Source organism: Streptomyces sp. NPDC079141, assembly GCF_040686775.1.
Taxonomy (GTDB): Bacteria; Actinomycetota; Actinomycetes; order Streptomycetales; family Streptomycetaceae; genus Streptomyces.
Map to the genome: position 1 here is coordinate 227,479 of NZ_JBFBLP010000010.1, position 56,416 is coordinate 283,894.

Here is a 56,416-nt window from a genome sequence, read left to right on the forward strand (position 1 = left end):
CCCGAGGTGTACATCATCGCGCTGCCGTTCTTCGGCATCGTCAGCGAGATCATCCCGGTCTTCTCCCGCAAGCCGATGTTCGGCTATCTGACGCTGGTCGCGGCGACGATGACGATCACCGGTCTCTCGGTCGTGGTGTGGGCGCACCATATGTTCGCCACCGGCGCGGTGTTGCTGCCGTTCTTCTCGTTCATGAGCTTCCTGATCGCGGTGCCGACGGGCGTGAAGTTCTTCAACTGGACCGGCACCATGCTCAAGGGGTCACTGTCCTTCGAGACGCCGATGCTGTGGTCGACGGGCTTCCTGGTGACGTTCCTGTTCGGCGGTCTGACCGGGGTGATCCTGGCCTCGCCGCCGATGGACTTCCACGTCACGGACACCTACTTCGTCGTCGCGCACTTCCATTACGTCGTCTTCGGCACCGTCGTCTTCGCGATCTTCGCCGGGTTCTACTTCTGGTGGCCGAAGTTCACCGGGAAGATGCTCGACGAGCGGCTCGGCAAGATCCAGTTCTGGACGCTGTTCGTCGGCTTCCACACCACGTTCCTGGTGCAGCACTGGCTGGGCGCCGAGGGCATGCCGCGCCGGTACGCCGACTATCTCGCCGCCGACGGCTTCACCGCGCTGAACACGGTCTCGACGATCGGCGCGTTCCTGCTCGGCATCTCGACGCTGCCGTTCCTCTACAACGTCTGGAAGACCGCCAAGTACGGCGAGAAGGTCGAGGTCGACGACCCCTGGGGCTACGGCCGTTCCCTGGAGTGGGCGACGTCCTGCCCGCCGCCCCGGCACAACTTCACCACGCTGCCCCGGATCCGGTCCGAGTCCCCGGCGTTCGACCTGCACCATCCGGAGTACGCGGAGCTCGTTCCAGAGCGCGAGAAAGCCGGTCCCGAGCCGTCCTGATCGTCTCGTTGAGCTCGACGGGTTCCAGCACCTCGAACTCGACACCGAGCATCATCACGTGAATGACCATGACGTCGAGGTTCCCGGCGCCGGTGCGCAGGAGGCACCGGTCCGGCCCGTCGGGCTCCAGCGTCCCGGCGGAGGGCGAGATGTGCGCGGCGGCCTCCTCCAGGGGCACCAGCAGCCGTATTACGGCATGCGTGGCGTACGCGCGCGTGGAGACGCCCTCGGAGACGTACGCGGCGAGGTCGTCGGCGGGCGGGCGGCGCGGGGTGAAGCGCGGGCCGTGCGGCGGCTTCGGGGTGATGCGGTCGACGCGGAAGGTACGCCAGTCGTCCCGCTCCAGGTCCCAGGCGACCAGGTACCAGCGGCGTTCGGTGCACACCAGGCGGTGCGGTTCGACCGTGCGGCGGGTGGTGGCGCCGTCGTGGCTGCGGTACTCGAAGCGCAGCCGTTCGGCGTCCCGGCACAGATGGGCCAGCTCGGTGAGGACGCCCGGGTCGACGGCGGAGGGCTGGGGGCCGCGCAGCATCGGCACGGTGAAGGCGTTGAGGGCGCCCACCCGGCGCCGCAGCCGGTTCGGCAGGACCTGCTCCAGCTTGGCGAGGGCGCGTACGGAGGTCTCCCCGATGCCCTCGATGCCCTGTCCGGCGGCCGTGCGCAGCCCGACGGCGACGGCCACCGCCTCGTCGTCGTCCAGGAGCAGCGGCGGCAGCTCGGCCCCCGCGCCGAGCTGGTAGCCGCCACCGGTGCCGGGGCTGGCGTTGACGGGGTAGCCCAGCTCGCGCAGCCGGTCCACGTCCCGGCGGACCGTGCGCGGGGTGACGCCGAGCCGGTCGGCCAGTTGGGCGCCGGACCATTCGCGGTGGGCCTGGAGGAGCGAGAGCAGGCGCAGCAGTCGTGCCGAGGTCTCCAACATGGGGCCGAGTCTGCCAGCTGACGCGGACAGAAACGGTCCGCGATCGTCAGCCAGTGGTTATCGCGGTGACAGAAACGGACAGGTCGTTGTCACGTGTGTAACACGGCACCGCGTCCACAGGTCCGAACGGCGTCCGCACGCGTGCGCGTGGGCAGGTGAAGACGGCCCGCTTGTCGGCGACGTCGTCGAGCAGCCGCGCGATCCGCACGTGCGGCCCGTCCTCCCCGCCCGGTCGCAGCCACAGGTCCCACAGGCCGGGCTCCAGGGTGCGGTACGCGACGGTGAGGCGGAACTCCGCGTCCTCGTGGGTGAGGCCGATACGGCGGACGGGCACCGGGGCGTGCCGGCCGCGCAGTTCGGCGCGGCTGCCGGGGCCGAGGACACAGCCGTACACGCGCCCGTGCACGGTCAGTTCGGCGTCCCGCAGGCGCAGCTCGCCGACCTCGGCGTGCGGGGCGCGCAGCCAGCTGCGGACGGAGAGGTTGCCGTGCCGGGTCGCGTACGGGATGCGCACGGCGACATGGCCGCGGCCGGCGGTGGGTGTGCGGGCGGCCAGGGAGGACAGGTCGGTGACGCCGGGGGCCAGTCGCCGCGGTTCGGCGTCGGTCACGCGCGCGTAGGCGTCCCAGCGGCCCTCGGGCAGGGCGACAGTGCTGGGCAGCGCGGCGCGCAGCCGGCCGTCCGCGGCCGGGGCGAGCGGCAGGCCGACCTCCTCGTGGCTGTCGCGGCGGCGCAGCACGAGGTGGGCCACGTCGACGGCTCCGCGCGCGGCGACGTCGAAGGTCAGGCCGCCCGCGGAGTCCGCGATGCAGTCGGCGCGCAGCGGTGCGGTCCGCGACACGGGCATCGTCATGCGGTGGTGGTCCTCCTCGGGTCTGTGCTGTCCGGTTAGACCGGTGAACAGGCCGTCCGGTTGCGTCTCAGGGCTCATAGGACAGCTGCGGCACCTCGAAGCAGGTGCTGTTCATGTCCCCCTGGGTGACCCATCCGCGGCCGTCGTCCCACCGGGCCACCGACAGACACGCCCTGCGTGTCGCGGGCGGCTTGGCCAGCTCCTCGAAGCGGACGGGGAGCAGCAGGCCGTCGGCGGTCCAGCCCTGGCTGCGGCTCATCCATGCGTCGACGCACGCGCGTGTGACGCCCTCCTGCGCGCAGGACCGCGCCGCCTCGGTGAACCACATCGCGGCCGCCCACCCCTCCAGCTGCCACTGCGAGTGCGTCTTCAGCCCCTCGGTGGCGTCCCGGAACTCCCGTACGGCCTCGTGGCCCGTGTCCTCGAAGTTGCGGCTGGACCCGGTCGCCCATAGGGCGTTGCGGCAGCGCGGGGCGTCCTTGTAGGCGTCGGGAACGGTCGACGTCCAGTTCTGTACGTTCGTCACCTTGGCGGTGAGCTCGACGCCGGCGTCGTCCATCGCCTCGCACAGCCGGGCGTTGCCGTGGCCGTCGATGGCGTCGAAGACCAGGTCGGCGCCCTGCTCCTTCAGATCGGCGGCGACGGCGCGGAAGTTGGGCAGCGCGAAGTCGACCTGCTCGGTGACCACCTCGTAGCCCTCGGCCTTCAGCCCGCGTTCGACGAGCCGGGCGTAGGCGGCGGACGCGGCCTGGTTGTAGGAGACGACGGCGGCCGTGCGGGCGCCGTGCTCGCGCTTGAAGTAGCGGTAGACCTCGGTGCCGCCGTACAGCTTGCCGTCCCAGCCGGGGGTGCCGTCGCGGGGCGCCAGGCTGCCGTAGATGCCGTACAGGTGCGGCCAGGTGTCGTAGGCGGCGCCGATGGGCTGGCCGCCGATGTCGGGCACGCGCGCGCGTGAGACGCGGGAGGCGCCCGCGTAGTCGAGGGCCGTGGTCGCGACCAGGGCGACGACCTTGTCCTCGTCGATCAGTTGGTGCACGCACTCGTTGTTGCCGACGCCGCTGCCGCCGTCGTCGCACAGCCGCACCTCGACCTGGCGGCCGTCGATGCCCCCGCGCGCGTTGAGGCGCTCGAACCAGGCCTTCGCGCCGTCGCGCGGGCCGGTGAAGGCGCTGCCGCCGACCGGGCTGGTGGCGCTGGTGATGATGCCGACCCGGATCGGACCGGCCTGCGGGGAGGGTGCCGTACGGTCCCCGCGCTCGAAGTCGCTCTCCGGCAGGCGGCTGCCGCAGGCCGCGCTCAGGACGAGCAGCAGCACCGCGGCGGCGGCCTCAGCAGCCCGGGACCGGCGACGCCGAGCCATTGCCGCTCAGTTGCACCAGAGCGCACAGCGTCTTGGCGGACACCTTCCAGGTGCCGTCCTGTTCGACCGCCGTCCCGGCGGCGTCGGGCAGGGCGGTGGCGCCGTTCAGCGTGAGCGTGTACGTCACGTCCGCCTCGGTGGCCGAGGTGAAGGCGATGTCGGTGACCTGGGCGCCCACCTGTCCACCGCGCTCGTCGCCGCTGAAGGCCTGGAGCACCGGCGCCATCTGCTCGCCGTTCTCCAGGACGGTCTGCTTGTCCTCCAGGGAGGTCTTGGGGTCGAAGAACTTCTGCCAGTTCTGCTTGATCTCCTGCTCGGCCGCGGCCGGGTCGGCGGGTTCATCGGCCGCCGGGCTGGTCGTCGTCCGTTCGACCGACGGAGAGACGGTGGGGGTGGTGCTGCCCCCTTCGTCGTCGCTGCATGCCGCAAGGGCCGGGGCGAGGAAGAGAAGCAACGCGGCCGCAAGCGCCGTGGCCCGTCCCGTGTTCCCCCGCCTGAGGTCGCTCCCGAGAACCATCTGGCTCACCACCGGGTGTCGGTCCGGGCCGTGTGCGCCCGGTGCTTTCAGGGTCAGCTTCCAGAAGGCATAGTGCAAGCCATTGGCTGACATGCACAGACACACGACGTGTGGGAGTCGACGATGCGGACAGCCCGACTGCGGACCGTGCACCCCGCCCTGTGGGCCGGCTGGGCCGCGCTCGCCGCGGGGGCGGTGCTGTGCGTCCTCGGCTGGTACGGCGTCTCCGGCGAGCGGTTCGCGGAGCGGCAGCTGCCCTACCTCGCCTCCTGCACGGTCCCCGGCGCCGCGCTGATCGTCGCCGGTGCGGTGCTGCTCACCCACGGCCGGGGCGCACTCGCCGCCGCGCGCGTGGAGGAGCTGTACGGCCTTCTGGTGGCCGCGGAGCCGGCCGACGCCGAGGAGTCCGGGCCGGCCGCGACCGCGCCGCTCGCGGCCAGCGGGGAGCTGCGGATGGTGCCGGGCGGGACGCTGCTGCACCGCGCGGACTGCCCGCTGGTGGCCGGCAAGGAGGAGGCGGTGCCGGTGGACGCCAAGCTGCTGGCGAGCGGCGAGCTGGAGCCCTGCCCGATCTGCGAGCCGGCCGAAGAAACCGACTGATGGCCTCCCTGACCTACGACCTGACGCTGGCCGGCCTGTCGGTCGGCAGCGCGGCCGCGCTCACCGGGATCGGCCTGATCGTGACGTACCGCGCCACCGGCGTGCTCAACTTCGCGCACGGGGCCGTCGCGATGGTGTGCGCGTATGTGCTGCGGCAGTGCGTGGTGGAGTGGGGCTGGCCGCTGTGGGCGGGGGCCGCGATGACCCTGCTGGTCCTGGCCCCCGCGATCGGCATGGCGCTGGAACGGTTCGTCTTCCGCCCGCTGTCCGTGCTCGGCAGCGATCCGGCGCAGACGCTGGTGGCGTCGATCGGCGTGTTCGTGCTGCTGGTGGGCGGGGCGGCGCTGCTGTGGGGGCAGGGGGCGCGGGACGACGCGCCGGAGCTGCTGGTGGCGGCGGACCCCTGGGGGCAGCTGGCAGTGGTCGTGGTCCTGGCCGCGACGGTCGGCGCCATCATCCGGTGGTCCCGGTTCGGGCGGGAGCTGCGGGCCGTGGTGGACGACCGGCAACTCGCCGTACTCGGCGGGATCGACGCGGACCGGGTGGCGGCGGCGGGCTGGGCGTTCGGCTCGTTCACGGCCGGGCTGACGGGCGTCCTGCTGGCTCCGTACGTGCGGCTCGATCCGTACGGTCTGCCGCTGCTGGTGATGGAGGTGGTGGCGGTCGCGGTGGCCGCGCGGATGCGGAGCCTGCCGGTGGCCGTGGTGACGGCGCTCGGCATCGGCGTCGCGCAGAGCCAGCTGACGCGGCTGCACCCGTCGGGCTGGCGCGAGCCGCTGCTCCAGGCGGTCGGCGCGAACCTGTTCGTGGTGGCCCTGCTCGTCGCGGCCCTGGCCCTCCCCCGCATCGGCACGCGCGACGCGCTGCCCCGCACGGCCACCGCGCGCGTGCCGACCCCGCCGGGCGCGTGGATCGTGGCGATGGTGCTGTTCCTGCTCCCCCTCGGCTTCGCCGGCTCGGACCTGCACACCTCCGTCCAGGTGCCGGCGCTGGGTGTGGTGCTGCTGTCCCTGGTGGTCGTCACGGGCCGCGGCGGCCAGATCTCGCTCGGGCAGGCGGCCTACGCGGGCCTGGGCGCCCTGTTCACGGCCCTGCTCGCGGCGGACCGCTTCCCCGGCCTGCCGCGCCTGCCGGAGCTGGCCGCGCTGGCGGTGGCGGTCGTCCTGGTGGCCCCCCTCGGCGTGCTGACCGGCTGGCCGGCGATCAGCCGCCGGGGCCTGGCACTCGCCCTCGCCACCTTCGCGGTGGGCGTCGGGGTGAGCCGCTTCGTGTTCGCGCAGCCGTACGCCACGTCCGGGCTGACGCTGGACCGCCCGGCGGGCTTCGACGGCGACCGGGCGTACTACGTGCTGGAACTGGCCCTCCTGACGGTCGCGCTGCTCACCGCGCGCGCGTTGCGCAGAGGCCGGACCGGCCGTGCCCTCGCCGCCATGCGCGACCACGAGGCGGGCGCCTCGGCGGCGGGCGTACGGGTCCCGTCCCTCAAACTCCTCGCCTTCGTGGCGGGCGCCGCCCTGGCCGCCCTCGGCGGCGGCATGCTCGCCATGGGCCTGCGCGCCTTCGACCCCGGCGCCTACGACCCCGTCCGCGGCCTCCTCTGGTTCGCCGCGGTCGTCGTTCTGGGCGCCGACAGCACCCTCGGCGCCCTGGCCGCGGCAGCCCTCCTGGTCGGCCTGGACGCGGGGGCGCGGGGCGGGGTCGCAGCGGCGGTGATCGGGGTGCTGGCGGTGCTGGTGGGGCGCTTTCCCGGGGGGCCTTACGAGGCACTGCGCACGGCGGCGACGGGGCTGCGGCTGCGACGGAAGGCGCGGCTTACGGGGGTGGGGGTGGAGGCACGCAGGCGGCTACGCCGGACCGAGCGGCCCGTTCCGACCGAGCCGACTCCCGCCCTCCACCCCGCCGCAGCCGCCAAGCCACCACAGGGGCCACCCGCACACGACATCGAAAGCAGCACGGGTGGTGCGGGTGGGAACCAAAACCCGGCCGAAGGCCGGGTGCCCACCCTCACCACCCGCACCCTCCAGGCTCATTACGGCGGCTTCAAAGCCCTCGACGGAGTCGACCTGGACGTACCCCCCGGCCAAATCACCGCCGTCATCGGCCCCAACGGCGCCGGAAAGAGCACCCTCTTCCACTGCCTCGCAGGCACCCTCCGCCCCACCCACGGCCAAGTACTCCTCGGCGACCGCGACATCACCCGCCTGAGCGCCCACACCCGCACCCGCCTCGGCATCGCCCGCACCTTCCAACAGCTCGCCGTCTTCCCGACCTTGACCGTCGCCGAGAACGTCCGAGTGGGCGCCGAACAAACGCACCGCACCGGCGACACCCGAACCGCCGTGGACCAGGCCCTGCGCCTCTTCGCCCTGGACGGCCCGGTACGGGACCTCCCCGCCGCCGACCTCCCCACCGGCACCCTCCGCCGAGTCGAACTGGCCAGAGCCCTCGCCTCCGCTCCCCGCGTCCTCCTCCTGGACGAGCCCGCCGCCGGACTGGACACCGCCGAGGTCACCGCACTGGCCCGCGTCCTCAAGGCCCTCGCCGCCGACGGCACCGCCCTGCTCGTCGTGGAGCACGACCTCGACCTGGTCGCCGACCTCGCCGACGTCGTGCACGTCATGGCGGCGGGCCGCATCGTCGCCTCCGGCCCGCCCGCCCACGTCCTCGACGCCTTCGGCGCCCAGGAGACCCCCGTATGACCATCTCCCTGCGCCACGCGCGCGTGCGCTACGGCCCCCTGGAGGCCCTGCACGGCGTCACCCTCGCGGCCCCGACCCCCGGCCTGACCGTCCTGCTGGGCCGCAACGGCTCCGGCCGCACGACCGCCCTGCGCGCCCTCGCCGGGACCGTGCCCCTCTCCGGCGGCGCGGTGGTGTGGGACGGCGCCGACGTGACCCGCGTCCCCGCGTACGAGCGCGCCCGCCGCGGACTGTGCCTGGTCCCCGAGCGGCAGGCGGTGTTCGGCTCCCTCACCGTCCGCGAGAACCTCGAACTGACGGCCCCGGCCTACGACCGCGCCCTGGAGGCCTACCCGCAGCTGGAGGACCTGCTGGCGCGCCGCGCCGGCACCCTGTCCGGCGGGGAGCAGCGCATGCTCGCCCTCTCCCGCGCCCTGCTGTCCCACGCGCGCGTGCTGCTCGTCGACGAACCCGCGCAGGGCATGTCCCCCGCGGTCGCGACCCGCACGTACGAGCTGCTGGCCGCGTCGGACGCGTGTGTGGTCGTCGCCGAGCAGCGGCTGCCGCCGGTCCTGCGCGACCGCCCGGCGCTGGTGTACGAACTGCGCCGGGGCGCGGTCGTGTTCAGTGGCGAGGCGCGGGAGCTGCGGGCGTCGCCAGAGGCGGGCCGAAGCGGGCGGTGGTCCGGGTCGAGCTCTTCGGGATGACGAGCAGCATGCCCGGCCGCAGCCGGTCCGGACGGCCGCCGATGGTCTCCTTGTTGGCCTTGTACAGGGTCTGCCAGCCGCCCTTGATGCCGTACTTGCGGGCGATCGACCAGAGGGTGTCGCCGGGCTTCACCGTGTGCATACGGCCCTTGAGTCCGTACCGCTCGGAGCACACCGGCCAGGCCTGCCACCCCTGTACGGCGAGCACTTCCTGGGCGACGGCGATCTGCTCGTCGCGGGTGGCGAGATCCGCGCGCGGGGCGTACTTGAGACCGCCGAACTCCTCCCAGGTGGGCTGCCAGAACTGGAGCCCCCCGTAGAAGCCGTTGCCGGTGTTGACGTCCCAGCGTCCGCTGCTCTCGCACTCGGCGATGCAGCCCCACGGCCACTGGTCCTGGGCGCATGCGTAGGGCACGCGCGTGGATTGCGGGCCGGGAGCCGGCGGTGGTGGTGCCGCGTGGGCCGCGCCGGGGGCGAGGGCGGTGAGCAGAGCGGCCGTGAGGACGGTGGTGGCGATCGGCGTGCGGTGATACATCGGCCCACGCTAAGCAGGGCGGCGCCGGTGGCCGCCTCGGCGCGTCGGTGCGCGGAGGGGCCCCACCCGGTCGGCGCACCGACGGGTGGGGCCCCGTGCCCGGCGAGGGGGAGCTGCACTCAGATTTCGAGGCGCTGACCGGGCACGATCAGGTCGGGATCACCGCCGATGGCGGCCTTGTTGGCGGCGTACAGGCGCTGCCAGGTGGTCCCGTGGCGTGCGGCGATGCCGCTGAGGGTGTCGCCCTGCCGGACGGTGTAGTCGCCGCGGGACGAGCCGCGGTCGGTGTGGCCCGAGGAGCGCTCCGGCGTCTTCGACGGAGTCGACGGGGCTGCCTTGGTTGTCGTCGAGCCGACTGCGGGAGCCGCGGCGGCGGGTGCGCTGCCGTAGGCCCCGGCACGCGCCGAGCAGGTGGGCCAGGCGCCCCAACCCTGGGCGCGCTGCACCTTGGTGGCCACAGCGATCTGCTGGGACTTGGAGGCCTGGTCGGCCGTGGGCGCGTAGGCGGTGCCGCCGTAGGCGCGCCAGGTGCTCGCGGAGAACTGGAGTCCTCCGTAGTAGCCGTTGCCGGTGTTGATGTGCCAGTTGCCGCCGCTCTCGCACTGGGCGATGCGGTCCCACACTCCGGAGTCCGCCGCCGCGGCGTTGCCGGTAGCGGCGAGCAGTCCGAGGGGGGCGAGCAGAGCCGCCCCGGCGAGAACCGCCGTGGTACGCGTCTTACGGGCGTTGTCGCGGGTGGTATCGGCACATTCGGACATGAAATTCCCTCCCGACTGACTCGGGATCCCCCAAGGCGGGCGCGCTCCGCGCACAGGGTCGCGGTGGTCGCGCTCGCCCCGTCCGCCGGAGGGGTGGTGCTGCGAGCTGGCTGTGGTGCGGCCGGCGGACGTACCCGAGCGGTGCTCGTTGCACACGGCCGAGGAATCTAGGGAGGGTCGGCGGCCGGTATCAACCAATTGCTTGTCATTCCAGGCCAGTTCGCCGTTACCTGGGGTATCGGCGATTTCCGGCCACCCACTTCATTCGCCGATTTCCTGATTTGTCGACCAGTGACTCCGGTGATCTGTGACCCACTTCACGGAACCAACTTCCTTGGACTGCCAAGGGCTTGACCATGAGTGCCCGATTCCGGGCCGGGTGTGACCGTCCGCTACGGATGGTTCGATTCCGTTCGCCGTGGTGCGTGACTCCCGCCACAGATCGCCCGTTGTCTTCTTCATGAGCCCGGGACCCGCCCGGTTCACGGGCCGGGAGCCACCCGGCCCCGCCACGCATCACATCCCCAGGGAGCCACCCGTGCCGCGCATGCTCGACGTCAGCGACGAGGTACGCGCCGAGATCGGCGACGAAGAAGCCGACCGGCTGCTCGCCGGAGAGAACGCCCCCGGCAGTTACGACTGCACGTCCTGCCGCACCCCGGGCGACTCCGAACAGGAGCGCACCAGCACCGTCCTGTTCATCGGCGACGAGACCGCCGTCCTCGCCTTCGCCCACGCCACCTGCCTTCCCTCGCAGGTCGTCCAGGTCACCGAGGAGCAGCTCCAGGGAGCGGTGAAGTCCATCACCGGCGACACGGTCGACCTGGAGCCCGACAAGGTCGTACCCGAGCAGGCGGTGCTCGGGGTGACCAGCGGACTCGTGCTGATCGCCGGGGAGTTGCACCCGGCGCTGGTCGTGGAGCCGACCGGACCCATCGTGCGGCCCGGCGCGACGGGGCTCGGCGACGACTTCCTGCCGCTGCTGATCGAGCAGGGGTTCATGCCGCTGACGGCGATCGAGTCGGTGCCGCCGGTGCTGCACGGGTGGTCGGTGCTGCTCGCCATGGGCCAGCTGCACGCGGTGCTCCAGCCCGGGACCAACGGCGGTCAGCCGGTGGCCTGGTGGCAGGCGCACCAGCCGCTCCAGGTCACGGAGGGGTGGCGGGCCGCCGCGAACAAGCACCAGCAGGTCCTGATGTTCGCGGCGCCGGTCGGGTCGATCGGGCGTCAGCCCCGGGAGGATCTGCTGCGGGACGCGCTGGACAAGGCGGCGGCCAACGGCAAGCTCGTCGCGTCCGCGCTGCCCCTCGCCGGGACCTGAGCGCCCCTGCGTGCCCCCGAACGCCCGCTGCCCAGCCGCATCCCTTCCCGTGAGCGGTCGTTTGGACATACGTGCACGCATACGATGTCTCTCCCTCGGCCACGCCGATCTACGACGCGCTCTACGCCGAGTACGTCAAGTCCTTCCGTACGCTGCCGGGCGACCGCAGCGGCGAGGAGGCGCTGGGGTTCACCGCCTTCGGGAACATCCCGCACAGTACTGGCTCGTACGGCGGGCATCGGCCGGGGTCCTTCAGCAGCTCGTACAGCGCCTACAGTGCCGGTGCCCACAGCGCCCGGCAGTCGCAGTGGCAGCGGGTCGGACACATCGGGCCGCAGGCGACGGGAACGCATCCGGCCCTTCAGCCGGTTCCCCGCAGAGGCATCTGAACGACGAAGAGGGCGGCCCCGGTTGGGGCCGCCCTCTTCATGCCGTACGCGTCTACTTCTTCTTGTTGCCGCGCTTCTCGCGCACCCGCACCGAGATGTGGATCGGCGTCCCGTCGAAGCCGAACTCCTCGCGCAGGCGGCGCTCGATGAAGCGCCGGTAGCCCGCCTCGATGAAGCCGGAGGCGAAGAGCACGAACCGCGGGGGCTTGGTGCCGGCCTGCGTGCCGAACAGGATGCGCGGCTGCTTGCCGCCCCGGATCGGGTGCGGGTGGGCGGCGACCAGCTCACCGAGGAAGGCGTTCAGGCGGCCCGTCGGGACGCGGGTCTCCCAGCCGGCCAGGGCGGTCTCGATCGCGGGGACCAGCTTCTCCATGTGGCGGCCGGTGCGCGCCGAGACGTTGACGCGCGGCGCCCACGCGATCTGACCGAGCTCGGTCTCGATCTCCCGCTCCAGGTAGTAGCGGCGCTCCTCGTCGAGGGTGTCCCACTTGTTGAACGCCAGGACCATCGCGCGCCCGGCCTCGACGGCCATCGTCACGATGCGCTGGTCCTGCACCGAGATGTTCTCGGAGGCGTCGATCAGGATGACGGCGACCTCGGCCTTCTCGACGGCCGCCGCCGTGCGCAGCGAGGCGTAGTAGTCGGCGCCCTGCTGCAGGTGGACGCGCTTGCGGATGCCCGCGGTGTCGACGAACTTCCAGGTGACGCCGCCGAGTTCGATCAGCTCGTCGACCGGGTCCCGGGTGGTGCCCGCGAGTTCGTTGACGACGACGCGCTCCTCGCCGGCCACCTTGTTCAGCAGCGAGGACTTGCCGACGTTCGGGCGCCCGATGAGGGCGATGCGCCGCGGTCCGCCGATCGCGGCGCCGAAGGTCTGCTCCGGGGCCTCCGGCAGCACCTCCAGGACGGCGTCCAGCATGTCGCCGGTGCCGCGGCCGTGCAGGGCGGAGACGGGGTGCGGCTCGCCGAGACCGAGGGACCAGAGGTACGCGGCGTCCGCTTCCCCACTCGGCCCGTCGACCTTGTTGGCGCACAGCACGACGGGCTTGCCGGCCTTGCGCAGCAGCCGTACGACGGCCTCGTCGGTGTCGGTCGCGCCCACCTTGGCGTCGACGACGAACACGACCGCGTCGGCGGCCTCGATCGCGTACTCGGCCTGCGCGGCCACGGAGGCGTCGATGCCGAGGACGTCCTGCTCCCAGCCGCCGGTGTCGACGACCTTGAAGCGGCGGCCCGCCCACTCGGCCTCGTAGGTCACCCGGTCACGGGTGACGCCGGGCTTGTCCTCGACGACGGCCTCGCGGCGTCCGATGATGCGGTTGACGAGCGTCGACTTGCCGACGTTCGGGCGGCCGACGACGGCGAGCACCGGGAGCGGACCGTGGCCCGCCGCCTCGATGGCACCCTCGACGTCCTCCAGGTCGAAGCCCTCTTCCGCGGCGAGCTCCATGAACTCCGCGTACTCGGCATCGCCAAGTGCTCCGTGGTCGTGCGCCTCGCCCGAGCCGTCGGAGTGGATCTGGTCGTTCATGAAGTCCGTACCTCGTTCAGTGTGGTGATCGGTGGACCGCCCGGTATCGCCGGTTTGATCCACTACTCAGTGTCGCTCAGCGCCCGGTCAGGCGCCTTGCGTTTTCCAGGTGTGCGGTGAGCTGCTTCTGGATGCGCTCGGTCGCCTCGTCCAGCGCCTTGCGCGTACGCCGCCCGCTGCCGTCGCCGGCCTCGAAGGGGTCGCCGAAGACGACGTCGACGCGGCTGCGCAGCGGAGGCAGCCCCTTTATCAACCGGCCGGGCTTCTCGGAGCTTCCCAGGACGGCGACCGGGACGACCGGCGCGCCGCTGCGCACCGCGAAGTAGGCGAGCCCGGCGCGCAGCGAGGCGAAGTCGCCCTCGCCGCGGGTGCCCTCCGGGAAGATGCCGAGCACGCCGCCGGCCGACAGGATGTCGAGCGCCCGCGTGATGGCCGTACGGTCGGCGACGGAGCGGTCCACCTTGACCTGACCGATGGCGGTCAGGAAGGGATCCAGCGGGCCGATGAACGCTTCCTTCTTGATCAGGAAGTGCGTCGGCCGGGGCGCGACGCCCATGACCATGGGGCCGTCGATGTTGTGCGAGTGGTTGACGGCGAGAATCACCGGACCGCTCGCGGGCACCCGCCAGGCGCCGAGCACGCGCGGCTTCCACAGCCCGTACATCAGGCCGACGCCGATGCGCCGCCCGACCTCGGCACCTCGCGCCGACGGCAGCTCGGTCACTTCCCCGCCCGCTTCTCCTCGACGAGGGTCACGACGCACTCGATGACCTGCGCCAGCGTGAGCTCGGTGGTGTCCACCTCGACGGCGTCGCCGGCCTTGGCCAGCGGCGAGGTCTTGCGGCTGGAGTCGGCCGCGTCCCGCTTGATGAGGGCCTCGCGGGTGGCGTGCACGTCGGCGCCCTTGAGCTCACCGCTGCGCCGGGCGGCGCGGGCCTCCGGGGAGGCGGTGAGGAAGATCTTCAGGTCGGCGTCGGGCAGCACGGTCGTACCGATGTCCCGGCCCTCGACGACGATGCCCCGCTCGGCGGCGGCCGCGATCGAGCGCTGGAGCTCGGTGATCCGGGTGCGCACCTCGGGCACCGCGCTGACCGCGCTCACCTTGGAGGTGACCTCCTGGGTGCGGATCGGGGCGGCCACATCGGTGCCGTCGACCGTGATCGTGGGCCCGGCCGGGTCGGTGCCGGAGATGATGTCCGGCTTGCCGGCCGCGGCGGCGATCGCGTGCGGGTCGTCGGTGTCGATGCCGTTGTTCACCATCCACCACGTGATCGCCCGGTACTGGGCGCCGGTGTCGAGGTAGCTCAGGCCGAGCTGCGCGGCCACGGCCTTCGACGTGCTCGACTTGCCCGTGCCGGAGGGGCCGTCGATGGCGACAATCACGGGCTGGGCGGCGCCGTTTTCCACGGGGGGACACCTTCCTGGTGCGGTGTGGTGGGTGTGCGGGACGCGAAAGCGCCCCGCACAAGGTTACTGGCTCGCCGGAGGCCTCCTTACTGGCGGATGGCCCAGCCCCGCTCCCGCAGCGCCGCCGACAGCACCGGAGCCGCCGACGGCTCCACCATCAGCTGCACCAGACCGGCCTGCTGCCCGGTGGCGTGCTCGATGCGTACGTCCTCGATGTTGACCCCGGCCCGGCCGGCGTCCGCGAAGATGCGGGCGAGCTGCCCCGGCTGGTCGTCGATGAGGACCGCAACGACCTCGTAGGCCCGCGGCGCGGACCCGTGCTTGCCGGGGACGCGGACCTGTCCGGCGTTGCCGCGCCGCAGGACGTCCTCGATGCCCACGGCGCCCTCGCGGCGCTTGTCCTCGTCGGAGGACTGCAGCGCGCGCAGGGCCTGCACGGTCTCGTCGAGGTCGGCGGAGACGTCCGCGAGGAGGTCGGCGACCGGCCCCGGGTTCGCGGAGAGGATGTCGATCCACATCCGGGGATCGGAGGCGGCGATCCGGGTCACATCACGGATGCCCTGCCCGCACAGCCGTACGGCGGCCTCCTCGGCGTGCTCCAGCCGGGCGGCGACCATGCTGGAGACCAGGTGCGGCATGTGGGAGACGAGCGCCACGGCGCGGTCGTGGGCGTCGGCGTCCATGACGACCGGGACGGCCCGGCAGTGCGAGACGAGCTCCAGGGCGAGGTTGAGGACCTCGGTGTCGGTGTCCCGGGTGGGGGTCAGCACCCAGGGGCGGCCCTCGAAGAGGTCGCCGCTCGCGGCCAGCGGGCCGGACTTCTCGCGGCCCGACATGGGGTGGGTGCCGATGTACGAGGTCAGGTCGAGGCCGAGCGCCTCCAGCTCGCGGCGCGGGCCGCCCTTGACGCTGGCCACGTCGATGTAGCCGCGGGCCACGCCGCGGCGCATGGCGTCGGCGAGGACCCCGGCCACATGGGCGGGCGGGGCGGCGATGATCGCAAGGTCGACGGGTCCGTCCGGGGCCTCGTCGGTGCCGGCGCCCAGGGCGGCCGCCGTACGGGCCTGCTCCGGGTCGTGGTCGGCGAGGTGGACGGTGACGCCGCGTCCCGCCAGGGCCAGGGCGGCGGAGGTGCCGATGAGACCGGTGCCGATGACGAGTGCGGTTCTCACTGGGCGATGTCCTTGCGCAGGGCGGCCGCGGCGCCGAGGTAGACGTGCGCGATGTCGGCACGCGGCCGGTCGGACTCGATGTGCGCGAGGACGCGGACCACGCGGGGCATGGCGCCGTCGATGTCCAGCTCCTGGGCGCAGATCAGGGGGACGTCGACGATGCCGAGCTTGCGGGCCGCGGCCGCCGGGAAGTCGCTGTGCAGATCGGGCGTGGCCGTGAACCAGACGCTGATCAGGTCGTCGGCGGTCAGGCCGTTCCGCTCCAGGATCGCGGTGAGCAGGGCCCCGACCTGCTCGTCCATGTGGCCGGCCTCGTCCCGCTCCAGTTGGACGGCCCCCCGGACCGCTCGTACCGCCACGGCGCTGCTCCTTGCTGATGTACGGATCGGCTCTACGACCGTCCAGCCTAGTCAGCCCGGGTGGGCGCAGGGCGCGGCGCCCGCCCGCTGAGACGGGCGCCGGGGTCAGGACCCTTGCCTGCCATGGTCACAATGTCGCCGGAATGTCCCCGTTCCGCTACTTGGGGGGAGAACACCCCCGTGCGCCTCTTTACGCCCGGCGCGGTGTCCGCTCTGATGGCAGGAAGCTCGCCTCGGGGGAGGCCGTTCATGAAGCGTCCTGGACCGCTGCTCACCCTTCTCGCCGGACTGGCGCTCGCCGTCCTCATGCTGTCGCTCAACGCGACGACGGGGACGAGGAGCACTTCCGCTCAGACCACGCAGGAGTCGCCGAAGCCGACGAGAACGCCCTCGACCCCGACGGTCACTCCGACCCCCACTCCGACTCCGTCGAAGACGCCCGTCCCGAACGCGAGTTACGCCGGCCGCACCGACGACGACTCCGCCGCCGTCGCCCTCACCCTGCGCGACGGCAGCGCGATCGCCTACTTCTGCGACGGGCGCACCCGGGAGTCCTGGCTGAAGGGCGATGTCGAGGACGACGGGACGATGCGGCTGACCGGCAAGGACGGCTCGGTGCTGAACGGCACGCTCAAGGAGGGCAGGCGGATCAGCGGCACGGTCGACGTCGACGGCGGGCACCACGCCTTCACCGCCGACAAGGCGAAGAAGCCGTCCGGGCTGTACCGGGCGACGGCCACCGTGCGCGGGGCGAAGGTCGACGGCGGCTGGATCGTGCTGCCGGGCGGCCGCCAGGTAGGCATCGTCACCCGCGACGGGACCCCCTCGTCCGCTCCCGCGATCGACCCGGAGACCGGCGCGGTGACGGTCGACGGACAGCAGCTCACGGCCCGTCCCGCAACCCCCTGATCCCCCTGCCCACGGGAGTCGATCATGACCGTCGACCCGAACGCCCTCACCCAGGACTTTCCCTCGCCCCGCCCCGCCCACGGCAGCCCGCACCCCGCCCGCTACCTGGTCCCGGCGCTCGTCGCGGGCGCGGTCGCAGTGGCCCTCGGCGTGTACGGCAAGGTCCACGACCCGGCGGGCACCGCCTTCAACCTCGCCGGCTTCAGCAGCACCCAGGCGGTCAAGTCCTGGCTGGCGACGGCCGCGATGGGCCTCGCCCTCGTCCAGCTCGTCTCGGCGCTGATGGTGTACGGGAAGCTGCCGGGCCCGAGCTGGTCGTCACCGCTGCACCGCTGGTCGGGCCGGGCCGCCTTCCTGGTGTCCGTGCCGGTCGCGGTGCACTGCCTGTACGCGCTGGGCTACCAGACGTACGACACGCGCGTTTTGTGGCACTCCCTCCTGGGTTGCTTCTTCTTCGGTGCATTCAGTGCCAAGATGCTGCTGCTCCGCTGGGAGCGGTTGCCCGGCTGGCTGCTGCCGATCGTCGGCGGGCTGGTCCTCACCGTTCTCACCGTCATCTGGCTGACCTCGGCCCTCTGGTTCTTCCGTACGTTCGGAGTGACGACATGACCAACCGTCCGACGCGACGCACCGTTCTCCTCGCGACCGGCGCGGTGGCGCTCGTAGCGGGTTGCAGCGAGTACGGCGACGACAACGGCGACTCGTCCTCGGACGCCTCCCCCGGCCAGGAGCTGGCCACCACGTCCGAGATCCCGGTCGGCGGGGGCACGATCTTCAAGGACGAGAAGGTCGTGGTGACGCAGCCGAAGGAGGGCGAGTTCAAGGCCTTCTCCGCCATCTGCACCCATCAGCAGTGCACGGTGGCCAACGTCGAGGGCGGCACCATCAACTGCACCTGCCACGGCAGCAAGTTCAACATCACGGACGGCTCGGTGGAGCACCCTCCGGCGCCGAAACCGCTGCCCGAGAAGAAGATCACCGTGGACGGAAATTCGATCCGCCTGGCGTGAGGCGCCACGTACGCTGCCGGGCATGCACCCCGAGGCCCTGGTACGCGACCACATGATCTACGCCTGCGTCATGGGTTCGCGTGCCTTCGGTCTGGCGACGGAGGGCAGCGACACCGACCGACGGGGCGTGTTCCTCGCGCCCACTCCCCTGTTCTGGCGCTTCGCGAAGCCGCCGACGCACGTCGATGGCCCGGCCGAGGAGCAGTTCAGCTGGGAGCTGGAGCGCTTCTGCGAGCTGGCGCTGCGCGCGAACCCCAACATCCTGGAGTGCCTGCACTCCCCCGTCGTGGAGCACATCGACGACACGGGCCGCGAACTGCTCGCCCTGCGCGGGGCGTTCCTGTCCCGGCAGGCCCACGACACGTTCGCGCGGTACGCGGTGGGCCAGCGCAAGAAGCTGGAGGCCGACGTCCGCAATCACGGCGCCCCGCGCTGGAAGCACGCGATGCACCTGCTGCGCCTGCTGATGAGCGCCCGCGATCTGCTGCGCACCGGCGAGCTCACGATCGACGTCGGCGACCAGCGGGAACCGCTCCTCGCGGTGAAGCGCGGCGAGGTCCCGTGGGCGGAGGTCGAGTCGTGGATGACCCGGCTGGCGGCGGAGGCGGAGAACGCCGCGCGGCGCAGCCCTCTCCCGGCCGAGCCGGACCGGCGGCGCGTCGAGGACTTCCTCGTCCGCGTCCGCCGTACCTCAGCGCTCCAGCCGGATCCGTACGACGAGGTCGTGCAGGGCGTCGTACCCGGCCGGGGCCTCGGGCAGGGCTGACGCGGCCTGCGCCTCGTCCAGCAGGCCGTGCAGCCGCTCCACGTCGGCCTCCACGCGCGCGTGGTCGACAGATGCCGGCCCGTGCTCCTGCTCGGCCTTGGCCGCGATCAGCTCCGGCAGGTAGGCGGGGGCGTCGGCCACCTCGCCGAGCAGCGTGGGCAGGTGGGCCTGCACCTCGCCGCTGCGCATCAGATGGATGCCGGTGAGCAGGACCCGGAAGGTGTAGAGCAGCGGCTTGAGTTCGCCCGTCTTCGCGAACAGCCGCCACTGGGTGTTGGCGAAACCGCGGTAGTGATGGGCGTGGTGGCCGGTGACGACGCCCGGCGCGAGCTCGGCCAGCTCCCGGTGCGCGTCGGTGGTGTGCACGACGAGCGGCGACAGCAGCTGCTCCAGGACATAGCCGTTGCGCCGCAGCATCAGCCGGACGAACTTGCGCAGGTCATGGGTGACCAGGTCCATCTCGACGCCGTCCCGGTCCCACATCCGGGACCGGGTCTCGTCCGGCTCGCGCAGTCCGACGAGGTCGGCCGCGGCCAGCAGGTGCACGCCGCGCAGGTCCACGTCCGAGTCGCGGGACGGAAAGCCGTACAGGTGGGCGCCGGAGACGGTCGCGAACAGCACCGGGTGGGGCTGTTCGGCGATCACCGGGGCGAGGTCGATGTCCAGGGCGTCGATCATCCGTCAAGCGTCCCAGAGCGCCCCGAGGGTGATCAGTTCGCCCCGGTACTCGATCCGGTCCGCCCACTCCCTGGGCCATGCATCGGCCCCGAGGTATGCCCCCGCGAAGGCGCCCGCCAGGCAGGCGATGGAGTCGGAGTCGCCGGACGAGCAGGCGGCCCGGCGCAGCGCCGTCACCGGCTCGTCGACGAAGAGCAGGAAGCACAGCAGCCCGGTCGCCAGGGCCTCCTCGGCGATCCAGCCCGCCCCGGTGGCCAGGCACGGGTCGGTCTCGACCGAGCCGGCCCGCACGGCCTCCTGGAGCCGCTCCAGGATCTCCAGGCACTCGTCCCACCCGCGCGCGATGAAGTGCTCGGGGCTCGGGTCCTGGCTGCGGGTCCACAGGTCGCCGAGCCAGGTGTGGTGGTAGCGGGTGCGGTTGTCGTAGGCGTAGGAGCGCAGCTGGCCGACGAGTCCGGTCGGCTCGGCGCCCTGCGCGAGCAGCCGCACGGCGTGCGCGGTCAGGTCGGAGGCGGCGAGTGCCGTGGGGTGCCCGTGGGTGAGCGCGGACTGCAACTGGGCGGCGCCCGCGCGCTGTTCGTCGCTCAGGCCGGGGGCGAGCCCGATGGGCGCGACGCGCATGTTGGCGCCGCAGCCCTTGGAGTGGATCTGGCTTGCGTCCTGCCAGGCCCGCTCCGGGTCCTCCAGCAGGTCACAGGCGTGCAGACAGGTGTGGCCGGGGGCCCGGTTGTTCTCCGGGGAACGATTCCACGCGATGAACTCCTGCCGCACGGGTCCGACCATGCCGGCAGGCCCGAGCACCCCCCGGTCCATCGCCGTCCGCAGCCCCCTGCCCAGCGCCAGCGTCATCTGTGTGTCGTCGGTGACGATGGCCGGCCGCGGCAGCCCCATCTCCCGCCACGGCCCGCACTTGGCGAGGATCGACGGCACGTCGTTGAACTCGGTGGGGAAACCGAAAGCGTCCCCCAGCGCAAGGCCCACCAGGGCCCCGGTGGCGGCGCGCTTCTTCACGAGGGTGGTCATGCGGAGGGTCCTTCCGGAGTCGGCCGGAGCAGCGGCGGGTGGAGGGCGGTGGCGGTGCCCGCGCGGTACAGCGCGGCGGGCTTGCCGCGGCCGCCGGTGAGCCGGGAGGCGCCGGGGACCGGCTCGACGAAGCCCGGCGTGGCGAGCACCTTGCGCCGGAAGTTGGGCCGGTCCAGGGCGGTGCCCCACACGGCCTCGTAGACCTGCTGGAGCTCGCCGAGCGTGAATTCGGGCGGGCAGAAGGAGGTGGCGAGGCAGGTGTACTCAAGCTTGGCGCCGACGCGGTCGTGGGCGTCGGCGAGGATCCGGTCGTGGTCGAAGGCGAGCGGCCCGACCGTGTCGTACGGCACCCAGCGGGCCTGCGCCGCGTCGCTGCCGCCGTGTGCCTCGGGCGCGTCGGGCAGCAGCGCGGCGAACGCGACGGAGACGACCCGCATCCGGGGGTCGCGGTCGGGTTCGCTGTAGGTCCGCAGCTGCTCCAGGTGCAGTCCGGAGACGTCCGCCAGGCCGGTCTCCTCGGCGAGTTCGCGCCGGGCCGCCCTCTCCGCGGACTCGTCCGGCTGCACGAAGCCGCCGGGCAGCGCCCAGTGACCGGCGTACGGCTCCTGCCCGCGCTCGACGAGCAATACGTGCAGGGCGCCGGAGCGCAGGGTGAGGACCGCGAGGTCGACGGTGACGGCGAAGGGCTCGTAGGCGTACTTGTCGTAGTCCACGGCCACCCCCTTAATAGTCACTGCGACTATAAAGAGGGCGGCCGTGCGATGGCAACCCCCGGCTAGCGACGGGACGGCGCGAACAGCGACACCGCCGCCCCGGCCGCCGCCGCGCCCGCCGACACCCAGAGCGCGGGCCCGACCCCGTCCAGGAACTCGCCCGGTGAGCCGTATCCCCCGTACGTCGTGAACACCGCCGCCGCGGCCGCGACGCCGAAGACCCCGCCCAGCTCCCGCAGCGCGTTGTTGACGCCGGCCGCGACGCCCGCCTCGCCGAGCGGCACCGACGCGGTGACGGCGTTCGCGACGCTCGGGAACACCATGGAGATGCCGACGCCCGCGATGATCAGCGGGACGACGAGGCCGCCGTAGCCGACGCCCGGCTCGACCTGCCAGGCCAGCAGGGCGAGGCCGGTCGCCTGGAGGGCGAGGCCGGTCAGCATGAACGGCCGGGTGCCGAACCGGTCCGCGAGGGCGCCCGCGATGGGGGCGACCACCAGCGGCATGGCGTTCCAGACGAGGATCCGCACCCCGGCCTCCAGCGGCGAGTAGCCGAGGCCGTACTGGAAGAGCTGCGTGATCATGAACAAGGCGCCCAGCAGGGAGGCGAAGAGGAGGAAGGCGGCGGCGTTGGCGGTGGAGAAGCCGCGGCTGCGGAAGTGGCCCAGCGGCAGCATCGGATGGCGGGCGCCCTTGTGCTCCCACCGCAGGAAGGCCGCCACGAACACGATCCCGACGCCCAGGGCGGTCAGCACCTCGGCGCTGCCCCAGCCCGCCTCGGGTGCCCGCACCGGCGCCCAGGCCAGACCGGTCAGTCCGACGGCCGCCAGCACCAGCCCCACGATGTCGAGCTGGGGCCGGGTGCCGTAGCTCTCCTGGAGTTTCCTGGCGGCGAACGGCAGCATCGCGAGCCCGATGGGCACGTTCAGCCAGAAGATCCACTGCCAGGACAGTCCCTCGGTGACGGCCCCGCCCAGCACCGGCCCGGCCGCCACACCGAGGCCGGTCACCCCGCCCCACACCCCGATCGCCACGCCCCGCTTCTCCGCCGGGAAGGCCTCGCTGATGAGGGTCAGGGTGAGCGGCAGCAGTACGGCGGCCCCCGCGCCCTGGAGCACCCGCGCGCCGATCAGCTGGTCCGAGCCGCCCGCCAGGGCCGCGGCGGCGGAGGCCAGCGTGAACACGGCGAGCCCGACGACGTACATGCGCCGCCGCCCGAACCGGTCGCCGAGCGCCGCACCGGTCAGGGTGAGACAGGCGAACGCCAGGTTGTAGGCGTTCACGGTCCACTCCAGCTCGGCCAGACTCGCCCCGAAGTCGGCCTGCAGCGCGGGCAGCGCGGTGGCGACGACCACGATGTCCAGGGAGCACAGCAGCGCCCCGAGCCCGGCGAGGATCACCGTCCACGCGCGCGATGGTGGCGCCTTCTGGGCGGGCCGGGTACTGAGGGGGCCTTCGAGGGTCTCGGTCATGTCCGTGCCTTCCGTGAGTTCTTGAGGTCACTCACGGAAGGCAGACCGGCCTCACCCGGGAAAGGAATCGCGGCGCCCGAGGAAGCCCAGGAGCCGGGTGTCCGGCAGGGCGCCGACCGGCACCGGGACCTGCGCGGCGAACCGCACGCCCCGGTCCTCCTCCGCCACCAGGCACCGCGCCACTCGCAGCAGCTCGGCGGCCAGGGAGGCGGGGATGGGCCGGGGCCGCCCGCAGGCCTGCGCCACGTCCCAGCCGTGCACGGCGAGCTCCACGGCCCCGGCGGCCGCCACGATCCGTACGTCCAGCGGCCGCCCGCCCACCCGGACCAGCTCCGGCGGTCCGGCCGCCCAGGCGCCGAGCACCGCACACGCGCGCGTACGGAAGCGGCAGGCCCGGTCCTCCCGGGGGACCAGCCCGATCCGGCCGCCCGTCAGGCCCTCGTACAGCGCGTCCAGGGAGTCGTCGAGATGCCCGAGCAGCTCCTGAAGGTCCCAGCCGGCACACGGCGTGCCCCGGTGCAGGCTCCCGGCCCCGACCTCGGCGACGCTGCCCAGGGCGTAGGCGAGCGACCGCTCCAGCAGCTCCCCGCCGCTCATGACAGCACCGCGGGCAGCCCGAACCGGTCGAACTCCCGCTGATCGAGGAAGGCGGTGATCCGGGCCACCGCGCCCTCCTCGACGGTGAGCACCTGGAGCGAGTGCGCCCTGAGGACGCCGTCCGTCCCGCGCACGTACATCGCGGCGGCGGGCTGCCCGTTCGCGCGCGTGGGCAGCATCCGCAGGGTGCCCTTGTCGTGGACGCGGGCCGCCAGGAAGCGCAGCACGTCCTTCGCGCCGCGGAACCACTCCAGGTGCGGCGGCATCTCCAGCTCCACGCCGTCCCGCAACAGGGCGAGCAGCGCGTCCATGTCGGCGTTCTCGAAGGCGGCCATGTACCGGTCGAGCACCTCGCGGTCGGCGGCGCCGTCCGGTTCGACGACGAGGTCCTCCTCCGGGGCCACCTCCTCCAGCCGGGCACGCGCGCGTTGCAGGGTGCTCTTCACCGCCGCCGTCGAGGTCCCGAGCAGCCCGGCGACCTCGGAGGCCCGCCAGGCCAGCACGTCCCGCAGGACGAACACCGCCCGCTGCCGCGCGGGCAGGTGCTGGAGCGTGGCGACGAGCGCCAGCCGCAGACTCCCCCGGGCGGCCACGACCGAGGCGGGGTCCACCAGCGAGTCGGGCAGCGGCTGGAGCCACGGAACATCCGTCGCAGGGGGCCTCAGCGGCTCCTCAGGCGCCTGGGAGGGCGCCCCGAGCCCGGCGGGCAGCGGACGCCGCGCGCGGCCCTCCAGCGCCGTCAGACACGTGTTGGTGGCGATCCTGTGCAGCCAGGTCCGCAGCGAGGCGCGGCCCTCGTAGCCGTCGTAGGACCGCCAGGCCCGCAGATACGTCTCCTGCACCAGGTCCTCGGCCTCGTCCACCGAGCCCAGCATCCGGTAGCAGTGCGCCAGCAGTTCCCGCCGGTACGGATCCGTCAGCCGTACGAACTCCTCGCGGTCCGTCGTCGTCGCAGCCATCCCGCTCCCTCCGTCAGGGATACAGACCGGCGCGGGGGCGAAAACGAATCGGCCGGCCCCGGAGAAATCCCGGGACCGGCCGACAGGAGGCTTCCTAGAGGTCGACTTCCTTCATCAGCATCCCGACCTCGGTGTTCGACAGCCGGCGCAGCCAGCCCGACTTCTGGTCGCCCAGGGTGATCGGCCCGAAGGAGGTGCGCACCAGCTTCTCGACGGGGAAGCCGGCCTCCGCCAGCATCCGGCGCACGATGTGCTTGCGGCCCTCGTGCAGGGTGACCTCGACGAGGTAGTTCTTGCCGGTCTGCTCCACCACCCGGAAGTGGTCCGCGCGCGCGTAGCCGTCCTCCAGCTGGATGCCGTCCTTGAGCTGCTTGCCCAGGTCGCGCGGGATCGGGCCGACGATGGCCGCGAGGTAGGTCTTCTTCACGCCGTACTTGGGGTGGGTCAGCCGGTGGGCCAGCTCGCCGTGGTTGGTGAGCAGGATGACGCCCTCGGTCTCGGTGTCGAGCCGGCCGACGTGGAAGAGCCGCGTCTCACGGTTGGTGACGTAGTCGCCGAGGCACTGGCGTCCCTCCGGGTCCTCCATCGTGGAGACGACACCGGCGGGCTTGTTCAGCGAGAAGAACTGGTACGACTGCGTCGCGACCGTCAGGCCGTCGACCTTGACCTCGTCCTTCTCCGGGTCGACCCGCTTGCCCTGCTCCAGGACGATCTCGCCGTTGACCTCGACCCGCGCCTGCTCGATCAGCTCCTCGCAGGCACGCCGGGAGCCGTAGCCCGCGCGCGCGAGGACCTTCTGCAGCCGCTCGCCCTCCTGCTCGGCGCCCGGGAAGGTCTTGGGCAGCTTGATGTCCTTCTTGCCGGCGTAGCGCTCTCGGTTGCGCTCCTCCGCGCGGGTCTCGTACTCACGGGACTGGGCCGGTGCCGTACGGCCGCGCTGCGGCTGGGGCTTCTTCGGCCCGCCCTTGGCGCCACCGCGCGCCGCGCCGCCGCGCCCGGACTTCGGGCCGTCCGGGGACGCGCCGGGGCCCACGTCGTAGCGGCGCTCCTCGGGGCGGGGCTTGCGGGGACGGCCGCCCTGGCCGCCCTGCTTCTGGTCCCGGTTGTTGCCGGCCCCGCGGTAGTTACCGCGCCCGCCGGTGCCGCCACTCTTGCCGCTGCCGCTGCTTCGCATCAAAGTTCCGTCGTCGTCGTGTTCGTCGTGGGACCGTCGTCCGGATCCGGAGCGTCCGGATCGAACGACGGTACGGCTTCCTGGGTCTCGGCCTCGATCGCCTCCGCCTCCGGGAGGAAGGGCGCGAGCTCCGGGAGCTCGTCCAGGCCGCGCAGGCCCATCCGCTCCAGGAAGTAGTTCGTCGTCGTGTACAGGATCGCACCTGTTTCGGGTTCCGTGCCCGCCTCCTGGACCAGACCCCGCTGGAGCAGGGTGCGCATGACCCCGTCGCAGTTGACTCCGCGCACCGCGGAGACCCGGCTGCGGCTGACCGGCTGGCGGTACGCGACGACCGCCAGCGTCTCCAGCGCGGCCTGGGTGAGCCGGGCCTGCTGGCCGTCCAGGACGAAGCCCTCGACGGCGGCCGCGTACTCGGGCCGGGAGTAGAAGCGCCAGCCGCCCGCGACCATCCGCAGCTCGAAGCCGCGCCCCTGGACGGTGTACTCGTCGGCCAGCGCGCGCAGCGCGTCCGAGATCTGCCGCCGGGGCCGCTGGAGGATCTTGGCGAGGTGTTCCTCGGTCGCGGGCTCGTCCACGACCATCAGGACGGCCTCCAGGGCCGGCTTGAGGTCGAGGCCGTCGACGGTGCGCAGTCCGCTGATCTCCTCGTCGCTCACGACTTCTCCTCCTTGGGCTCCTCTGACGGCCGGTCGAACTCGTCGGTGACCGTCGGTGTCGCGTCCCCGTCTCCGCCGGTCCAGCGCACGACCAGCTCGCCGAGGGCGGTCTCCTGGTCGAGGGCGACGGCCTTCTCGCGGTACAGCTCCAGCAGGGCCAGGAACCGCGCCACCACGGTGAGGGTGTCGTCGGTGTCCTCGACCAGCGCCCGGAAGCTGGCCTCGCCCAGCTCCCTGAGCCGCGCGACCACGATCCCGGCCTGCTCCTGCACGCTGACCAGCGGCGCGTGGATGTGGTCGACGTACACCTGCGGCTTGGGCCTGGGTTGCATCGCCTTCACGGCGAGCCTGGCGAATCCTTCCGCCCCGATGCTGATGACCACTTCGGGCAGCAGCTCGGCGTGGTGCGGTTCGAGCCCCACGGTACGGGGGTAGCGGCGGGCCTCCTCGTCGAGTCGGCCGCTGAAGATGTCGGCGATCTGTTTGTACGCGCGGTACTGCAGCAGCCGCGCGAAGAGCAGGTCCCGGGCCTCCAGCAGTGCCAGGTCGGCCTCGTCCTCCACCTCGGCGGCGGGCAGCAGCCGCGCCGCCTTGAGGTCCAGCAGGGTCGCCGCGACCACCAGGAACTCGGTCGTCTCGTCCAGGTCCCAGTCCGGCCCCAGCGCCCTGATGTACGCCATGAACTCGTCGGTCACCTTGGACAGCGCGACCTCGGTGACGTCCAGCTTGTGCTTGGAGATCAGCTGGAGGAGCAGGTCGAAGGGGCCTTCGAAGTTGGCGAGACGGACCTTGAAGACACCGTCGTCCCCGGCAGCGACCTCCTCGGTGGCCGCCTCCTCAGTGGCGACAGGGGCAGCGGGCTCCGGTTCGGGCTCGGGATCGGGCGTCGCCCCCGGCCCGCGCCCCAGCGCACGCCGACGGCCACGGGAAACGTCGTTCGAGGTCATAGCCCTGGCAGGCTACCGCTACCGCCCGCGAAGCCGTCGTACGAGGATGCTGGCGTCCCCGCGGGTCTCCAGATCGGCGAGCACCACCGCGACCGCCTCCCGGACGATCCGCCCGCGGTCGACGGCCAGTCCGTGCTCGCCCCGGAGCACCAGCCGCGCGTGCTCCAGATCCATCAGCTCCTCGGCGGAGACATACACGGTGATCTTCTCGTCGTGCCGCTCACGCCCGCTGGGCCGCCGTGCGGCCGCCCGCCCCCGCTTGCGGGAGGCCGCGGAACCTTCCTGCGCTCCCTGACGCCGCCCGGCGCCCGAGCGCTCCCCGGCGGCGGACCGGCTGCGGGACTCCCCGTCGTCGGCCGCCTCCGGCTCCGCGGCCACATGCTCGGCCCCGTCGCCGTCACCGCCCTGCGCGGGCACCGACGGCGGCGCGTCCTCCGCGGCGGCGTCGCTCTCCCCCGCGGGGGCCGGCACCCGGGCCTCGCCGTTGGCCGGGCGCCGGGGAGTGGACGGCTGGAGCGCCATTCCCCCTGTCGTACGGAACAGTTCGTCGGCCCCCGGCAGACTCACTCGGCGTGACACCGGGCGAGCACCTCCCTGGCGAGCTGGCGGTAGGCGGCGGCACCGACGGAGTTGGAGGCGTACGTGGTGATCGGCTCACCGGCGACCGTGGTCTCCGGGAAGCGGACCGTGCGCCCGATGACCGTGTGGTAGACGTGGTCGTCGAACGCCTCGACGACACGCGCGAGCACCTCACGGCTGTGGACGGTGCGCGAGTCGTACATCGTGGCGAGGATCCCGTCGAGCTCCAGGTCGGGGTTGAGCCGCTCCTGGACCTTCTCGATGGTCTCCGTCAGCAGGGCGACACCGCGCAGCGCGAAGAACTCGCACTCCAACGGCACGATCACCTTGTGAGCCGCCGTGAGGGCGTTCACGGTGAGCAGACCGAGCGAGGGCTGACAGTCGATCACGATGTAGTCGTAGTCGGGCATCAGCGGCTTGAGCGCCCGCTGAAGCGTCGACTCACGGGCCACCTCGGAGACGAGCTGGACCTCTGCCGCCGACAAGTCGATATTGCTGGGCAGCAGGTCCATGTTCGGGACCGCGGTCTTCAGCAGGACCTCGTCGGCCGACATGCCCCGCTCCATGAGCAGGTTGTAGACGGTGAGGTCGAGCTCCATCGGGTTGACGCCGAGTCCGACCGACAGCGCGCCCTGCGGGTCGAAGTCGACGAGCAGCACCCGGCGCCCGTACTCCGCGAGCGCGGCACCCAGGTTGATGGTCGACGTCGTCTTGCCGACGCCACCCTTCTGGTTGCACATCGCGATGATCTTCGCGGGACCGTGGTCGGTCAGCGGGCCGGGAATCGGGAAGTACGGCAGCGGACGCCCGGTCGGGCCGACGCGCTCACGGCGCTGGCGGGCAGCGTCAGGCGCGAGCGTGGCCGCGTACTCGGGGTCGGGCTCGTACTCCGCGTCGGGATCGTAGAAGTGCCCGTCGGGCAGTTCGTCGTAGTCGGCGAAGTGGTTGTGGGGCGCGCCACTTCCGTCGCCGGCCATGGCGTTCACGTGATGGCCATCCATGCTCTGGTGTGCTGGGCGAGTCAGTTCTGAGGTGTGACTCTGGTGGGCTGCGAAGGTGCGCACCGCAACGGAGCCGACAGCCTCGAACCCCGCGGGAACCTGACCCCGCGCAGGGCTTCCTGGTTGACCACCCCCGGGAGAAAATGTCGACTCATTCACAAGTCGTCTTACCTCCTTGGTGACCAGGAAACTTCTAGACAGGTCAGCGTGGCACCATGCCGACGGTTGGCGACTCTATGGCGTGTCGGCGGTCCGCAGCAACACAATCCGCCGGACCCGGCAGGATGTGTCGGCAATGAAACATCCCTCTGTCAAGGGCGTACGGCCGTCGCACGGTAGGTTTCACCGGTGTGCGAATCGGTCGAAGAGTTACGTTCGAGGCGAGTTGACCGAGCGTCGCAAAGTGACCATACACACATCCGGCCGGACCTTGTCGGGCAAGGTCCGGCCGGGTGGGCGACGTTGACGATCCGTGTTGACGTATCGCCTTTACGAAAAGGTGACTTAGTCGCGAGCCGCGTCGGACGGCTCAGCCGAGGAGTGACTCCAGCTCCACGTGCTCCAGGCCGTGGGCCTCGGCGACCTCGCGGTAAACGACCTTGCCGTCATGGGTGTTGAGGCCCTTGGCGAGCGCCGGGTCGCGGCGCAGGGCCTCCACCCAGCCGCGGTTGGCGAGCTCGACGATGTACGGCAGCGTCGCGTTGGTGAGCGCGTAGGTGGAGGTGTTGGGCACCGCGCCCGGCATGTTGGCGACGCAGTAGAAGACCGACTCGTGGACCTTGAAGGTCGGCTCGGCGTGCGTGGTGGGACGCGAGTCCTCGAAGCAGCCGCCCTGGTCGATCGCGATGTCGACAAGGACACTTCCGGGCTTCATCCGCGCCACGAGCTCGTTGGTGACCAGCTTCGGGGCCTTGGCGCCCGGGATGAGCACCGCGCCGATGACGAGGTCGGCGTCGAGGACGGCCTTCTCCAGCTCGAAGGAGTTGGACATGATCGCCCGGACCTTGGTGCCGAAGACCTTGTCGGCCTCGCGCAGCTTGTTGATGTCGCGGTCCAGCAGCGTGACGTGGAAGCCCATGCCGACGGCGATCTGCGTGGCGTTCCAGCCGGAGACGCCACCGCCGATGACGACGGCCTTCGCGGGCTGGGTGCCGGGGACGCCGCCGGGGAGCACACCGCGGCCGCCGGCCGAGCGCATCAGGTGGTAGGCGCCGACCTGCGGGGCCAGCCGGCCCGCGACCTCGGACATCGGGGCGAGCAGCGGCAGCGCGCGGTTCGGCAGCTCGACGGTCTCGTAGGCGATCGCCGTGGTGCCGGAGTCGATGAGCGCGTCCGTGCACTCCTTGGAGGCGGCCAGGTGCAGGTAGGTGAAGAGGGTCTGGTCCTTGCGGAGGCGGTGGTACTCCTCGGCAATGGGCTCCTTGACCTTCAGCAGCAGGTCGGCGGTGGCCCACACCTCGTCGGCGGTCTCCAGGATCTGGGCACCGGCGGCGACGTACTCGTCGTCCGTGATCGAGGAGCCGACGCCGGCATTGCGCTCGATGACGACCTGGTGGCCGTTGCGCACGAGCTCGTGCACGCCGGCGGGGGTGATGGCCACCCGGAACTCGTTGTTCTTGACCTCGCGGGGAATGCCGACCTTCACGTCGATCACGGTCCTTGGCTCAGGGGGTGTGGGCATTACAAGACATACCCGAGCATGCAGGGGCACACCGGGAGACACCGCAGGAGAAGGTGCGGCAGAGCCAGTCTAATGAAGGTGTTCCCGCTGTCTAGCCTTTCATTGCACCAATCTTCAGCTGATGCACTACGGATTTCGCAGGCGTTAGCGCTCTGTATCGCCGGCATCGCCGGGATCAGGCTCCGCATCACCCTCCGGGAGCTCCTCCCCCAGCATGCGCTCGGCCGCCCCGCGTTGCAGTCGAGCCCCGGCGGAGTCGCCGAGATGCTCCAGGGTGTCGGCGAGCCGCAGATGCAGCGCGGCCTGCAGCCGTGCGTCCTCGGCGCGGCGTGCCCACTCCACCGCCTCCTGGCAGGTGCGCAGCGACTCCTCGGGCCGGCCCGCGTACTCCTGGACCCGCGCCAGCTCGCTCAACGCCCGTGCCTGGGCGGCGACATCACCGCTCTTGCGGTGCCCGGCGACCGCGGCACGCCAGCCCCGCTGCGCCTCGCCGTACCGGCCCGCGAAGGTGTGGGCCGCGGCGATACGGCCGTAGAGCCGGGCGGCGTCCGCGCGCTCGTCCCGGGCCAGCCGCTGGGCGAGGGCCCGGCCGAACCAGTCGGCGGCCCGGTCGTAGTCCCCCAGCTCCAGATGCGCGCCACCTACGGATTCCATCGCGCGACCGGTCGCATACGGGTCGTTCGCCGCCCGTCCGGCGTCCAGTGCGGCCCGGTAGCGCGCCAGCGCCTCCCGCGTCCGCCCGGTCCGGGCGTCGAGGTCGCCCAGGTTCAGCAGGGCCGCGGCCTGCTCCCGGGGCAGGTCACGGCGCTCGGCCACGTCCAGGACGAGCCGGTGGATGCCGTACAGGTCGGGCGCGGCCGCCTGGGTGCCGACATGGGCGACCATGGCCCGCACCAGCTGGGACATCAGCCGTCGGGCCAGGGTGTCCAGCTCCCCGTCGGCGACGGCGAGCCGGGCCGCGGCGAGCAGGGCGGGCCTGCGGATCTCCAGCCAGTCCGCCGCGGCCCGCGGGCTGGGGAAGCGCAGGGAGCGCGGCATACCGAGGAGCTTCTCGCGCGCCTGCGGGCTGTCGGTCTCGGTGATCGCCCGGCACGACTGGAGCAGCCGCACGGTCCGCTCCAGCATCCGGGCGCGGGCCAGCTGGAGCTCGGCCGGGCGGTCCTGGCTCTCGGCGAGCGCCTTGAGCAGGGGGTGCAGACAGCCGGGGACCTCGTACTGCGGCAGCGGCGAGTCCACCGCCCGCAGCAGGCCCAGGGCGACGAAGTCGTCCAGAGTGGTGCGGGCGCCGCTGACCGAGCAGCCGGCCAGCGCGGAGGCGGTGTGCGGGTCGACCAGGCCGGCCGGGGCCAGGCTGAGCAGTCGCAGTATCCGGGCGGCCGGCGCGGGCAGTGCGGCGTAGGCGAGACGGAAGATCCGGGGCAGCGGTGCGCCCGTGGTGTCCTCGTCGAGCTCGGCGTGCAGATGCTTGGCAAGATCGGCGACGGCGGCCTTGGGGCGGGCGGCGAGCCAGCCGCCGGCCACCATCAGCGCGGCGGGCTGCGCCTGGCACTCCTCGACGAGTCCCTCGGCGGCGCGGGGGTCGACGGTGATCCGCACCGAGCCGGCGTGCCGCGACAGCAGCTCCACCGCCGACTTGGTGTCGAGCCCGCCGAGCGTGCACGGGCGGACGTCCGCGATCCCGGTCAGCGGCCCCGAGGAGACGGCGACGACCAGACAGTCCGGGGTGTCCGGCAGCAGGGCGTCGACCTGCTCGGCGTCGGCCGCGTCGTCGAGCAGCAACAGGAACTTCCGGTCGGCGAGCGCCTCGCGCAGCGCCGCCGTGAGGTCCTCCTCGGCGGCACCGGCCGAAATCGGCCGGTCCAGGGCGGCGAGCAGCTCGCGGGCGACGCGCTCCACGGGGACGGGCGTGCCGTCCGGCTCGCTCAGCCGGGCGCGCAGCACGCCGTCGTCGTAACGGTCCGCGACCTGTCGTACGAGTTCCTCGGCGAGCGCCGTACGGCCCGAGCCGGGCCTGCCCGCGATGAGCAGCACGCGCGCGCGGGGGGCCTTCTTCCCGGAGAGGGTGTCCAGACCCGCCCGCTCGATGTCGGCGAGCAGCTCCTTCAACTCCCGTGTCCGCCCCAGGAAATGGCCCTCGGCCGACAGCTGCACGCCGCCTGTGTCCACCACCTGATCCGTCACGGGCCACACTCCCGTCCCACCGCACGCGCAGAGCCCGCCGGGACTCCGGTTCGGGCGTTTCCAGAGCCTAGTTCACGCTCTGCTACGTACCGGGAGGAGCACGGCGAACAGGTCCCCTGATCGGATCAAAGGATCGTAGGACCGACGGCGGCGCGGGGAACTGCGCGACAAGTCACGACGGAGCCGCAGACGCCAAACGGCATATCGAGGCACCCCAAAAGGCGCCTACGCCGCGAACGGCCGCGCAGGCCACTCCGCATCCGCCGCCCGCAACCCGTCCAACCCGCCGGAGGCCCTCGCCGCGACCAGCGACAGCACACCCACCACCAGGCAGTTGTTGTGCAGCTCCCCCGCAAGCACGCCCCGGACCAGCTCGTCGACCGGCACGCGCGCGTACTCCAGGTCGATCTCCTCGTGCTCGACCTCGAAGCGCTCCCCGTCGGCCTCGGACAGATCGCGGGCCAGGAAGACCCGTACGGCCTCGTCACAGCCGCCGGCGGTCGTGTAGACGTCGGTCAGCACCCGCCAGTCCTCGGCCTTGACGTGCGCCTCCTCGTACAGCTCGCGCTGCGCGGCGTGCAGCGGGTTCTCGCCGGGGATGTCGAGCAGTCCGGCCGGGATCTCCCACAGCTTCTGGCGCACCGGGTGCCGGTACTGCCTGATGAGCAGCACCCGGTCCGCCTCGTCCAGGGCGAGGACGGCGACCGAGCCCGGGTGGACCTGGTAGTCGCGGCGGACCACGCTGCCGTCGGGCATGACCACGTCGTCGGTGCGGACGGAGGTCTTGTTGCCCACGAAGGGGGTCTCCGTCGCCCGGATCTCCCACTCCTCCGGGGTGTCCTTGATCGTCATGCCCTGCCCTTCCAGCCGTACACGAGAAAACCGGGGTGCGCGCGTGTGAACGCCCGCACCCCGGTCACCGTACAACCCTTGTGTTACTTGCCCGTCTTGCGCTTGACCGCAGCCTTCACCAGGCCCGCGAACAGCGGGTGCGGCCGCGTCGGGCGCGAACGCAGCTCGGGGTGCGCCTGCGTGGCGACCAGGTAGGGGTGGACGTCGCGCGGGTACTCGACGTACTCGACGAGCTTGCCGTCCGGCGAGGTGCCCGAGAAGAGGATGCCGGCCTTCTTCTCCAGCTCCGCGCGGTAGGAGTTGTTCACCTCGTAGCGGTGGCGGTGCCGCTCCTCGACGTACTCCTTGCCGTCGTAGACCTCGCGCACGATGGAGCCCTCGGCCAGCTTGGCCGGGTACATGCCCAGGCGCATCGTTCCGCCCATGTCGCCCTCGCCCGCGACGATGTCGAGCTGCTCGGCCATCGTGGAGATGACCGGGTGGCCGGTGGCGGGGTCGAACTCGGTGGAGTTGGCGTCGTTGATCCCGGCGAGGTTGCGCGCCGCCTCGATCACGATGCACTGCAGGCCCAGGCAGAGGCCGAGCAGCGGGACCTTGTTCTCGCGGGCGTACTTGATCGCGCCGACCTTGCCGAGCACACCGCGGTCGCCGAAGCCGCCGGGGATGCAGATGCCGTCCACGTCGGCGAGCTGCGCCTTGGCCCCGGCCGGGGTCTTGCAGTCGTCGGAGGTGACCCACTTGATCTTCACGCGGGCCTTGTTGGCGAAGCCGCCCGCGCGCAGCGCCTCGGTGACCGACAGGTAGGCGTCGGGCAGGTCGATGTACTTGCCGACCAGGGCGAGGGTGATCTCGTGGTCGGGGTTGTGGACGCGGTCGAGCAGGTCGTCCCAGGTCGTCCAGTCCACGTCGCGGAACGGCAGGTCCAGCTTGCGGACGACATAGGCGTCCAGGCCCTCGCCGTGCACGGTCTTCGGGATGTCGTAGATCGAGCGGGCGTCCGGGCAGGCGACGACGGCGGCCTCGTCGACGTCGCACATCAGCGAGATCTTCCGCTTGATCGCGGTCGGCACCTCGCGGTCGCAGCGCAGGACGATCGCGTCCGGCTGGATACCGATGTTGCGCAGGGCCGCAACCGAGTGCTGGGTCGGCTTCGTCTTCAGCTCTCCCGAGGGGCCGATGTACGGCAGGAGGGAAATGTGCACGACGAAGACGTTGTCCCGGCCGACCTCGTGCCGGACCTGGCGGACGGTCTCCAGGAACGGCAGCGACTCGATGTCGCCGACCGTGCCGCCGACCTCGGTGATGACTACATCCACCTCGTCGGTCGCCATACGGCGGATGCGGTGCTTGATCTCGTTGGTGATGTGCGGGATGACCTGCACGGTGTCGCCCAGGTACTCGCCGCGCCGCTCCTTGGCGATCACCGTCGAGTAGACCTGTCCTGTAGTGACATTGGCGGAGCCGTCCAAGTCACGGTCGAGGAAGCGCTCGTAATGTCCGATGTCCAGGTCCGTCTCAGCACCGTCGTTGGTGACGAACACCTCGCCGTGCTGGAACGGGTTCATGGTGCCCGGGTCGACGTTGAGATACGGATCGAGCTTCTGCATCACGACGCGCAGACCCCGCGCCTTGAGCAGCATGCCGAGGCTGGAGGCGGTGAGGCCCTTGCCCAGCGAGGAGGCGACACCCCCGGTGACGAAGATGTGCTTGGTCGTCGTGGCTGTGCTGTTTCGGAAAGCAGCGGGCGGCATGGCCAAAGGGGGGCTCCCGTGGTCGCGATCTGGGGTGCGGTGCGGCTTGCTCACCGGAGACTTCCGGAGTTGCCGTCGCTGCGGTTCGGGGGTTTTTCTCCCACCGCTCCACGGGCTACCAGGGTATCAGCGCCGCGGGCCGATGGCTTCCGGCCACGCTCCGCGCATGTGTCGACACGGTCCCGTGCGGCCCCACCGGATTCTCACCCGCTGCTCACCCGTTCGGCCCAGCCGCGTTGCCCGGAGCGGCACGCAGATCATCTACGTGCGTCGTATCCTGCTCGGACACTCACTGCCGAGCCAGGCCGGCAACACGGCACCACCCCCGCCCGTACCACCGGAACAACAAGAGCTCGTCAGTTCGTTGAGCAACAATCATCGTTTTGCCTCACGGCAGGGCGGCTGCTTTGCTTCACCACTCAACGACGCATTACAACGACCCCTTGACCGCACTAGCGACCGCCCCCTTCTTCCGAGGGGGTGACGTGGCCGTTCGACTGGAGTTGCACGTGGCCGGGCGCATCGAAGACTACGCACTCATCGGAGACATGCAGACCGCGGCACTGGTCTGCCGGGACGGCACAGTCGACTGGCTGTGCCTGCCCCGCTTCGACTCGCACGCCATCTTCGCCGGTCTGCTGGGCACCGAGGAGCACGGCTTCTGGCGCCTCGGCCCCGCCCACGCGGCCGACGCGGAGCCGCCCACCGCCGCCCGCCGCAGCTATCGCGGGGACTCGCTGATCCTGGAATCCGAGTGGGACACCCCGCGCGGCACGGTCCGGGTGACCGATTTCATGCCCCCGCGTGACGGCGCCCCGCAGCTGATCCGGATCGTGGAGGGCGTCTCGGGCCGCGTCCCGATGCGCTCGGCCCTGCGTATGCGGTTCTCCTACGGGCGTGTCGTGCCGTGGGTGCACAAGCACGACGGGCGCACGGTCGCGGTCGCGGGACCGGACTCGGTGTGGTTCGACACCGACTGCGAGACCTACGGAAAGTCCCTGACGACGTACGCGGACTTCACCGTCGCCCCGGGCGACCGGATCGCGTTCACGATCTCCTGGGAGCCCTCGCACAAGCAGCCGCCCCCGCTGCCCGAGCCGGAGCAGTCGCTCCAGGCCACGGAGGACTTCTGGCGGGAGTGGGTGGAGCACTGCACGTACCACGGCCCCTACCGCGAGGCCGTGATCCGCTCGCTGATCACGCTGAAGGCGCTGACGTACGCCCCGACCGGCGGCATCGTCGCCGCGCCCACCACCTCCCTGCCGGAGGAGATCGGCGGCGTCCGCAACTGGGACTACCGCTACACCTGGCTCCGCGACGCGGCGATCACCCTGTCCTCGCTGCTGCGCACCGGCTACCGCGAGGAGGCCCGCGCCTGGCGCGAGTGGCTGCTCAGGGCGGTCGCGGGCGACCCGGAGAACCTCCAGATCATGTACGGCATCGCCGGCGAGCGCGAGCTGGGCGAGGCCGAGCTGGACTGGCTGCCCGGCTACGAGAACTCCGCCCCGGTCCGGGTCGGCAACGGCGCCGCGCACCAGCTCCAGCTGGATGTGTACGGCGAGGTCACCGAGGCCCTGCACCTGGCCCATATGACGGGCCTGGCCCGCAACGACTACGCCTCCCTGCTCCAGCTGAAGCTGATCCGCTACCTGGAGGACCACTGGGACGAGCCGGACGAGGGCATCTGGGAGGTGCGCGGTCCGCGCCGCCACTTCGTGCACTCCAAGGTCATGGCCTGGGTCGCCGTCGACCGCACCATCAAGCTCATCGAGTCCGGCGACGCCGACGGCCCGCTGGAGCGGTGGAAGGAACTGCGCGACGACATCCACCGGGACGTGTGCGAGAAGGGCTACGACAAGGAACGCAACACGTTCACGCAGTCCTACGGCTCGAAGGAACTGGACGCCTCGCTGCTGCTGATTCCGCAGATGGGCTTCCTGCCGCCGGACGACAAGCGCGTCATCGGCACCATCGAGGCGATCCAGCGCGAACTGTCCACCCCCGACGGCTTCATCCTGCGCTACCCGACGCAGGGCGAGGACGAGGGTGTCGACGGTCTGCCCGGCGACGAGGGCGCCTTCCTCGCCTGTTCGTTCTGGATGGCGGACGACCTGGCGATGATCGGCCGCGTCGACGAGGCCCGCAAGCTGTTCGAGAAGCTGCTGTCGCTGCGCAACGACCTCGGTCTGCTCGCCGAGGAGTGGGACCCGCGCCTGCAGCGCCAGGTGGGCAACTTCCCGCAGGCATTCAGCCACGTTCCGCTCATCGACACGGCGCTGCGGCTGACGGCTTCGGGAGCGTACGGAGGCTGAGCGTCCCGGGCCCGGCGCACCGGCAGGCGTCAGGCGCCGGGCCCGCCTAGGCTGGAAGCCCACAAATCCCCCCTTTCCGGAAAGGGGGCGGCCATGGCTTCCCTCTCGAAGGCGGGCGCGGCCCTCGCCGTGCTGCGCGAGGATCTGACCGGCGACGTGTTCGCCCCCGGGGACGCGGGCTACGACGACTCCCGAATCGTCTTCAACGCGATGATCGACCGGCGGCCCGCGGTGATCGCGCAGTGCGCCGACCAGGACGACGTCGTACGGGCCGTGCGCTTCGGCCGGGAGCTGGACCTGAACATCGCCGTGCGCGGCGGCGGGCACAGCGTGGCGGGCATGGCGCTCAACGACGGCGGCCTGGTCGTCGATCTGCGCCGGATGCACGGGGTGACCGTCCACCCGGCCGCCGAGGCGGTACGGATCGAGGGCGGCGCCACCATGAGCCACCTCGACCGCGCCACCCAGCCCTACGGTCTCGCCACCACCGGCGGCCGGGCCTCGACCACCGGGGTCGGCGGGTTCGTCCTCGGCGGCGGCACCGGCTGGCTGGACCGCTGCTGCGGCCTCGCCGCCGACAATCTCCTCGGCGTGGAGCTGGTCACCGCGGACGGCACACCGATCCACGCGAGCGCCGACGAGAATCCGGAGCTGTTCTGGGCCCTGCACGGCGGCGGCGGGAACTTCGGCATCGCCACCGCGCTCACCCTGAAGCTGTACGAGCTGCCCGAGTTCTCCATCGCGCTGCTGCTGTACCTGCCGGAGTTCGGCCCCGAGGTCGTCCGCACCTTCCGTGACGTGATCACCGCCGGCCCGGTCGAGGCATCCGGCGGCGTCCTCTACTTCACCGGCCCGCCCGAGGAGTTCGTCCCGGAGCGGCTGGTCGGGACGCTGCTGTGCGGGGTGCTGCTGACGTACGCGGGCGGCGAGGGCGACATGCGCAAGATCGCCGAGCCGCTGCTGGCGCTGCCGCACGAGGCGGAGATCGTCGGCGCGATGCCGTACGCCGACGTCCAGTGCATGATCGACGACCCTCCCGGGATGCGGAACTACTGGTCGGCGGAGTATCTGACGGGCGCGCCCGACGACTTCGTGGACGTCTTCTGCGCCCGCGCGGCCTCCGTCCCGATGCCGACCGGCACCCAGCACACGCTGCTCCCGCAGGGCGGAGCGATCGCCGACGGTCCGGCCGACTACCCGATCCCCTACCGCAACGCCCCCTGGGCCGTGCACCCGTTCGGCATCTGGGAGGACCCGGCGGACGACGAGCGGTGCAAGCGCTGGGTCCGGGACGTGCGCGCCGACGTGGAGCCGTGGAGCACCGGGGCGGTGTATCTCAACTTCATCGGCGACGAAGGACCGGAGCGGGTGATCGCCGGGCTGGGTGCCGAGAACTACCGGCATCTGGAGGAGGTGAAGCGGAGGTACGACCCGGACAACGTCTTCCGCTTCAACCACAACATCAGGCCACGGTGAGTCCGCTAGCCCAGGGCGGCGATCACCTCCTTCGCCGCCCGCTCCCCCTCGGTCGCCCCGCCCTCCATGAACCCCTGGAAGTCGTAGGAGCAGTGCTCGCCACCGATGTGGACATTGCCCTGCGCGACACCTTCGTAGCCCGCGTACCGGTGGACGTAGCCCACGGGCCAGTACGAATAGGCGCCCTGCGCATAGGGGTTGAGGTGCCAGGCGGACAGCTGTGCCTTGCCGGTCCAGGCGGCCGACGTGCCGGGGAAGAAGGCGTCGATGCCCTTCAGATACCTGGCGGCGAGCCGGGCGACGTAAGGGTCGCTCTCGTACGAGAACGGCGCCGCCGGCGTCAGGGACTTCGCGAGGCTGCCGCTGCCGTACTGGATGAGGATGCCGCCCGTGCCCGGCTGGATCTTGGTGGTGTCCCAGGTCTGCTGGACCTCGGAGTCGGTGAAGCAGTCGCCGGCGGACACCCCCGGCCAGGGGCCGGTGCCGCGCCAGGGGCGGCTGGAGAACTGCATGTTGAGCTTGGTGCAGTGGCCCATGCGGGCGTCCCGCAGCAGGCTTGTCATACGGGTGTCGAACCCGGCCCGGGTGAGGTCGAGTTGCTTGAGGACCGGCAGCGGGACGCACAGGATCGTGTGGTCGGCGGTGACGGTGCGGGTGGCGCCCGCCTCGGTGAAGGTGAGGGTCTGCGTGCCGTCGCCGTTGGCCCTGACCGCCTCCAGCGACCAGCCCTGCCGGATCGTGCCGTCGGGCAGGAAGTCGGCGATGGTGTGCGGGAGTTGGTCGTTGCCGCCGGTGATGTGGTAGCGCTCGTTGGACAGGCCCCAGATGTTGAAGTTGCCGGGATTGGTCTGGTAGCCCATGAGCAGCACCAGGGCCAGTGAGGACTGGTCGGTGGTGTCGGCGCCGTACTCGACGTTGTAGGCGACGTCGAAGAAGCGGCCCAGCGGCGAGTCGTGGCCGCCGGGCACACGCGAGTCGATCCAGTCGTACAGGGACATGGTGTCGAGGGCGGTGCCGGTCGGCGTGGTCTGGTTCCAGAACACCTCCCCGGCGTCCAGCAGGTCGCGGTGCAGGGCCTGGTAGACGCCCTTGAAGTCCTCGTCGGCCTGGTCGCGCGGGTAGTACTCGCCGTTGAACCACAGGACTTCCTCGGCGCCGTTGGGCCCGCCGCCGAGGAAGTCCTCGACGGGCAGCCCGAATCGGCGGCACAGCTCCAGCATCTTCTTGTGGCTGGTGTCGATCAGCTCGCCGCCGATCTCCGAGCTCTGGCCGTACGCCCAGTGGTCGCGCTGGGTGTACATCCGGCCGCCGACGCGGTCCGGGTTCGCCTCGTAGACCGTGCAGGCGTACCCGGCGTCGTGCAGGGTGAGGGCCGCGGTGAGCCCGGCGATCCCGGCGCCGATCACGGCGACGCGCGGCGCGGACGCGGCAGTGGCTCTCGGGGCCGCGGCGGCGGTCATCGCCGTGGCCGCGGCCGCGCCTTTGAGGACGGTACGGCGGCGGACGCGGGCTTCCGCGACGGGCAGACCGAGCCGTTCGGCGGCGGCGTGGTCGGTGAAGAGGTTGCGCAGGACGTGCATCGAGTGCGTTCGTGACACGGTGACGCTCCTCAGGCGTTGACGGGATCTTCCGTTCGCTCGGCCGAGTCCTCCAGCACGATCCGGCCGATGATGTCGTAGCGTTCGGGCCGCTTGGCCTTCAGGTAGAAGCCGAGGCCGAGGCCGCCGAGGAAGACCAGGCCCACGATCCACGGGATGGCCTTGAAGAACAGCGAGTCGGCCGCCGTACCGGCCGCGGTGTCGAGGTTGGTCACCAGCAGCCCCACCACCGCGATCATGCCGAGGCCGCCGAGCAGGGGCGCGGTGAGCGTGCGGAACCAGTGCCGGTCCTCGGGGTGGTTCTTGCGGAAGTAGCCGATGACGGCGAAGGAGCACAGGGTCTGCACGATGAGGATGGCCATCGTGCCGAGGATCGCCAGCAGTGTGTACAGGTGGATGTAGGGGTCCTGGTCGGTCAGCCAGAACGCGCCGACCAGGCCGACCGCGATCACCGACTGCACGAAGGAGGCGATGTACGGCGACCCGTGCCTGGCGTGGGTGCGGCCGAGGGCCGGGTGCAGGAAGCCCTCGCGGCCGATGGCGTACAGATAGCGGGACGCGCACTGGTGGAAGGCCATGCCGCAGGCGAACGAACCGGTGATCAGCAGCCACTGGAAGGTGTCCACGGCCCAGGCACCGAGGTAGGAGTGGGCCGGGTCGAAGAAGAGGTCGAGCGGGCTGGTCCCGGAGGAGATGTCGACCGAGCCCTTCAGGCCGTTGCCCGCGATGGTCATCCAGGAGACGTAGATGTAGAAGATGCCGACGCCGATGACGGAGATGAGCGTCGCCCGCGGGATGACCCGCTTGGGGTCGCGGGACTCCTCGCCGTACATCGCCGTCGACTCGAAGCCCACCCACGACCAGAAGGCGAAGAACAGGCCGAGCCCGGCGGAGGGGCCGGTGAAGGCGTTGGCCGGGTTGATCGGCTCGACGGGGATGCCGTCGGGGCCGCCGCCGTTGAGGAGTACGGCCGTGGCGACCACGAACAGGACGGCGATCTCGGCGATCAGCATCACGCCGAGGGCCTTGGCGGTGAGGTTGATGTCGAAGTACGCCAGCACGGCCGTGACGGCGAGCATCGCGGCCGCGTACAGGATCCACGGCAGGTCGACGCCGAGCTGGTCCTGGACGGTGGTCTTCGCGAAGTACGAGAAGACACCCACGATGGATGCCTCGAAGACGATGTACGCCAGCACGGCGAGCATGCCGGAGGCCATGCCGGCGATCCGGCCCAGGCCGTGCGAGATATAGCCGTAGAAGGCGCCCGCGGCGGTGATCCTCCGGGCCATGGCGACGTAGCCGACGGAGAAGACCGTCAGCACGAGCGTCGCGAAGAGATAGCCGGCGGGCGCGCCGGTGCCGTTGCCGAAGCCGACCGCGATCGGCAGGTTGCCGGTCATCGCGGTGATCGGCGCCGCGGTGGCGACCGCCATGAACACGACGCCCACCAGACCTACGGAATTCGCCTTGAGCCGATGGACCTCTCGCGTGGGTGTTTCTGCCATTCCCCGCCCCTCTCAGCATTTTCAACGTGCTGTCGCAACGAAATCCGAAGGTGAAGCGCGGCTTCTCTGTCGGATGCGTCAGTGTGGCGGCGGAGTGACGCATGCCACAACAGACACGCGGTCATGCAATTCGGCGCGGGGCGCGACGCATTGTCGTGCGCGAGGTCCGGATGATCGTCTCCGTAACCGCCCGGAGATGTCCCGGAAGCACGGGCGCGGGTAGCGTCCGGGCCATGGACAGCGGTATGGACAGCAGATTCGACACCCAGGGCGCCGGTATCACCGTGCAGCGAGCGCTGGAGCTGCCCGGGCTGCGCAGCGGGCTCCCCGAGATCCTGGCAGGTGCGGAACGGCTGGGGCGGACCGTGCGCTGGGTGCACGCGGGCGAGGTGCCCAACATCGCCTCGCTGCTGAAGGGCGGCGAACTGCTGCTGACCACGGGCTACGGTCTCGGCACCCGTCCGGCCGAACAGCGCGCGTTCGTCCGCACCCTGGCCGAACGCGGTATCGCCGCCCTCGTGGTGGAGCTCGGCCCGCGCTTCACCCGGCTGCCCGCCGCCCTCGTCGACACCGCCCGCACCGCCGGCCTCCCGCTGGTCCAACTGCACCGCGAGGTGCCGTTCGTGACGGTGACCGAGGAGATCCACACCGAGATCGTCAACGGCCACTACGCGCTCCTCCAGCGCGCCGAGGAAGTGCACCGCCGCTGCACGGAGGCCCTGCTGGGCGGCGGCGGCATCCCCCAGGTCCTCGGCATCCTCGCCGACTTCTGCGGCAACCCGGTGTTCCTGGAGACCACCGACGGTCAGCTCCTGTACGCCGCCGGCGCGGGCCCCGAGGGCGCGGACCCGCTCCAGGTGTGGGAGGGGCTGCGCGGCCCGCACAAGGACGCGCCGCCGCCCACGGGTTCGGCGCTGGTGGACGTGCCGGGCGGGGGCCCCGGTACGGGCTCGGTCCGCGCGCGTCTCGTCCTCCTTCCCGTCCGGGCTCCGCTGGCGCCGGTGCACCGGATCGCGGCCGAACGGGCGGCCGGCATCCTCGCCGTGGTGCTGATGCAGGCGCGCCAGGAGGAGGAACTGGCGGCGCGCGGCCGCGGCGACTTCCTCACCGACCTCGCCGAGGGGCGCATCGCCGCGGAGGACGCGCCCGCACAGGCGCGCGTGCTGGGCTTCAAGCCGGGCGACAGCCCGCTGCTGCCGGTGGTGATGCGGCTGGGCGACGCGCTCTCCCCCGGCGGCGGCTGGGCGGTGCTGGCGCGTGCGGTCGCCGAGGAACTGGCGTCGGTGGGCGTGCCGGTGCTGCTGGGCGTGCGCCCGGTGGAGGGCCGCGTCCCGCTGCTGCTGGGCCTGCGGTCGGAGTCGGAGCGGTCGGCGGTCGCGGACCGCGTCGCGGCGGCGCTGCGGGCGGGCGTGGAGCGGGCCGGGATGCAACGGCCGGGAGCGCAGCCGCCGGTCGTGGTCGTCGGCGTCGCGGGGGGCTGGGCGGCGGCCTCGGCGGGCCTGAGGCACGCGGCGGAGACGGCGACGGCGGCCCAGGGCCTGACCGACCGCCCCTGGTACGACGCCCGCCGCCTCGACATCGACCTGCTGCTGTGGCGGCTGCGCGACCACCCCGACCTCGCGGCCTTCGTGGACCGCGCGATCGGCCCCCTGCGCGACCACGACGCCCGTTCCAGGCCGCCGCTGCTGCCCACCCTGCAGACCTACCTCGCCCACGCGGGCCGCAAGGCGGAGACCGCCCGCGAACTGCACCTCAACCGGCAGACCCTCTACAACCGCCTCGCCCGCATCGGCGAGTTGCTCGGCACCGACCTCGACGACCCGCAGACGGTACTGGCGTTGAGCCTGGCCCTGCGGGCCCGCCGGCACGTGCCCTAGATCAGCGGCCGGTGCTGGGTCAACTCGTCGTAGACACTCAGCACTTGCGCGACGGTCTCGTCCTCGCTCGGCCAGGTGGCCGCCTGCCGCACCCCCCGCTCCCTGAGCAGCTCCCGCCGCTCGGGATCGTCGAGCAGCCGTACGACGGCGTCCGCGAGCGCCTCCGGGTCGCCGCACGGCACGAGTTCGGCGGCGTCGCCGACGAGCTCGGGCACACCGCCCGCGTCGGTGGCGACGAGCGGCACGCGCGCGTGGAGGGCTTCCTGGGCGAGCACGGACCGCGACTCCCATCTGCTCGGCAGCAGCGCGAGATCGGCGGCGGCGAGCAGCTCGCGCACGTCCTCACGCCGCCCGATCAGCCGGACGGGCAGCCCCTCGTCCTCGATCCGGTACTGCAACTCCGCCCGCAGCGGCCCCTCCCCGGCGATCGCCACCAGCGGCAGGGGATCGAGCCCGCGCCACGCGCGCGAGGCGTCCAGCAGGACGTCGTACCCCCGGTGCCGGTCGAGGGAGCCCACGGCCAGCAGCAACGGGCGCCCGAGGGCGCCGAGTTCGGCCCGGACCTTGGGCCGCAGCCGCTGGGCCTCGTCGTACTCCCGCTCGGTGGCGCTGCGCGGCCCGGGCAGCGCGACCGCGGCGAGCCGCGCGTCCCGCGCACCCGTACGGCGCGCCCGGTCCACCAGCGCCGAGGTCGTGCCGAGCACCACCGAGGCGGCCTTGACGACACGCCGCTCCAACAGCCGCACCAGGTGGGCGCGCGCACCCTCGGCGTGCGCCCGGTCGTGCCACGTGACGACGAGCGGAGTGCGCCGCCCGCTCAGGGCGAGCACCGCGCGGAAGGAGGCGTGCAGCCCGTGCGCGTGCACCAGATCGGCGTCCGCGCACGCCGCCCGCAGCGCCGCCACCGAACCGGGGTCGCTGCTGCGCGGCACGTGCACATGTTCGGCGCCCGCCCCGGTGAAGTCGTAGAGGTGATCGGCCTCAGCGGGGGCGCACACAGTGACCCGCACGCCCCTCGCGACAAGCCCCGAGGCCAGCGAGCGCACATGCGCGCTGCTGCCGGCGTTGCCTCCGCCCAGCACCTGCACGGTGCGCAGCGACGACTGGCCGAGCGGTGAGTGGCTGCTCACGGGGGTCACGTGGCCGGGGCTCCTGGTTCGGACGTCGGGCGGTCACGAAGAAAGTACAGAAGGATCGTGCGGAGGGGGTGAACCGCGAGGATCCCTGCGCGTACGAGGTGCACTGCCAAGGATGCCAGGACGTGCGGGCGTTCCGGGAACGCCGACGGGCGGACCGGGACACGCACGGTCACTCACACGGGTGAGGAACGGCGGCCGAGCCCCGTCCGCGCCACCTCGCTCACCCGGTCCCCGTACACCGCCGCGGCCACGACGGCGGCGGCGTGGGCAACGAGCCCCGCGCGCGTGTTCCCGGCGACGATCGCCGCCCCCAGGGCCGCGCCCAGCGCATGTGCCCCGGTGTCGCCGAGCATCGACCGCTCCGCGAGGTCGTCCGGCAGCACGGCCGCGGCGGCGCCCATCGCGGCGGCGGACAACTCCCGCGCCGCACCGCGCCGCACCAGCCCGGGCGCCCCGAGCGCAAGCACCGCGCCCACGGCCCGCCCCGGCCGTACGTCCACCAGGTTGACGAAGTGCGCGGCCCCGGCGATCACCATCCCCGCGAGCACCTTGTCCACCGGCCGCTCCTTGAGAAACGCCCCCGCGACCAGCCCGGCCGCCCCGATCCCGAACAACTTGACGGCACCGCTGGTGACTTCACCGCCGCGCAGGGCGGACAGATGGGCCCGGAAGCCGCGCCGTGGGTCCCCGGCGCCCGCGATGTCGTCGTACGCCCCGCAGGCACCGGCGGCGAGCACGGCGGCTCCGGCTGCGGGATGGACACGGGCGGCCCCGAGAGCGACGGCGAGGGCGGACGCGGGGCCGGGGTGGAGGTCGACGGGGCGGTTGGTGTGGTTGGTGCGCTGCCAACGGCGGGGGCCGCCCGGGGGTTTGGCGCGGAGGGCGGAGGTGGTGGCGCGGGTGAGGACAGCGGTGAAACCGGCGGTGAGGACGAACATCCGATCACCTTAGGGCCCGCGGAGCGGGCCAGTGCCGGGGACCAAAGACGGGTGGGAAATCGCCGCGGAGCGGCGAAAGCTACCCGTCCAACCGAGCCGCCGCCAGCAACTCCTCCGCATGCGCCCGCGCGGTCTCCGAGTCCTCCTGCCCCGCCAGCATCCGCGACAGCTCCCGCACCCGCTCCTCGCCCTCCAGCACCTTCACACCGGACCGCGTCACCGACCCGTCGTTGGTCTTCTCGACCAGCAACTGCCGGTCGGCGAAGGCAGCGACCTGCGGAAGATGCGTCACGACGACAACCTGCGCGGACTTGGCCAGCTTTGCCAGCCGCCGCCCGATCTCGACCGCCGCCTTGCCACCGACACCCGCGTCGACCTCGTCGAAGAGATACGTCGGCACCGGATCCGTCCCCGCGAACACGACCTCGACGGCCAGCATCACGCGCGACAGCTCACCACCGGAGGCGCCCTTGGCGATGGGCCGCGCCGGAGCCCCGGGGTGCGGGGCCAGCAGCAGCTCGACCTCGTCGGCACCCGACGGCCCGTACGCCACCGTACGCCCGCCGACCTCGACGCCTTCCGGGTCCTCGGTCTGCCGGATGTCGAAGGACACACGCGCGTGCGGCATGGCGAGCGAGGCCAGCTCGGCGGTCACGGCCGCCGCGAACCGCTCGGCGGCGTCCGTCCGCGCGTCCGTCAACGCCTGTGCCAGCCCGCCCAGTTCGGTCCGCAGCGCGTCCCGCTCGGCGGTCAGCTCGTCGATCCGCTCGTCGTCGCCGTCCAGCTCGGTCAGCCGGGCGGCGCTCTGTTCGGCCCAGGCCAGCACGGCGGTGACGTTCTCGCCGTACTTCCGGGTCAGCGCGGTCAGCGCGGCCCGCCGTTCCTCCACGGCCGCCAGCCGCAGCGGATCGGCGTCGAGGTCGTCGGCGTACCCCGCCAGCTCCCCGGCCACGTCGCCCAGCAGGATCCCGATCTCACCGATCCGGTCGGCGAGCGCGGCCAGCGCCGGGTCGTGGGACCGTACGGCGTCCAGGGCCCGCTGCGCGCCCGCGACGAGGGTGGCGGCGTCGATGCCCTCGGGGTCCTCGGGATTGCCCGCGAGCGCGGCGTGTGCGGCCGTAGCGGCGGACGACAGGGCTTCGGCGTGCCCGAGCCGCTCCGCCTCCTCCGCCAGTTCCACGTCCTCGCCGGTGCGCGGCTCGACGCCCGCGATCTCGTCGAGCCCGAAGCGCAGCATGTCGGCCTCCTGGGCCCGTTCACGCGCGCGCGTGGTGATCTCGTCGAGTTCGACCGCCACGGCCCGCAGCCGCCGGTAGGCCTCGCCGTACTTGGCGAGCGGCCCGGCGACCGCGTCACCGGCGTACCGGTCGAGCGCCTGCCGCTGCCGTGACAGCTTGAGCAGCCCCTGCTGGTCGGTCTGCCCGTGTACGGCGACCAGCTCGTCGGCGAGCTCGGCGAGCACGCCCACGGGCACGGAACGCCCGCCCAGGTGCGCCCGGGACCGCCCCTCGGCGGAAACGGTACGGCTGATCAGCAGCGCCCCGTCGTCGAGCTCGGCCCCGGCCTCCTCGGCCCGCACGACGACCGACGCGCCCGCGGGTACGGTGATCCGCCCCTCCACGACCGCTTTCTCGGCCCCGATCCGCACGAGCGCCGCGTCCGCCCGCCCACCGAGCAGCAGCCCGAGGCTGGTGACCACCATGGTCTTGCCCGCGCCCGTCTCACCCGTGACAGCGGTGAACCCGGGTGACAGCTCGACGACGGCGTCGTCGATGACTCCGAGCGACCGTATCCGCATCTCTTCCAGCACGGTGAAGACCTTACGAGGTCCGGGCGGGCAAGTGCGAGGTGCCCTGTCACCCGGGGGAGTGGAGGTACACGCGGACCGCTAGTGAGGCGCGCCCCGCCACCCGGAAACGGGCAGCGCAAACTTCGCAACCAGCCGATCGGTGAACGAAGCGTGATGCAGCCGGGCCAGCCGCACCGGCACGGCTCCGCGCCGCACCTCCACCCGCGCCCCCGGCGGCAGTTCCACGGTCCGCCTCCCGTCGCACCACAGCACACCGGGCGGAATATGAGGCAGCACCTCGACCGCCAGCACGGAATCCGGCGACGTCACCAACGGCTTCGCGAACAGCGCGTGCGCGGAGATCGGCACCATCAGCAGCGCCTCGACCTCGGGCCACACCACGGGTCCGCCGGCCGAGAACGCGTAAGCCGTGGACCCGGTCGGCGTCGACAGGACAATCCCGTCGCACCCGAACCCGGTCACCGGCCGGCCGTCGATCTCCAGTACGACTTCCAGCAGCTTCTCGGCGCCGGCCTTCTGCACCGCCGCCTCGTTCAGCGCCCAGTCCGTGTGCACGATGTTGCCGTTCTGATGGACGACGACATCGACCGTCATCCGCTCCTCGACCTCGTACGCCTTGGTGACCACCCGGTCGACGACCTTGTCGAGGTCGTCCCGCTCGGCCTCCGCGAGGAACCCGACCCGCCCGAGGTTGACGCCGAGCATCGGCACCCCGGACGCCCGTGCGAACTCCGCCCCGCGCAGCAGCGTGCCGTCGCCGCCCAGCACGATCAGCAGCTCACACCCGTCGAGGCACTGCGGAGTCGCCTCCTTGACCAGCTTCACCTCGTCGGGCAGCGGCAGATCGGCCGCCTCCGCCTCCAGCACCCGTACCCCGATGCCGGATCGCAGCAGCCCCTTCACGACCAGCTCGGCGCTGCGGATCGCCGCAGGCCGACCGGTGTGGGCGAGCAGGAAAACAGTACGAGCTGGGTTCTGTGTCAACGCGGCCCCTCCGCCACTGCACGGTCAACGTCGGCCGGGTCCAGTTCCGGTGCCCCGGACCGCAGCCACAGAAAGTACTCGACATTCCCGGAAGGCCCGGGCAGCGGGCTGGCGGTGACACCTTTCACCCCGAGCCCGAGTTCCCACGCCCGCTGCGCGACCCCCCGTACCGCCTCGGCCCGCAACTGCGTGCTGCGCACCACGCCTCCGCTGCCGAGCCGTTCCTTGCCCACCTCGAACTGCGGCTTGACCATCATCACCAGGTCGGCGTCCGGCTTCACGCACCGCACCAGGGCGGGCAGCACCAGTCCGAGCGGAATGAAGGACAGATCCCCCACGACAAGATCCACCGGCTCCCCATCGATCGCGTCGAGCGTCAACTCGCGTACGTTCGTACGGTCCTTGACGGTGACGCGTTCATCACTCTGAAGAGTCCAGGCGAGTTGTCCGTAGCCGACGTCGACGGCGACGACGTGCGCGGCCCCGGCCCGCAGCAGCACATCCGTGAATCCGCCGGTGGAGGCGCCCGCGTCCAGCGCCCGCCGCCCCTCGACGACGAGCCCCTGCGGTACGAAGGCCTCCAGCGCGCCGGCGAGCTTGTGCCCGCCCCGCGACACGTACTCGGGATCGCTGTCGTTGGAGGCGACGACGATCGCGGCCGCGGTCTCCACCTGCGTGGCCGGTTTGGTCGCGACGGTCTTGCCGACGGTGACCCGCCCGGCGGCGATCAGCTGGCTGGCGTGCTCACGCGAGCGCGCGAGCTTCCGGCGGACCAGCTCCGCATCGAGACGGCGGCGTGCGACTCCTGCCACGTTCGGTTCAGCTCCTGCTCTGGTACGGCGAGGGGGGCACCGGAGGTCCCGGGCGGGCGTCGAGCGCGGTGAGCGCGTCGCGCAGCCCCCGGTGTACATCCTCGTACACCTCGACGTGTCCGTCCGTGGCGAGGTGGTCCGCGTCGGTCAGCCGCTCCAACTGGGCGTCGACCTCGGCGTTGCCGATGGGCGTGCGGGGGATGCCCAGCGGGGCGGGGGCCGCGGGGTCGTACTCCGGCTCCACCGCCTCCTGGAGAGTCTCCGTCTCCGGAACTGCGTCGCTCATGCCCAGACGCTACCCCGAAGCGCTGGGGTACCGTCGATCCCGATGGCCACGATCGAAGAGTGCCGCGCCGCACTCGAAAAGCTCTCGGACAACATGCAGCACGCCGAAGGCGACGTCCGCACGGCCGCCGCCCTGGACCGCTCGGTGAGCTGCCACATCACGGACCTGGACGTCACCTTCGTGGGCCGCCTCCAGGGCGGCCGGATCCATGTACACGACACCGTTCAAGGTCCGCCGCCGGAGAAGGCCCAGATCAGACTGGCCATGACCGGCGACGACCTGGTGGCGCTGGTGGACGGCGAACTGCACTTCGCGAAGGCATGGGGCTCGGGCCGGGTGAAGCTGCACGCGGGCGTGCGCGACCTGCTCGTCCTCAGGAAGCTTCTGTAGCCACAACCTTCTGCGGCTCGGTACGTGCCTTGCGCGCGGCCGGCACCACCAGCGGCGTGCCCGTCTCCGGGTCGTCGATGATCTGGCAGCGCAGCCCGAAGACCTCCTCGACCAGCTCGGCCGTGACGATGTCCTTCGGCGCGCCCTCGGCGATGACCGCGCCGCCCTTCAGGGCGATGAGGTGCGTGGCGTACCGGGCGGCGTGGTTGAGGTCGTGCAGCACGGCGACCAGGGTGCGGCCCTGCTCCTCGTGCAGTTCGGCGCACAGGTCCAGTACGTCGATCTGGTGCTGGATGTCGAGGTAGGTCGTCGGCTCGTCCAGGAGCAGCAGCGGGGTCTGCTGGGCGAGCGCCATGGCGATCCACACGCGCTGCCGCTGACCGCCGGACAGTTCGTCGACGTACCGCTCGGCGAGCTCGGCGACCCCGGTCTGCTCCATCGACTCCTGTACGACGCGCTCGTCCTCGGTGGACCACTGGCGCAGGATGCCCTGGTGCGGGTAACGGCCGCGGCCGACCAGGTCGCCGACGGTGATCCCGTCGGGCGCGATCGAGGACTGCGGCAGCAGGCCCAGCGTGCGTGCGACCTTCTTCGCGGGCATCGACTGGATGACCTGGCCGTCCAGCAGCACCCGGCCCTGGCTCGGCTTGAGCATCCGCGACAGCGCCCGCAGCAGCGTGGACTTGCCGCAGGCGTTCGGGCCGACGATCACGGTGAAGGAGTTGTCGGGAATCTCCACCGACAGCTGCTCGGCGATGACCCGCTGGTCGTAGGCGAGGGTGACGTTGTCGGCGGACAGGCGGTTCACAGTGCTCCTTCGGGTGTTCTTGTTCGCGGTGCCGCTCATATCCGGCCCGCCCTGCGTTCGGCGACCAGCAGCCACAGCAGGTAGACGCCTCCGAGCACGCCGGTGACCACGCCGACGGGCAGTTGGTCGGCGCCGAACAGGCGCTGCGAGGCCCAGTCGGCGGTGACGAGGAGGGCGGCGCCCATGCACAGGGAGGGCACCAGGTTCGGTCCGGGCGACCGGGTCAGCCGCCGGGCGAGCTGGGGCGCGGTGAGCGCGACGAAGCTGACGGGCCCGGCGGCGGCCGTGGCGGTCGCGGTGAGCAGGACGGCGGCGACCATCAGCAGCGCCCGCACGCGCTCCACGCGCACGCCGAGGGCGTGGGAGACGTCGTCGCCCATCTCCATCATCCGCAGCCCGCGCGCGTTGGCGAGGACGAGCGGTACGAGGACAGCGCACAGCGCGAGCAGCGGCCAGACCTGCTCCCAGTCACGTCCGCTGAGGGAGCCGGTCATCCAGACGACCGCGCGGGCGGCGTCGACGATGTCGGACATGGTGAGCAGGTAGCCGTTGACGGCGGTGACGATCGCCGACACACCGATACCGACCAGGACCAGTCGGTATCCGTGCACGCCTTGCTTCCAGGCGAGCAGATAGATGGCCAAGCCGGTCACCAGTCCACCCACGAGCGCGCCGATGGTGACCTGGGTCGCGCTCCCGGAGAACAGCACGATCATCGTGAGCGCGCCGGCCGTCGCGCCCTGCCCGAGCCCGAGCACATCCGGACTGCCCAGCGGATTACGGGAGATGGCCTGGAACAGCGCGCCGCCGAGCCCCAGCGAGGCACCCACCAGCAGGGCCACCAGCACCCGCGGCAGCCGCAGCTCGTTGATGATGAACTCCTGCCCCGCGTTGCCGTCGCCGGCCAGCGTCTTGAGCACATCGCCCGCGGAGATCGGGAAGTCCCCGGTGCCGATCAGCACGACACTCGCGGCGAGCGCGGCGAACAGCAGCGCTACGACGACGATCAGGGCACGCAGGTCCAGCCGGACGGAGAGCCCGCCCGGGGTCCGCACAGCACGGTTGGTCTTCACAGCTGCGCCGCCCTCCGCCGTCGTACGAGAAAGATGAACACCGGGCCGCCGATGATCGCGGTGATGATGCCGACCTGGAGCTCCGCCGGCCGCGCCACGACCCGGCCGATGACATCGGCGCCGAGCAGCAGCACGGGCGACAGGACACCGGCGTACGGCAGGATCCAGCGCAGGTCGGGCCCGGTGAAGGAGCGCACGACGTGCGGCACCATCAGGCCGACGAACACGATCGGACCGCAGGCGGCGGTCGCGGCCCCGCACAGCACGGTGGCGGCGAGCATGGACAGCGCCCGGGTGCGGTTCAGGTTGGCGCCGAGCGCCTTGGCGGTGTCGTCGCCCATGGACATGGCGTTGAGCGGCCTGGCCAGCGCCAGGGCGAGGATCATGCCGGCCACGAGGAACGGCAGCACCTGCAGGATGGTCGAGTCGGTCGCCGAGGACAGTGAACCCACCGTCCAGAAGCGCATCCGGCCCAGCGCGGCCTGATCCATGATCATCACGGCCTGGAGGTAGCCGTAGAGCGCGGCGCTGATCGCGGTGCCCGCGAGCGCCAGCCGCACCGGCGTGGCCCCCCGGCTGCCGCCGAGGAACCAGACCATCGCCCCGACCGCGGCCGCGCCGAAGAAGGCGAACCAGATGTAGCCGTTCAGCGAGGTGACGCCGAAGAAGGTGATGGCGGTGACGACCGCGGCGGACGCGCCGGCGTTGATGCCGAGCAGTCCGGGGTCGGCCAGCGGGTTGCGGGTGAGCGCCTGGAGCACGGCTCCCGACAGTCCGAGCGCGGCACCGGCCAGCAGTCCCAGAACGGTCCGCGAGATCCGCTCGTCGACGACGACATCACCGTACGTCCCCGTGTCCTGAAACAGACCGTGCCAGACCTGCGCCAGGGAGAGGTCCTTCGCGCCGATCGCGATGCTGGCCAGGGCGACGAGCACCAGGAGCACGACGGAGGCGAGGAGCCCAAGCGGGCGTATCGCCCGTCGGGTTGGGGGCGCGGCGGCGGTTTCCGCGCGCTGTTCTGGAGGACTGTCGACCAACACGCAGTTAGGTTAGCCTACCCTCCCAACCGATCTCGATCCCCGGACAGGCCCGGTGGCGGGCCCACCGCGATTCACAGGTTGGCGTCGGGCACCGCAGCTCACAGCCCCAGCCGCGCCAGCGCCTTCCCCGCGTCCAGCGCGCACGAACCCTCGCCGCCCGCCGTCCAGGCCACCGCACACAACGCGCGCAGCCCGTCCAAGGCCTCACCGTCACCGTCGAGTTCCAGCCGCTCACCACCGACCGAAGCGGTCCAGCCACCGCAACGGAAGCCGTCCCCTTCCTCCGTGACCTCCGGCTGTCCCACGAGCATCCCGCGCAGATCGGCGTCCACATAAGTCGGCCGGTGCTGCGGCGGCGCCGCGAGCAGCTGCGCGCCGTCCGTCACACCGGTCAGTACCAGCAGCGAGTCGACCCCGCCGTTGAACGCGCCCTCGATGTCCGTGTCCAGCCGGTCCCCGACCACCAACGGCCGCTCCGCGCCGGTCCGCAGAATCGTCTCCCGGTGCATGGGAGGCAGCGGCTTGCCGGCCACCTGCGGCTCGGCACCGGTGGCGATCCGCACGACCTCCACCCCCGCCCCGTTGCCCGGCGCGATCCCGCGCCCACTGGGAATCGTCAGATCCGTGTTGGACGCGAACCACGGCACCCCGCGCGCGACGGCGTAGGAAGCCTCCGCGAACCGCCCCCACTGCAGGTCGGGCCCGCCGTATCCCTGTACGACCGCCGCCGGATCGTCGTCGGCCGACTCCACGGGCACCAGCCCGCGCTCCCGCAGGGCGACGCGCAGCCCCTCCCCGCCGATCACCAGCACCCGGGAACCTGCCGGCACCTGCTCGCTGATCAGCCGCGCGACCGCCTGCGCCGAGGTGATGACGTCGTCCGCCCCCGTCGGTATGCCCAGCTCGGTCAGATGCGCAGCAACAGTGTCCGGCGTCCGCAGCGCGTTGTTGGTGACATAGGCAAGATGCATCCCGCCCGCGCGCGCCGTCGCGAGCGACTCGACCGCGTGCACGATCGCGTGCCCTCCCGCGTACACCACACCGTCCAGATCGAGCAGCGCCGTGTCGTACGCCTCGCTCAGGGCCCGCTCGCTGCCCTCAGGCCTCGTCCTGACGCTCTGGCTCATTCCGCATCGCTCCTCGTTCGACGGCTTTCACCCGATCATCCCGCATGCCACTGACACACGTACGATGCCGGGATGAACACAGCAGGTCACTCGGAGGCAACGGCGCACCGAGGCCTCGAACTCACCCCGTTCAGAGGCCTTCGCTACGACCCCGACCGGGTCGGCAGTCTGGCCGCGGTGACATCCCCGCCCTACGACGTCGTCGTGCGCCCCGACGGTCTGCACCACCTGCAGTCCCTCGACCCGCACAACATCGTCCGCCTGATCCTCCCCCAGGCCGGCACCCCCAGCGCCCGCAACGAACAGGCCGCGCACACCCTGCGCCGCTGGCTCACCGAAGGCGTCCTGACCACCGACACCGAGCCCGGCCTGTACGTCTACGAGCAGGACGACAGCCACGGCATGATCCAGCGCGGCGTCATCGGCGCCCTGCGCCTGTCGGACCCCTCGGAGCACGTGGTCCTGCCCCACGAGGACGTCATGCCGCACGTCGTCGCGGACCGCGCGGCCCTCATGCGCGCCACGTCGGCCAACCTCGAACCCCTGCTCCTCACCTACCGCGGCAACGGCTCGGCGGCCGACACCAGCGCCGTACTCGAACGCATCGCGGAGCAGCCCCCGCTGCTCGCCACCACCACCGAGGACGGCTACCGCCACCGCCTGTGGTCCCTCACCGACCCCGCCGACGTGGCCCGCATCCAGTCCGACCTGTCCCGGCACCAGGCCCTCATCGCCGACGGCCACCACCGCTGGGCGACCTACCGCCGCCTGCGCGCCGAGCACCCCTCCCCCAGCCCCTGGGACTACGGCCTCGTCCTCCTCGTCGACACGGCCCGCTACCCCCTGCGCGTCCGCGCCATCCACCGCCTCCTGCACAACCTGCCGGTGGCCGACGCCCTGACGGCCCTCGACGGCCTGTTCCGGATACGGCGCCTGGAGACGCCCCTCGCGGACGCGCTCGAAGCACTCGCCGAAGCGGCCGACGCGGGCAACGCCTTCCTGCTCGCCGGCGACGGCGCCTTCCACCTCGTGGACCGCCCCGACCCCGGCCTCCTGGCCCGCACCGTCCCCGCCGACAGACCCATGGCCTGGCGCACCCTGGACGCGACCGTCCTGCACGCCACGCTCCTGGACCACATCTGGCACATCCCCGAGGACGACCTCACCCGCATCGCCTACATCCACGACACCGCCGCCACCGTCCGCAAGGCGGAACGCGACGGCGGTACAGCCGTCCTGATGCACCCCGTGCGCGAGGAGGTCGTCCGCGACCTGGCCCGCCAGGGCGTGACGATGCCCCGCAAGTCGACGTCCTTCGGCCCGAAACCGGCCTCCGGCCTGGTCCTGCGCGCACTGGACCTGTAAACGCAGAAGGGGCGGGATCCCGGTAAGGATCCCGCCCCTTCTGTCTGTCTTTCACTTACTCCTTGTCGGCGTCGGCGTCGGCGTCGCTCTCGCCGTCGCTGTCGCTGTCATCGCTGTCGTCGTCGGAGGACTCGGCGATCTGTGTCTCGCCCTCACCCTCACCCTCGTCGAGGGCGTCGACGAACTCGACACCGTCCAGCTCCGCGAGCCGGTCCGAGGCGTCCGTGCTGCCGTCCTTGTCGGACTCCACGGCCTTCGCGAACCACTCCCGCGCCTCACCCTGCCGCCCGGCGGCAAGCAGCGCGTCGGCATAGGCGTACCGCAGCCGCGCGGTCCACGGCTGTACGGAGTTCGAGGCCAGCTCGGGGCTCTGCAAGGTCACGATGGCCGCGTCCAGCTGACCCATGTCACGCCGGGCACCGGCCGCGACGAGCCGCATCTCGACCTGACCCGCCTTGTCGAGCTTGCCCACCTCGGGCGCCCCGGCCATGTCCAGCGCCTTCTCCGGACGCCCGAGCCCACGCTCGCAGTCCGCCATGACGGGCCACAGCTCCACGGACCCGGTCATCCGCCGCGCGGCCCGGAACTCGGCCAGCGCCTCGGAGTACTTCTGGTTCGCGTACGCCGCGAACCCGGCGGCCTCCCGAACGGCGGCGACACGCGACGCCAGCCGCAGGGCCACCTTGGAGTAGCCGTACGCGCCCTCGGGGTCCTCGTCGATGAGCCGGGCAACCATCACCAGGTTCTTGGCGACATCCTCCGCGAGCGTCTTCGGCAGGCTCTGCAGCTCCTGCCGTACGTCCTTGTCGATCTCGTCGCCCGTGACGTCCTCGGGGATCGGCAGCCGCTTGATCGGCTCGCGGTCCCTGTCCCTGTCACGGTCCCGGTCCCGCTCGTCGCGGAAGCGCCCACCAC

At 71.9% G+C, this 56,416-nt stretch carries 55 protein-coding genes (2 of these 55 running past the window's edge); 15 read left to right on the forward strand and 40 right to left on the reverse strand.

Going from position 1 to position 56,416, the window contains the following annotated elements; translation table 11 throughout:
• Positions 1–906, forward strand: the 3' portion of a protein-coding gene (ctaD, locus tag AB0Q90_RS26375) for a cytochrome c oxidase subunit I (RefSeq protein WP_363164341.1). 774 nt of this gene lie to the left of the window's left edge; the window shows 906 of its 1,680 coding nt (coding positions 775–1,680); the start codon falls outside the window, past its left edge; the stop codon is at positions 904–906.
• On the opposite strand, the gene AB0Q90_RS26380 is transcribed toward ctaD, so the two are convergent.
• From AB0Q90_RS26380 to AB0Q90_RS26395, 4 genes are all read right to left on the reverse strand, one after another.
• Complete coding sequence (locus tag AB0Q90_RS26380) at positions 797–1,825, reverse strand: YafY family protein (protein ID WP_363164342.1); 1,029 nt, start codon at positions 1,823–1,825, stop codon at positions 797–799. The genes ctaD and AB0Q90_RS26380 overlap by 110 nt on opposite strands.
• Before the next feature lie 46 nt (positions 1,826–1,871).
• Positions 1,872–2,678 (reverse strand): hypothetical protein, encoded by an 807-nt coding sequence (locus AB0Q90_RS26385; protein WP_363164393.1) that lies wholly within the window; start codon positions 2,676–2,678, stop codon positions 1,872–1,874.
• 67 nt (positions 2,679–2,745) lie between these two features.
• The gene (locus tag AB0Q90_RS26390) at positions 2,746–4,038 is read right to left on the reverse strand and encodes an ABC transporter substrate-binding protein (RefSeq protein WP_363164343.1); all 1,293 of its coding nucleotides are present in this window, start codon (positions 4,036–4,038) and stop codon (positions 2,746–2,748) included.
• Positions 4,007–4,555: a hypothetical protein gene (locus tag AB0Q90_RS26395; RefSeq protein WP_363164344.1), complete on the reverse strand. Its 549-nt coding sequence runs from the start codon at positions 4,553–4,555 to the stop codon at positions 4,007–4,009. Before AB0Q90_RS26395 ends, AB0Q90_RS26390 begins: the two co-directional genes overlap by 32 nt.
• 123 nt (positions 4,556–4,678) lie before the next feature.
• Between AB0Q90_RS26395 and AB0Q90_RS26400 the strand changes: the two genes are divergently transcribed.
• From AB0Q90_RS26400 to AB0Q90_RS26410, 3 genes are read left to right on the forward strand one after another with little or no spacing between them, the layout of a single operon-like run.
• Positions 4,679–5,155 (forward strand): hypothetical protein, encoded by a 477-nt coding sequence (locus AB0Q90_RS26400; protein ID WP_363164345.1) that lies wholly within the window; start codon positions 4,679–4,681, stop codon positions 5,153–5,155.
• Complete coding sequence (locus AB0Q90_RS26405; RefSeq protein WP_363164346.1) at positions 5,155–7,854, forward strand: ATP-binding cassette domain-containing protein; 2,700 nt, start codon at positions 5,155–5,157, stop codon at positions 7,852–7,854. The genes AB0Q90_RS26400 and AB0Q90_RS26405 overlap by 1 nt, the downstream gene beginning before the upstream one ends.
• Positions 7,851–8,540: an ATP-binding cassette domain-containing protein gene (locus AB0Q90_RS26410; protein ID WP_363164347.1), complete on the forward strand. Its 690-nt coding sequence runs from the start codon at positions 7,851–7,853 to the stop codon at positions 8,538–8,540. Before AB0Q90_RS26405 ends, AB0Q90_RS26410 begins: the two co-directional genes overlap by 4 nt.
• Here the strand turns inward: AB0Q90_RS26410 and AB0Q90_RS26415 are convergent.
• Both AB0Q90_RS26415 and AB0Q90_RS26420 read right to left on the reverse strand, forming a co-directional pair.
• The gene (locus AB0Q90_RS26415) at positions 8,458–9,075 is read right to left on the reverse strand and encodes a transglycosylase family protein (protein ID WP_363164348.1); all 618 of its coding nucleotides are present in this window, start codon (positions 9,073–9,075) and stop codon (positions 8,458–8,460) included. The two genes, AB0Q90_RS26410 and AB0Q90_RS26415, sit on opposite strands and share 83 nt — an antisense overlap.
• A 119-nt stretch (positions 9,076–9,194) precedes the next feature.
• Positions 9,195–9,833 (reverse strand): transglycosylase family protein, encoded by a 639-nt coding sequence (locus tag AB0Q90_RS26420; protein WP_363164349.1) that lies wholly within the window; start codon positions 9,831–9,833, stop codon positions 9,195–9,197.
• 538 nt (positions 9,834–10,371) lie between these two features.
• On the opposite strand from AB0Q90_RS26420, the gene AB0Q90_RS26425 reads away from it, so the two are divergent.
• Positions 10,372–11,154, forward strand: a complete 783-nt coding sequence (locus tag AB0Q90_RS26425; RefSeq protein ID WP_363164350.1) for a hypothetical protein — start codon at positions 10,372–10,374, stop codon at positions 11,152–11,154.
• A gap of 71 nt (positions 11,155–11,225) precedes the next feature.
• Positions 11,226–11,543, forward strand: a complete 318-nt coding sequence (locus tag AB0Q90_RS26430; protein ID WP_363164351.1) for a hypothetical protein — start codon at positions 11,226–11,228, stop codon at positions 11,541–11,543.
• Between the two features lie 52 nt (positions 11,544–11,595).
• Here AB0Q90_RS26430 and der read toward each other — a convergent pair whose 3' ends face one another.
• From der to aroH, 5 genes are all read right to left on the reverse strand, one after another.
• Entirely contained in the window at positions 11,596–13,074 is a 1,479-nt protein-coding gene (gene der, locus AB0Q90_RS26435; RefSeq protein WP_363164352.1) for a ribosome biogenesis GTPase Der, read from the reverse strand.
• Positions 13,075–13,150: 76 nt separating this feature from the next.
• On the reverse strand, positions 13,151–13,798 hold the full coding sequence (locus AB0Q90_RS26440; RefSeq protein WP_363164353.1) for a lysophospholipid acyltransferase family protein: 648 nt from the start codon (positions 13,796–13,798) through the stop codon (positions 13,151–13,153).
• A complete protein-coding gene (cmk, locus tag AB0Q90_RS26445; RefSeq protein WP_363164354.1) occupies positions 13,795–14,481 on the reverse strand; it encodes a (d)CMP kinase in 687 nt (228 codons plus the stop codon). Before cmk ends, AB0Q90_RS26440 begins: the two co-directional genes overlap by 4 nt.
• An 86-nt stretch (positions 14,482–14,567) precedes the next feature.
• Positions 14,568–15,653 (reverse strand): prephenate dehydrogenase, encoded by a 1,086-nt coding sequence (locus tag AB0Q90_RS26450; RefSeq protein ID WP_363164355.1) that lies wholly within the window; start codon positions 15,651–15,653, stop codon positions 14,568–14,570.
• Entirely contained in the window at positions 15,650–16,012 is a 363-nt protein-coding gene (gene aroH, locus AB0Q90_RS26455) for a chorismate mutase (protein WP_363164356.1), read from the reverse strand. The genes AB0Q90_RS26450 and aroH overlap by 4 nt, the downstream gene beginning before the upstream one ends.
• Before the next feature lie 249 nt (positions 16,013–16,261).
• Between aroH and AB0Q90_RS26460 the strand changes: the two genes are divergently transcribed.
• The 4 genes from AB0Q90_RS26460 to AB0Q90_RS26475 are packed head-to-tail and all read left to right on the forward strand — an operon-like array spanning position 16,262 to position 18,697.
• Complete coding sequence (locus tag AB0Q90_RS26460) at positions 16,262–16,921, forward strand: hypothetical protein (protein WP_363164357.1); 660 nt, start codon at positions 16,262–16,264, stop codon at positions 16,919–16,921.
• A gap of 24 nt (positions 16,922–16,945) precedes the next feature.
• On the forward strand, positions 16,946–17,530 hold the full coding sequence (locus AB0Q90_RS26465) for a DUF6529 family protein (protein WP_363164358.1): 585 nt from the start codon (positions 16,946–16,948) through the stop codon (positions 17,528–17,530).
• Entirely contained in the window at positions 17,527–17,931 is a 405-nt protein-coding gene (locus AB0Q90_RS26470) for a Rieske (2Fe-2S) protein (protein WP_363164359.1), read from the forward strand. The genes AB0Q90_RS26465 and AB0Q90_RS26470 overlap by 4 nt, the downstream gene beginning before the upstream one ends.
• A gap of 22 nt (positions 17,932–17,953) precedes the next feature.
• Positions 17,954–18,697 (forward strand): nucleotidyltransferase domain-containing protein, encoded by a 744-nt coding sequence (locus AB0Q90_RS26475; RefSeq protein WP_363164360.1) that lies wholly within the window; start codon positions 17,954–17,956, stop codon positions 18,695–18,697.
• Here the strand turns inward: AB0Q90_RS26475 and AB0Q90_RS26480 are convergent.
• From AB0Q90_RS26480 to AB0Q90_RS26550, 15 genes are all read right to left on the reverse strand, one after another.
• Positions 18,623–19,375: a nucleotidyltransferase domain-containing protein gene (locus AB0Q90_RS26480; protein ID WP_363164361.1), complete on the reverse strand. Its 753-nt coding sequence runs from the start codon at positions 19,373–19,375 to the stop codon at positions 18,623–18,625. The two genes, AB0Q90_RS26475 and AB0Q90_RS26480, sit on opposite strands and share 75 nt — an antisense overlap.
• Positions 19,376–19,378: 3 nt before the next feature.
• A complete protein-coding gene (locus AB0Q90_RS26485) occupies positions 19,379–20,398 on the reverse strand; it encodes an ADP-ribosylglycohydrolase family protein (RefSeq protein ID WP_363164362.1) in 1,020 nt (339 codons plus the stop codon).
• Positions 20,395–21,111: an NUDIX domain-containing protein gene (locus tag AB0Q90_RS26490; RefSeq protein ID WP_363164363.1), complete on the reverse strand. Its 717-nt coding sequence runs from the start codon at positions 21,109–21,111 to the stop codon at positions 20,395–20,397. Before AB0Q90_RS26490 ends, AB0Q90_RS26485 begins: the two co-directional genes overlap by 4 nt.
• 62 nt (positions 21,112–21,173) lie before the next feature.
• Positions 21,174–22,583, reverse strand: coding sequence for an MFS transporter (locus tag AB0Q90_RS26495; protein ID WP_363164364.1), 1,410 nt, complete (start codon positions 22,581–22,583; stop codon positions 21,174–21,176).
• 51 nt (positions 22,584–22,634) lie between these two features.
• A complete protein-coding gene (locus tag AB0Q90_RS26500) occupies positions 22,635–23,180 on the reverse strand; it encodes a TIGR03086 family metal-binding protein (RefSeq protein WP_363164365.1) in 546 nt (181 codons plus the stop codon).
• Positions 23,177–24,139: a sigma-70 family RNA polymerase sigma factor gene (locus AB0Q90_RS26505; protein WP_363164366.1), complete on the reverse strand. Its 963-nt coding sequence runs from the start codon at positions 24,137–24,139 to the stop codon at positions 23,177–23,179. The genes AB0Q90_RS26500 and AB0Q90_RS26505 overlap by 4 nt, the downstream gene beginning before the upstream one ends.
• 94 nt (positions 24,140–24,233) lie before the next feature.
• Positions 24,234–25,313 carry a pseudouridine synthase gene (locus AB0Q90_RS26510; protein ID WP_363164367.1) on the reverse strand — a complete coding sequence of 360 codons (1,080 nt, stop codon included), beginning with the start codon at positions 25,311–25,313 and terminating at the stop codon, positions 24,234–24,236.
• Positions 25,313–25,969, reverse strand: a complete 657-nt coding sequence (gene scpB / locus AB0Q90_RS26515) for an SMC-Scp complex subunit ScpB (protein WP_363164368.1) — start codon at positions 25,967–25,969, stop codon at positions 25,313–25,315. Before scpB ends, AB0Q90_RS26510 begins: the two co-directional genes overlap by 1 nt.
• The gene (locus AB0Q90_RS26520) at positions 25,966–26,916 is read right to left on the reverse strand and encodes a segregation/condensation protein A (RefSeq protein WP_363164369.1); all 951 of its coding nucleotides are present in this window, start codon (positions 26,914–26,916) and stop codon (positions 25,966–25,968) included. Before AB0Q90_RS26520 ends, scpB begins: the two co-directional genes overlap by 4 nt.
• An 18-nt stretch (positions 26,917–26,934) precedes the next feature.
• Positions 26,935–27,495, reverse strand: a complete 561-nt coding sequence (locus AB0Q90_RS26525; RefSeq protein WP_363164370.1) for a hypothetical protein — start codon at positions 27,493–27,495, stop codon at positions 26,935–26,937.
• Positions 27,480–28,655, reverse strand: coding sequence for a ParA family protein (locus AB0Q90_RS26530; RefSeq protein WP_363164371.1), 1,176 nt, complete (start codon positions 28,653–28,655; stop codon positions 27,480–27,482). Before AB0Q90_RS26530 ends, AB0Q90_RS26525 begins: the two co-directional genes overlap by 16 nt.
• Positions 28,656–29,025: 370 nt before the next feature.
• Positions 29,026–30,150: an alanine dehydrogenase gene (gene ald, locus AB0Q90_RS26535; protein WP_363164372.1), complete on the reverse strand. Its 1,125-nt coding sequence runs from the start codon at positions 30,148–30,150 to the stop codon at positions 29,026–29,028.
• Between the two features lie 171 nt (positions 30,151–30,321).
• Positions 30,322–32,358, reverse strand: a complete 2,037-nt coding sequence (locus AB0Q90_RS26540) for a tetratricopeptide repeat protein (RefSeq protein WP_363164373.1) — start codon at positions 32,356–32,358, stop codon at positions 30,322–30,324.
• Positions 32,359–32,583: 225 nt separating this feature from the next.
• Positions 32,584–33,210, reverse strand: a complete 627-nt coding sequence (locus AB0Q90_RS26545) for an NUDIX hydrolase (RefSeq protein WP_363164374.1) — start codon at positions 33,208–33,210, stop codon at positions 32,584–32,586.
• An 83-nt stretch (positions 33,211–33,293) separates the two neighbouring features.
• Complete coding sequence (locus AB0Q90_RS26550) at positions 33,294–34,961, reverse strand: CTP synthase (protein ID WP_363164375.1); 1,668 nt, start codon at positions 34,959–34,961, stop codon at positions 33,294–33,296.
• A 509-nt stretch (positions 34,962–35,470) separates the two neighbouring features.
• Here AB0Q90_RS26550 and AB0Q90_RS26555 point away from each other — a divergent pair.
• Together AB0Q90_RS26555 and AB0Q90_RS26560 are read left to right on the forward strand one after the other, a co-directional pair.
• Positions 35,471–37,273: a glycoside hydrolase family 15 protein gene (locus AB0Q90_RS26555; protein ID WP_363164394.1), complete on the forward strand. Its 1,803-nt coding sequence runs from the start codon at positions 35,471–35,473 to the stop codon at positions 37,271–37,273.
• A 93-nt stretch (positions 37,274–37,366) separates the two neighbouring features.
• Complete coding sequence (locus tag AB0Q90_RS26560) at positions 37,367–38,749, forward strand: FAD-binding oxidoreductase (RefSeq protein WP_363164376.1); 1,383 nt, start codon at positions 37,367–37,369, stop codon at positions 38,747–38,749.
• Positions 38,750–38,754: 5 nt separating this feature from the next.
• Here the strand turns inward: AB0Q90_RS26560 and AB0Q90_RS26565 are convergent, their stop codons facing one another.
• Both AB0Q90_RS26565 and AB0Q90_RS26570 read right to left on the reverse strand, forming a co-directional pair.
• Positions 38,755–40,347, reverse strand: a complete 1,593-nt coding sequence (locus AB0Q90_RS26565; RefSeq protein WP_363164377.1) for an NAD(P)/FAD-dependent oxidoreductase — start codon at positions 40,345–40,347, stop codon at positions 38,755–38,757.
• A gap of 11 nt (positions 40,348–40,358) precedes the next feature.
• On the reverse strand, positions 40,359–41,852 hold the full coding sequence (locus AB0Q90_RS26570; protein WP_363164378.1) for an APC family permease: 1,494 nt from the start codon (positions 41,850–41,852) through the stop codon (positions 40,359–40,361).
• A gap of 233 nt (positions 41,853–42,085) precedes the next feature.
• Between AB0Q90_RS26570 and AB0Q90_RS26575 the strand changes: the two genes are divergently transcribed.
• Positions 42,086–43,729: a PucR family transcriptional regulator gene (locus tag AB0Q90_RS26575; RefSeq protein ID WP_363164379.1), complete on the forward strand. Its 1,644-nt coding sequence runs from the start codon at positions 42,086–42,088 to the stop codon at positions 43,727–43,729.
• Here the strand turns inward: AB0Q90_RS26575 and AB0Q90_RS26580 are convergent.
• From AB0Q90_RS26580 to AB0Q90_RS26605, 6 genes are all read right to left on the reverse strand, one after another.
• Entirely contained in the window at positions 43,726–44,868 is a 1,143-nt protein-coding gene (locus AB0Q90_RS26580; RefSeq protein WP_363164381.1) for a glycosyltransferase family 4 protein, read from the reverse strand. The two genes, AB0Q90_RS26575 and AB0Q90_RS26580, sit on opposite strands and share 4 nt — an antisense overlap.
• A 173-nt stretch (positions 44,869–45,041) precedes the next feature.
• Positions 45,042–45,806: a hypothetical protein gene (locus AB0Q90_RS26585; protein WP_363164382.1), complete on the reverse strand. Its 765-nt coding sequence runs from the start codon at positions 45,804–45,806 to the stop codon at positions 45,042–45,044.
• A 79-nt stretch (positions 45,807–45,885) separates the two neighbouring features.
• A complete protein-coding gene (gene recN, locus AB0Q90_RS26590) occupies positions 45,886–47,604 on the reverse strand; it encodes a DNA repair protein RecN (protein WP_363164395.1) in 1,719 nt (572 codons plus the stop codon).
• Between the two features lie 90 nt (positions 47,605–47,694).
• Positions 47,695–48,600, reverse strand: coding sequence for an NAD kinase (locus AB0Q90_RS26595; RefSeq protein ID WP_363164383.1), 906 nt, complete (start codon positions 48,598–48,600; stop codon positions 47,695–47,697).
• Positions 48,597–49,412 carry a TlyA family RNA methyltransferase gene (locus AB0Q90_RS26600; RefSeq protein ID WP_363164384.1) on the reverse strand — a complete coding sequence of 272 codons (816 nt, stop codon included), beginning with the start codon at positions 49,410–49,412 and terminating at the stop codon, positions 48,597–48,599. The genes AB0Q90_RS26595 and AB0Q90_RS26600 overlap by 4 nt, the downstream gene beginning before the upstream one ends.
• A 7-nt stretch (positions 49,413–49,419) precedes the next feature.
• Positions 49,420–49,698, reverse strand: a complete 279-nt coding sequence (locus AB0Q90_RS26605) for a hypothetical protein (protein WP_363164385.1) — start codon at positions 49,696–49,698, stop codon at positions 49,420–49,422.
• Between the two features lie 42 nt (positions 49,699–49,740).
• On the opposite strand from AB0Q90_RS26605, the gene AB0Q90_RS26610 reads away from it, so the two are divergent.
• Positions 49,741–50,088, forward strand: coding sequence for an SCP2 sterol-binding domain-containing protein (locus tag AB0Q90_RS26610; protein WP_363164386.1), 348 nt, complete (start codon positions 49,741–49,743; stop codon positions 50,086–50,088).
• Here AB0Q90_RS26610 and AB0Q90_RS26615 read toward each other — a convergent pair.
• From AB0Q90_RS26615 to AB0Q90_RS26630, 4 genes are all read right to left on the reverse strand, one after another.
• A complete protein-coding gene (locus tag AB0Q90_RS26615; protein ID WP_363164387.1) occupies positions 50,072–50,935 on the reverse strand; it encodes an ABC transporter ATP-binding protein in 864 nt (287 codons plus the stop codon). The genes AB0Q90_RS26610 and AB0Q90_RS26615 overlap by 17 nt on opposite strands.
• Positions 50,932–51,969 (reverse strand): iron chelate uptake ABC transporter family permease subunit, encoded by a 1,038-nt coding sequence (locus AB0Q90_RS26620; RefSeq protein WP_363164388.1) that lies wholly within the window; start codon positions 51,967–51,969, stop codon positions 50,932–50,934. Before AB0Q90_RS26620 ends, AB0Q90_RS26615 begins: the two co-directional genes overlap by 4 nt.
• A complete protein-coding gene (locus AB0Q90_RS26625) occupies positions 51,966–53,009 on the reverse strand; it encodes an iron chelate uptake ABC transporter family permease subunit (protein ID WP_363164389.1) in 1,044 nt (347 codons plus the stop codon). Before AB0Q90_RS26625 ends, AB0Q90_RS26620 begins: the two co-directional genes overlap by 4 nt.
• A gap of 98 nt (positions 53,010–53,107) precedes the next feature.
• The gene (locus tag AB0Q90_RS26630; RefSeq protein ID WP_363164390.1) at positions 53,108–54,136 is read right to left on the reverse strand and encodes an HAD hydrolase-like protein; all 1,029 of its coding nucleotides are present in this window, start codon (positions 54,134–54,136) and stop codon (positions 53,108–53,110) included.
• Between the two features lie 72 nt (positions 54,137–54,208).
• On the opposite strand from AB0Q90_RS26630, the gene AB0Q90_RS26635 reads away from it, so the two are divergent.
• Positions 54,209–55,501 (forward strand): DUF1015 domain-containing protein, encoded by a 1,293-nt coding sequence (locus AB0Q90_RS26635; protein ID WP_363164391.1) that lies wholly within the window; start codon positions 54,209–54,211, stop codon positions 55,499–55,501.
• A 55-nt stretch (positions 55,502–55,556) separates the two neighbouring features.
• Here AB0Q90_RS26635 and AB0Q90_RS26640 read toward each other — a convergent pair whose 3' ends face one another.
• Together AB0Q90_RS26640 and AB0Q90_RS26645 are read right to left on the reverse strand one after the other, a co-directional pair.
• Positions 55,557–56,345, reverse strand: a complete 789-nt coding sequence (locus AB0Q90_RS26640) for a hypothetical protein (RefSeq protein ID WP_363164396.1) — start codon at positions 56,343–56,345, stop codon at positions 55,557–55,559.
• Positions 56,237–56,416 carry the end of a hypothetical protein gene (locus AB0Q90_RS26645; RefSeq protein WP_363164397.1) on the reverse strand. It continues 966 nt past the right edge of the window, so 180 of the gene's 1,146 nt are visible here — the last part of the coding sequence; its start codon lies beyond the right edge, outside the window; it ends in the stop codon at positions 56,237–56,239. The genes AB0Q90_RS26640 and AB0Q90_RS26645 overlap by 109 nt, the downstream gene beginning before the upstream one ends.

Coding starts and splice junctions, on each gene's coding strand:
- AB0Q90_RS26560 (WP_363164376.1), top strand. CDS start 37,367: ATGGCTTCCCTCTCGAAGGCGGGCGCGGCCCTCGCCGTGCTGCGCGAG.
- AB0Q90_RS26505 (WP_363164366.1), bottom strand. CDS start 24,139: ATGGCTGCGACGACGACGGACCGCGAGGAGTTCGTACGGCTGACGGAT.
- AB0Q90_RS26575 (WP_363164379.1), top strand. CDS start 42,086: ATGGACAGCGGTATGGACAGCAGATTCGACACCCAGGGCGCCGGTATC.
- AB0Q90_RS26420 (WP_363164349.1), bottom strand. CDS start 9,833: ATGTCCGAATGTGCCGATACCACCCGCGACAACGCCCGTAAGACGCGT.
- AB0Q90_RS26550 (WP_363164375.1), bottom strand. CDS start 34,961: ATGCCGCCCGCTGCTTTCCGAAACAGCACAGCCACGACGACCAAGCAC.
- AB0Q90_RS26390 (WP_363164343.1), bottom strand. CDS start 4,038: ATGGCTCGGCGTCGCCGGTCCCGGGCTGCTGAGGCCGCCGCCGCGGTG.
- AB0Q90_RS26385 (WP_363164393.1), bottom strand. CDS start 2,678: ATGACGATGCCCGTGTCGCGGACCGCACCGCTGCGCGCCGACTGCATC.
- AB0Q90_RS26405 (WP_363164346.1), top strand. CDS start 5,155: ATGGCCTCCCTGACCTACGACCTGACGCTGGCCGGCCTGTCGGTCGGC.
- AB0Q90_RS26475 (WP_363164360.1), top strand. CDS start 17,954: ATGCACCCCGAGGCCCTGGTACGCGACCACATGATCTACGCCTGCGTC.
- AB0Q90_RS26410 (WP_363164347.1), top strand. CDS start 7,851: ATGACCATCTCCCTGCGCCACGCGCGCGTGCGCTACGGCCCCCTGGAG.
- AB0Q90_RS26395 (WP_363164344.1), bottom strand. CDS start 4,555: ATGGTTCTCGGGAGCGACCTCAGGCGGGGGAACACGGGACGGGCCACG.
- AB0Q90_RS26545 (WP_363164374.1), bottom strand. CDS start 33,210: ATGACGATCAAGGACACCCCGGAGGAGTGGGAGATCCGGGCGACGGAG.
- AB0Q90_RS26510 (WP_363164367.1), bottom strand. CDS start 25,313: ATGCGAAGCAGCGGCAGCGGCAAGAGTGGCGGCACCGGCGGGCGCGGT.
- AB0Q90_RS26570 (WP_363164378.1), bottom strand. CDS start 41,852: ATGGCAGAAACACCCACGCGAGAGGTCCATCGGCTCAAGGCGAATTCC.
- recN (WP_363164395.1), bottom strand. CDS start 47,604: ATGCGGATACGGTCGCTCGGAGTCATCGACGACGCCGTCGTCGAGCTG.
- AB0Q90_RS26485 (WP_363164362.1), bottom strand. CDS start 20,398: ATGACCACCCTCGTGAAGAAGCGCGCCGCCACCGGGGCCCTGGTGGGC.
- AB0Q90_RS26605 (WP_363164385.1), bottom strand. CDS start 49,698: ATGAGCGACGCAGTTCCGGAGACGGAGACTCTCCAGGAGGCGGTGGAG.
- AB0Q90_RS26635 (WP_363164391.1), top strand. CDS start 54,209: ATGAACACAGCAGGTCACTCGGAGGCAACGGCGCACCGAGGCCTCGAA.
- AB0Q90_RS26380 (WP_363164342.1), bottom strand. CDS start 1,825: ATGTTGGAGACCTCGGCACGACTGCTGCGCCTGCTCTCGCTCCTCCAG.
- AB0Q90_RS26615 (WP_363164387.1), bottom strand. CDS start 50,935: ATGAGCGGCACCGCGAACAAGAACACCCGAAGGAGCACTGTGAACCGC.
- der (WP_363164352.1), bottom strand. CDS start 13,074: ATGAACGACCAGATCCACTCCGACGGCTCGGGCGAGGCGCACGACCAC.
- AB0Q90_RS26465 (WP_363164358.1), top strand. CDS start 16,946: ATGACCGTCGACCCGAACGCCCTCACCCAGGACTTTCCCTCGCCCCGC.
- AB0Q90_RS26480 (WP_363164361.1), bottom strand. CDS start 19,375: ATGATCGACGCCCTGGACATCGACCTCGCCCCGGTGATCGCCGAACAG.
- AB0Q90_RS26415 (WP_363164348.1), bottom strand. CDS start 9,075: ATGTATCACCGCACGCCGATCGCCACCACCGTCCTCACGGCCGCTCTG.
- AB0Q90_RS26470 (WP_363164359.1), top strand. CDS start 17,527: ATGACCAACCGTCCGACGCGACGCACCGTTCTCCTCGCGACCGGCGCG.
- AB0Q90_RS26630 (WP_363164390.1), bottom strand. CDS start 54,136: ATGAGCCAGAGCGTCAGGACGAGGCCTGAGGGCAGCGAGCGGGCCCTG.
- AB0Q90_RS26520 (WP_363164369.1), bottom strand. CDS start 26,916: ATGACCTCGAACGACGTTTCCCGTGGCCGTCGGCGTGCGCTGGGGCGC.
- AB0Q90_RS26585 (WP_363164382.1), bottom strand. CDS start 45,806: ATGTTCGTCCTCACCGCCGGTTTCACCGCTGTCCTCACCCGCGCCACC.
- AB0Q90_RS26460 (WP_363164357.1), top strand. CDS start 16,262: ATGAAGCGTCCTGGACCGCTGCTCACCCTTCTCGCCGGACTGGCGCTC.
- AB0Q90_RS26500 (WP_363164365.1), bottom strand. CDS start 23,180: ATGAGCGGCGGGGAGCTGCTGGAGCGGTCGCTCGCCTACGCCCTGGGC.
- AB0Q90_RS26400 (WP_363164345.1), top strand. CDS start 4,679: ATGCGGACAGCCCGACTGCGGACCGTGCACCCCGCCCTGTGGGCCGGC.
- AB0Q90_RS26495 (WP_363164364.1), bottom strand. CDS start 22,583: ATGACCGAGACCCTCGAAGGCCCCCTCAGTACCCGGCCCGCCCAGAAG.
- AB0Q90_RS26610 (WP_363164386.1), top strand. CDS start 49,741: ATGGCCACGATCGAAGAGTGCCGCGCCGCACTCGAAAAGCTCTCGGAC.